Origin of the sequence: Cellvibrio sp. KY-YJ-3, assembly GCF_008806955.1 — a bacterium.
Taxonomy (GTDB): domain Bacteria; phylum Pseudomonadota; class Gammaproteobacteria; order Pseudomonadales; family Cellvibrionaceae; genus Cellvibrio.
On the sequence record NZ_CP031727.1, the window covers coordinates 576,713 to 634,383 of the forward strand.

44 protein-coding genes and 1 pseudogene (2 of these 45 running past the window's edge) are annotated in these 57,671 nt (G+C 53.5%); 15 read left to right on the top strand and 30 right to left on the bottom strand.

The window, feature by feature from the left end; genetic code table 11:
• The 5 genes from D0B88_RS02565 to D0B88_RS02585 form a co-directional block, all read right to left on the bottom strand.
• Nucleotides 1–221: the beginning of an ATP-binding protein gene (locus tag D0B88_RS02565; RefSeq protein ID WP_151054799.1), read on the bottom strand. Its footprint begins 1,411 nt before the window's first position; only the first 221 of its 1,632 coding nucleotides appear in the window; it begins with the start codon at nt 219–221; the stop codon falls past the left edge of the window.
• Nucleotides 218–4,174 (bottom strand): PAS domain S-box protein, encoded by a 3,957-nt coding sequence (locus D0B88_RS02570; protein ID WP_151054801.1) that lies wholly within the window; start codon nt 4,172–4,174, stop codon nt 218–220. The genes D0B88_RS02565 and D0B88_RS02570 overlap by 4 nt, the downstream gene beginning before the upstream one ends.
• Nucleotides 4,175–4,295: 121 nt before the next feature.
• Nucleotides 4,296–4,643: an RnfH family protein gene (locus tag D0B88_RS02575; protein ID WP_151054803.1), complete on the bottom strand. Its 348-nt coding sequence runs from the start codon at nt 4,641–4,643 to the stop codon at nt 4,296–4,298.
• A 28-nt stretch (nt 4,644–4,671) separates the two neighbouring features.
• Nucleotides 4,672–5,106, bottom strand: coding sequence for a type II toxin-antitoxin system RatA family toxin (locus tag D0B88_RS02580; protein ID WP_007639602.1), 435 nt, complete (start codon nt 5,104–5,106; stop codon nt 4,672–4,674).
• A 38-nt stretch (nt 5,107–5,144) separates the two neighbouring features.
• Nucleotides 5,145–6,644, bottom strand: coding sequence for a sodium-dependent transporter (locus D0B88_RS02585; protein ID WP_151054805.1), 1,500 nt, complete (start codon nt 6,642–6,644; stop codon nt 5,145–5,147).
• Here D0B88_RS02585 and smpB point away from each other — a divergent pair.
• Both smpB and D0B88_RS02595 read left to right on the top strand, forming a co-directional pair.
• Nucleotides 6,643–7,125 (top strand): SsrA-binding protein SmpB, encoded by a 483-nt coding sequence (gene smpB / locus D0B88_RS02590; RefSeq protein ID WP_078044896.1) that lies wholly within the window; start codon nt 6,643–6,645, stop codon nt 7,123–7,125. The genes D0B88_RS02585 and smpB overlap by 2 nt on opposite strands.
• 244 nt (nt 7,126–7,369) lie before the next feature.
• The gene (locus tag D0B88_RS02595; RefSeq protein ID WP_151054807.1) at nt 7,370–9,997 is read left to right on the top strand and encodes a hypothetical protein; all 2,628 of its coding nucleotides are present in this window, start codon (nt 7,370–7,372) and stop codon (nt 9,995–9,997) included.
• Nucleotides 9,998–10,071: 74 nt separating this feature from the next.
• Here D0B88_RS02595 and D0B88_RS02600 read toward each other — a convergent pair whose 3' ends face one another.
• From D0B88_RS02600 to D0B88_RS02615, 4 genes are all read right to left on the bottom strand, one after another.
• Nucleotides 10,072–12,078 carry a vanadium-dependent haloperoxidase gene (locus D0B88_RS02600; protein WP_225318503.1) on the bottom strand — a complete coding sequence of 669 codons (2,007 nt, stop codon included), beginning with the start codon at nt 12,076–12,078 and terminating at the stop codon, nt 10,072–10,074.
• A gap of 157 nt (nt 12,079–12,235) precedes the next feature.
• Nucleotides 12,236–13,327, bottom strand: a complete 1,092-nt coding sequence (locus tag D0B88_RS02605; protein ID WP_007639596.1) for a glycoside hydrolase family 5 protein — start codon at nt 13,325–13,327, stop codon at nt 12,236–12,238.
• Nucleotides 13,328–13,434: 107 nt separating this feature from the next.
• Entirely contained in the window at nt 13,435–17,364 is a 3,930-nt protein-coding gene (locus D0B88_RS02610; RefSeq protein WP_151054809.1) for a translocation/assembly module TamB domain-containing protein, read from the bottom strand.
• Between the two features lie 2 nt (nt 17,365–17,366).
• Entirely contained in the window at nt 17,367–19,199 is a 1,833-nt protein-coding gene (locus tag D0B88_RS02615) for an autotransporter assembly complex family protein (protein ID WP_225318504.1), read from the bottom strand.
• 136 nt (nt 19,200–19,335) lie between these two features.
• On the opposite strand from D0B88_RS02615, the gene D0B88_RS02620 reads away from it, so the two are divergent.
• The 4 genes and pseudogenes from D0B88_RS02620 (at nt 19,336) to D0B88_RS02635 (ending at nt 23,212) form a co-directional block, all read left to right on the top strand.
• Complete coding sequence (locus tag D0B88_RS02620; protein WP_151054811.1) at nt 19,336–20,181, top strand: 23S rRNA (adenine(2030)-N(6))-methyltransferase RlmJ; 846 nt, start codon at nt 19,336–19,338, stop codon at nt 20,179–20,181.
• A 45-nt stretch (nt 20,182–20,226) separates the two neighbouring features.
• Complete coding sequence (locus tag D0B88_RS02625) at nt 20,227–20,628, top strand: hypothetical protein (RefSeq protein ID WP_151054813.1); 402 nt, start codon at nt 20,227–20,229, stop codon at nt 20,626–20,628.
• A gap of 22 nt (nt 20,629–20,650) precedes the next feature.
• Nucleotides 20,651–21,004: pseudogene (locus tag D0B88_RS02630) on the top strand (DMT family protein).
• Between the two features lie 243 nt (nt 21,005–21,247).
• On the top strand, nt 21,248–23,212 hold the full coding sequence (locus D0B88_RS02635) for a bifunctional diguanylate cyclase/phosphodiesterase (protein ID WP_151054815.1): 1,965 nt from the start codon (nt 21,248–21,250) through the stop codon (nt 23,210–23,212).
• A gap of 314 nt (nt 23,213–23,526) precedes the next feature.
• Here the strand turns inward: D0B88_RS02635 and D0B88_RS02640 are convergent, their stop codons facing one another.
• On the bottom strand, nt 23,527–23,985 hold the full coding sequence (locus tag D0B88_RS02640) for a GNAT family N-acetyltransferase (RefSeq protein WP_151054817.1): 459 nt from the start codon (nt 23,983–23,985) through the stop codon (nt 23,527–23,529).
• Between the two features lie 153 nt (nt 23,986–24,138).
• On the opposite strand from D0B88_RS02640, the gene D0B88_RS19080 reads away from it, so the two are divergent.
• Both D0B88_RS19080 and D0B88_RS19085 read left to right on the top strand, forming a co-directional pair.
• Nucleotides 24,139–24,480 (top strand): hypothetical protein, encoded by a 342-nt coding sequence (locus D0B88_RS19080; protein ID WP_225318505.1) that lies wholly within the window; start codon nt 24,139–24,141, stop codon nt 24,478–24,480.
• A 10-nt stretch (nt 24,481–24,490) separates the two neighbouring features.
• A complete protein-coding gene (locus D0B88_RS19085) occupies nt 24,491–24,766 on the top strand; it encodes a hypothetical protein (protein ID WP_225318506.1) in 276 nt (91 codons plus the stop codon).
• A gap of 37 nt (nt 24,767–24,803) precedes the next feature.
• Here the strand turns inward: D0B88_RS19085 and D0B88_RS02650 are convergent, their stop codons facing one another.
• From D0B88_RS02650 to D0B88_RS02720, 15 genes are all read right to left on the bottom strand, one after another.
• Nucleotides 24,804–25,184, bottom strand: a complete 381-nt coding sequence (locus tag D0B88_RS02650; protein WP_151054819.1) for a hypothetical protein — start codon at nt 25,182–25,184, stop codon at nt 24,804–24,806.
• Nucleotides 25,185–25,212: 28 nt separating this feature from the next.
• Nucleotides 25,213–26,592 carry an MATE family efflux transporter gene (locus D0B88_RS02655; protein ID WP_151054821.1) on the bottom strand — a complete coding sequence of 460 codons (1,380 nt, stop codon included), beginning with the start codon at nt 26,590–26,592 and terminating at the stop codon, nt 25,213–25,215.
• A 106-nt stretch (nt 26,593–26,698) separates the two neighbouring features.
• Nucleotides 26,699–27,988, bottom strand: a complete 1,290-nt coding sequence (locus tag D0B88_RS02660; protein WP_151054823.1) for a dicarboxylate/amino acid:cation symporter — start codon at nt 27,986–27,988, stop codon at nt 26,699–26,701.
• Between the two features lie 79 nt (nt 27,989–28,067).
• Nucleotides 28,068–28,700 (bottom strand): flavin reductase family protein, encoded by a 633-nt coding sequence (locus tag D0B88_RS02665; protein ID WP_151054825.1) that lies wholly within the window; start codon nt 28,698–28,700, stop codon nt 28,068–28,070.
• A gap of 25 nt (nt 28,701–28,725) precedes the next feature.
• Nucleotides 28,726–29,415: an SDR family NAD(P)-dependent oxidoreductase gene (locus D0B88_RS02670; protein WP_151054827.1), complete on the bottom strand. Its 690-nt coding sequence runs from the start codon at nt 29,413–29,415 to the stop codon at nt 28,726–28,728.
• Between the two features lie 84 nt (nt 29,416–29,499).
• Nucleotides 29,500–31,908, bottom strand: coding sequence for a penicillin-binding protein 1C (pbpC, locus tag D0B88_RS02675; RefSeq protein WP_151054829.1), 2,409 nt, complete (start codon nt 31,906–31,908; stop codon nt 29,500–29,502).
• A 65-nt stretch (nt 31,909–31,973) separates the two neighbouring features.
• Complete coding sequence (locus D0B88_RS02680; RefSeq protein WP_151054832.1) at nt 31,974–33,182, bottom strand: heme biosynthesis HemY N-terminal domain-containing protein; 1,209 nt, start codon at nt 33,180–33,182, stop codon at nt 31,974–31,976.
• A complete protein-coding gene (locus D0B88_RS02685) occupies nt 33,182–34,291 on the bottom strand; it encodes a uroporphyrinogen-III C-methyltransferase (protein WP_151054834.1) in 1,110 nt (369 codons plus the stop codon). Before D0B88_RS02685 ends, D0B88_RS02680 begins: the two co-directional genes overlap by 1 nt.
• A 67-nt stretch (nt 34,292–34,358) precedes the next feature.
• Complete coding sequence (locus tag D0B88_RS02690; protein WP_225318507.1) at nt 34,359–35,228, bottom strand: uroporphyrinogen-III synthase; 870 nt, start codon at nt 35,226–35,228, stop codon at nt 34,359–34,361.
• Between the two features lie 4 nt (nt 35,229–35,232).
• Entirely contained in the window at nt 35,233–36,177 is a 945-nt protein-coding gene (gene hemC / locus D0B88_RS02695; protein WP_007639563.1) for a hydroxymethylbilane synthase, read from the bottom strand.
• A gap of 181 nt (nt 36,178–36,358) precedes the next feature.
• Nucleotides 36,359–37,432 (bottom strand): extracellular solute-binding protein, encoded by a 1,074-nt coding sequence (locus tag D0B88_RS02700; protein ID WP_151054836.1) that lies wholly within the window; start codon nt 37,430–37,432, stop codon nt 36,359–36,361.
• Nucleotide 37,433: 1 nt separating this feature from the next.
• Nucleotides 37,434–38,201: a spermidine/putrescine ABC transporter permease PotC gene (potC, locus tag D0B88_RS02705; protein WP_040391120.1), complete on the bottom strand. Its 768-nt coding sequence runs from the start codon at nt 38,199–38,201 to the stop codon at nt 37,434–37,436.
• Nucleotides 38,185–39,057, bottom strand: coding sequence for a spermidine/putrescine ABC transporter permease PotB (gene potB / locus D0B88_RS02710; protein ID WP_007639558.1), 873 nt, complete (start codon nt 39,055–39,057; stop codon nt 38,185–38,187). Before potB ends, potC begins: the two co-directional genes overlap by 17 nt.
• The gene (gene potA, locus D0B88_RS02715) at nt 39,047–40,147 is read right to left on the bottom strand and encodes a spermidine/putrescine ABC transporter ATP-binding protein PotA (RefSeq protein ID WP_151054838.1); all 1,101 of its coding nucleotides are present in this window, start codon (nt 40,145–40,147) and stop codon (nt 39,047–39,049) included. Before potA ends, potB begins: the two co-directional genes overlap by 11 nt.
• 429 nt (nt 40,148–40,576) lie before the next feature.
• Nucleotides 40,577–40,885, bottom strand: coding sequence for a hypothetical protein (locus D0B88_RS02720; protein WP_007639556.1), 309 nt, complete (start codon nt 40,883–40,885; stop codon nt 40,577–40,579).
• Nucleotides 40,886–41,220: 335 nt separating this feature from the next.
• Between D0B88_RS02720 and D0B88_RS02725 the strand changes: the two genes are divergently transcribed.
• Nucleotides 41,221–41,544: a hypothetical protein gene (locus tag D0B88_RS02725; protein ID WP_151054840.1), complete on the top strand. Its 324-nt coding sequence runs from the start codon at nt 41,221–41,223 to the stop codon at nt 41,542–41,544.
• A gap of 86 nt (nt 41,545–41,630) precedes the next feature.
• On the opposite strand, the gene D0B88_RS02730 is transcribed toward D0B88_RS02725, so the two are convergent.
• The 3 genes from D0B88_RS02730 to D0B88_RS02740 form a co-directional block, all read right to left on the bottom strand.
• Nucleotides 41,631–41,969: a P-II family nitrogen regulator gene (locus D0B88_RS02730; protein WP_007639554.1), complete on the bottom strand. Its 339-nt coding sequence runs from the start codon at nt 41,967–41,969 to the stop codon at nt 41,631–41,633.
• A gap of 179 nt (nt 41,970–42,148) precedes the next feature.
• The gene (locus tag D0B88_RS02735) at nt 42,149–43,417 is read right to left on the bottom strand and encodes an ammonium transporter (protein WP_007639552.1); all 1,269 of its coding nucleotides are present in this window, start codon (nt 43,415–43,417) and stop codon (nt 42,149–42,151) included.
• Nucleotides 43,418–43,449: 32 nt separating this feature from the next.
• Nucleotides 43,450–43,788, bottom strand: a complete 339-nt coding sequence (locus tag D0B88_RS02740) for a P-II family nitrogen regulator (protein ID WP_007639550.1) — start codon at nt 43,786–43,788, stop codon at nt 43,450–43,452.
• A 459-nt stretch (nt 43,789–44,247) separates the two neighbouring features.
• Between D0B88_RS02740 and D0B88_RS02745 the strand changes: the two genes are divergently transcribed.
• Both D0B88_RS02745 and D0B88_RS02750 read left to right on the top strand, forming a co-directional pair.
• On the top strand, nt 44,248–44,472 hold the full coding sequence (locus D0B88_RS02745; protein ID WP_007639548.1) for an accessory factor UbiK family protein: 225 nt from the start codon (nt 44,248–44,250) through the stop codon (nt 44,470–44,472).
• Between the two features lie 108 nt (nt 44,473–44,580).
• On the top strand, nt 44,581–46,089 hold the full coding sequence (locus D0B88_RS02750) for a YifB family Mg chelatase-like AAA ATPase (protein WP_007639547.1): 1,509 nt from the start codon (nt 44,581–44,583) through the stop codon (nt 46,087–46,089).
• 27 nt (nt 46,090–46,116) lie between these two features.
• Here the strand turns inward: D0B88_RS02750 and D0B88_RS02755 are convergent, their stop codons facing one another.
• Entirely contained in the window at nt 46,117–47,832 is a 1,716-nt protein-coding gene (locus D0B88_RS02755; protein WP_151054842.1) for a bifunctional diguanylate cyclase/phosphodiesterase, read from the bottom strand.
• A gap of 227 nt (nt 47,833–48,059) precedes the next feature.
• Here D0B88_RS02755 and rep point away from each other — a divergent pair, with 227 nt between their 5' ends.
• Nucleotides 48,060–50,081, top strand: a complete 2,022-nt coding sequence (gene rep, locus D0B88_RS02760) for a DNA helicase Rep (protein WP_151059201.1) — start codon at nt 48,060–48,062, stop codon at nt 50,079–50,081.
• 340 nt (nt 50,082–50,421) lie between these two features.
• Nucleotides 50,422–53,730: a TonB-dependent receptor gene (locus D0B88_RS02765; protein WP_225318508.1), complete on the top strand. Its 3,309-nt coding sequence runs from the start codon at nt 50,422–50,424 to the stop codon at nt 53,728–53,730.
• Between the two features lie 108 nt (nt 53,731–53,838).
• On the opposite strand, the gene D0B88_RS02770 is transcribed toward D0B88_RS02765, so the two are convergent.
• Nucleotides 53,839–54,243 (bottom strand): cytochrome c5 family protein, encoded by a 405-nt coding sequence (locus D0B88_RS02770; protein ID WP_191966500.1) that lies wholly within the window; start codon nt 54,241–54,243, stop codon nt 53,839–53,841.
• A gap of 173 nt (nt 54,244–54,416) precedes the next feature.
• Here D0B88_RS02770 and prsK point away from each other — a divergent pair, with 173 nt between their 5' ends.
• Both prsK and prsR read left to right on the top strand, forming a co-directional pair.
• Nucleotides 54,417–56,543 (top strand): XrtA/PEP-CTERM system histidine kinase PrsK, encoded by a 2,127-nt coding sequence (gene prsK / locus D0B88_RS02775; protein WP_151054846.1) that lies wholly within the window; start codon nt 54,417–54,419, stop codon nt 56,541–56,543.
• A 9-nt stretch (nt 56,544–56,552) separates the two neighbouring features.
• Nucleotides 56,553–57,671 carry the 5' portion of a PEP-CTERM-box response regulator transcription factor gene (prsR, locus tag D0B88_RS02780; protein ID WP_007639510.1) on the top strand. The gene runs 279 nt beyond the window's last position, so only the first 1,119 of its 1,398 coding nucleotides appear in the window; it begins with the start codon at nt 56,553–56,555; its stop codon lies beyond the right edge, outside the window.

Below are 57,671 nucleotides of genomic sequence, written 5' to 3' on the forward strand. Positions count from 1 at the left end.
GCGAGATCGCGCGGGGTTTCGGTCACATCCAGACCAATACAGCTTTTGAACCATTGGCGCTCGTGGTCTATCAGGCTAACCAGTGCAATCGGCACCTCGCAGATCATCGCGGCCAACTGGGCAAGGTCATCAAAGCTCTGCTCCCGACCGGTGTCGAGAATATTGAGCGCATGCAAATGGGCGAGGCGGGTTAATTCATTGCCTGGCAGGGCGGCTTTCATAGGGAGTCCTCCGGAGTTTTCTGGTCGGCGCGCGCCAGTACCCGGTTTAACAAGGTATCAAATTCAATGTACGACAAGGGTTTGGGCTGCCAGAACAGCTCCTCCGTCACACCCGTGCCATTGAGCAGCGCCTTGGCTGGTTCAAGATCGCCACTGACAATAATAATTGGCAGCGGTTTGTTGCTCTCCGCTTGCCGCAACCCGGCCTCGCGCACATGGTGCACTATGTTGATGCCATCCATATCCGGCAGGTTCAAATCCAGGGTCATCAGGTCATAGTCGCGCAGTTGCAGCAATTCCAGCGCCGCTTGGCCAGTCGCCGCGCAATCTATGTCGTAATGCTCGCCGGGCAGCAGCGCACTGAGGATTTCCGCGGTGGCTTGATCATCCTCCACGATCAACAAATGCGGCTTGTTTTTTACCGGCTCGACACGCGAGGCAGGTACTTTTTGAGTGGCGTCCTCGCAGGGTAGTTCAAAATAAAAACAGGCACCTTGGCCTGCATCCGGCTCGACCCCCAAGCTGCCCCCCATGCGCTCGATGATCTCTTTGCAAATGGCCAGCCCCAGACCGGTGCCGCCTTTTTGGCGGGTATCGGAAGAGTCAGCCTGGGAGAACTTCTGGAACAGGCGCGGGCGGAACTCCTCGCTCACACCCGGCCCCTTGTCGCTCACTCTCACCCTGACCCGTCCGAACTTGGCCTCCAGCTGAATAGTCACTACATCCTTGGGGGGGGAAAATTTGGCCGCGTTGGACAGGTAATTGGCGAGCACTTGCAATAACCGCTGCTGATCCACGGTCACCTGCGCATCACCGCGCCCCACCAGTTCATAGCTGACCGAATATTGTTCGGCAAAGGCGGTGTTCTCTTCGATGCTTTGCAGGATTAGCGCGCGCAAGCTGTGGGGGCGCATGTCAAAGTTCATTTTACCCGCCACCAGTTTCTCCATATCCAGCAGGTCGTTAACCAGATAAATCAGCCGGTGGGAGTTGCTGTGGGCGATGTGGATCATGCGCTGCGCCTGCTCCGGGACTGTGCCCGCCAGGCCGTTAGCGACGATTCCCAAGGCGCCACTGATGGCGGTCAGTGGCGTGCGCAGTTCATGGCTAACGGTGGAGATAAATTCGGTTTTCATCTGGTCGATACGTTTTATCTCACTGATATCGCGCCCTATGCCCAAAAAACCGGTGACATCGCCCTCGCCATCGCGCAGTGCGGAGACCGCCAACAACACCGGAAAACGAACCCCGTCTTTGCGCACGTAGGTCCACTCCCGTTCATCGCCAAAGCCTTCGCGCGCCTTAGCGACAAAGGCATCAAAACCGGGTTTCACGGCGTACCCCAGCTCAGCCGTCAGTTGCGCGGCGTAGGCGATATTTTCGGCCTCCAGATGAAACAGCGCGGGGGTCTGCTGTTCGATTACCTCTTCCGCGCGGTAGCCGAGCATTAACTCGGCACCCAGGTTGAAGGTTTTGATAAAGCCCTGGGTATCGGTAGAAATAATCGCAATATTGGCCGCATCCAGGATCGCCTTGCGCAGGGCATTGGTCTCTTTTAACTGCAGTTCGGTCTCTTTAAGCGAGGTGACATCGGATACATAACCATTCCACAGCACCCCGCCGTCCTCCAGCTTTTCCGGCAGGGACTCAAAATGCGCCCAGATCAGGCCGCGTGTCGGGTGGTTGATGCGCACCGTGGACACCCAGGGCGTCAACTTGCTGGCCGAGAAGGAAATCGTCTCGCCTACCCAGCCCACATCCTCCGGGTGAATGAGCGGAAATATTCGCTCCGCCGACGCCGACACATCCTCCGGCTCGATGTTAAAAAGATTTTTGATGCCCGCGCTGGCATAGGGGAAAAAAGAGGTGCCGTCGGGGCGCATTTGGTACTGGTACAAAAAGCCGGGCAGGCGTTCGCTCAGTTTATGGAAGCGTTCGATAATGACTTTTTTGTCTATGTCCTGCTGCCAGCGCTCTACCACCGAGCTGATCCAGCGCGCGAGCAAGCGCACAAAGTCCTTATCCAGCCCGTCGTATTGGTGATGGCGGGTTTTGCGCGAGCTAAACGCCAGAGTGCCGCAGATTTCACCATTGATCCACAGCGGCGCGCCGATGTAGGACTCCACTTGAGTCAGGCGATAGGCCGCGTGCTGGCGATACTGACTGGTGGGCATATCGTCCTCAGCCACGACATCGCGGTTCGCCACAGTGAGGCTGCAATACTGGTCTGCCAAGCGATTGCTGGAGGGCAATGGGTCGCGCTGGCTCTGCGCGGTAAAGGCTACCCGCACGCGATAACTGCTGCCGTTAATGGCGCTGATCACTGCGCAACTGAGCCCCAGGTAGCGGGCGCCCAAGGCGAGGGCGCGCTGTAACTGGGCATCCGGGTCAACTCCGGAGAGCGAGGCGATTTCATTGAGGGAGTGCAGCGCCGCCTGCTGGCGAATGCTGATCAATTCGGTATTTTTGCGCTCGGTAATATCGGTGTAGACACCCACTACCAGCGCGGCCTTGCCGTTGGGTTGCCACTCCACCACCTTGCCGCGGGTGAGAATCCACTTGTAGCTGCCATCGTGAATTTTGAGCCGGTATTCGTTTTCATACATGGGCGTTTCGCCCTTGATGTGGCGGATGATATCGCTGTAGCTGGCGCGTTTATCTGCTGGATGCACCCGGCTCATCCACTCATCCAGATCGAGCGAATTGGCCGTTTCCGGCCCCAAACCGCAGAGCTGGCGCCACTCGGGGGAAAAGCGGGCGCGGTCGTTGACTATGTCCCACTCCCAAAAGCCCGAGTCGCTGGAGCGCAGCGCCAGTGCCAAGCGCTGACGCGCTTGTTCGGTCTGTTGGTGCTCCGCCTGCAACTGCTCGGCGTGGGCGGCAATGACCTCGCGCAGGTAACTGCGCTGCAGGCGGATAAAACCAACCATCAGCAGCAGCGCGCACAGCAGTGCCGCCGCCCACTTGGCCACTACCTGCCGCACACTGGCCTGATAAGCCGCGTATTCGCCGGTAATTTCATGCCATACCAGCACCGCCATGGGCGCGTTTTCGCGCAGGATGTTGGGTTGGCCCAGTGCAATCCAGGAGGTGAGGTACACCTGGTCATCGCTGTGCAGCAAGTGCCCCTGGCGATTAATCGCCACCTTGCCGCGATTCCACCAGTCGTGCAGTTGGGCATTGTTGGTACTTTCCAGCCGCCAGTTGTCCACCGCCGTCGGGTTGGTTTTGTGCAGGCTCTGCCGGGCGCTATCCCACAGCAGTTGTTCAACCGCATCTTTTTGCAGGAAACTGGCCATTTGGATGCCACCGGGGCGATTGTCGGCGGCCGCCAGCGGTGCCATACCCACTTCCACCACGGCAATCACCTCGCCGCTTTGATCGCTGTTGGCCATGATGGGAATGGCAGCACTCGGGCCGCTGCCACTGCGGGAAATTTCGGTGCCCCACACCGGCAGGCCGGAGCTGAACGCCTGGATGATAAGTGGGCGCACCGCACTGACGCTGTCGCCGGCGCGCTCGGGCAAATGCATACGCAAAAAACTGACGGCGCCTGGCGCCACATAGATGGATAGTCGCTGCACGCCCAAATCGCGCATACCCTGCCAGTAATCATCCAGCTGTTGACGCAAGCGAACTTGCGCGGCGCGGGTCTGTGGCGCCGCCATACGCCCTTGTCCGGCAACAAACTGTTGCTGGGCGTCGCGCAGTAAATTGAGCACCGAGGTATCGCGCACAATAAGCTGGGCAAGCAGCATAGCCTGCTGGGTCATATCGCGGCTATGGCTATCCACCCGATCCTGATGGCGCTGGGTCCATAGCTGGATCCGCTCTTGCCAAACCTGTTCATGGTGGTGCAGGTCGGCACGCATAAATCCGCCAAAGGCCAAAGCCAACCCCAAGGCAGCAAGCCAGGGTAGCCATGAATACCAACCTTTGCGAATCAAGGGCATGAAGAGTCTCTGGGATAAAAATGTGCGGACAGCGCATTACCCCAGTGTAGTGCAAATTTTTTGTGAAGCAGGTTTAACGCGAAGGGTTGTATAACGCCAGCCCGAGCGGGCTGGCGGGGGTTTATTCATCCACCGCGGCGGCGCTTTCATCACTCGCCGATGCCGTCTTTTCCGCGCGTTTGCGGCGCGCCTCTTTCGGGTCAGACGCCAATGGGCGATAAATTTCCACCCGGTCGCCGGCATGCAATATGTGCTTGTCGGCAGTATCCAGCCCCTTGGTGCCGAGCGACTGGCCAAAAATGCCCAGTTTGGCACTGGCGAGATCCAGCTCGGGAAAGTGGTCGGTGATTTTAGAGCGCTGCACGGCCTCCAGCGCGGTGGTGCCCGGCTCGACCAGCAGGGCAATAATTTTCTGTTTGTGGGGCAGCGCGTAAGCCACTTCCACAGTGATAAGGTCAAAATCGGCCATGGTTACTCAGTCCACTGTTGCTATGGGTTTATTGATAGATATGTTTAGCGCGCGCACACAAGGAATCCACCTGTCTATTGCTCACGGCCTCAAATAATTTGCCCGCCGCCAGCCCCAGCAAGCGGTTGCCCAGCTCAAACTCCAAACTGAGCGACACCTTGCAAGCCTTATCCCCCAAGGGGGTAAAGCGCCAGGCGCCGGTGAGGAATTTAAACGGGCCATCCACCAGCGAGAGCATCATGCACAGCGGTGGCTGCAATTGGTTGCGGGTCACAAAACTCTGGCTGACACCGGCCTTGCTTAACTCCAGCCGCGCCTCCAGCCAGTCATCGCCACGGGCGAGAATTTTGGCACCCACACAGCCATCCATAAACTGCGGATAGGCTTCGATATCGTTGATTAGGTCAAACATCTGTTGCGCCGAATAATTCACCAGCGCGCTTCGCTCTACTTTATGCACCACGGCGTTTACCTATTTTTATGCTTGCCCATCTAAAAAGCCTATTCCACTAATACGCCGCGCAGCACCGGGAAGATGCCGTTAATAAGCACAATCAATACTGCCAGTGGCGAGATGTAACGCAAGATCGGCCGCCACCAGCGCAATAGCCAGCTAGATTCGTATTTCAATTCATGCAGCAGGTGTTCATCGCGCAGTTTCCAGCCCACAAACAGGGCGATCAGCAAACCGCCGAGCGGCAGCATAATGTTGGTGGCGATAAAGTCCATGCTGTCGAACCAGGTTTTCCCCCAGAGGAAGGGTTTGTCGGCCCAATCGTTAAACGACAACAGCGACCCCAAACCCAGCGCCCAGGCAATGAAACCCAGGAGCAAGCTGGCAAACACCCGATGCAGGCCAAAGCGTTCATTCAGATAGGCCACACCCGGCTCCAATAGCGAGATAGTGGAGGTCCAGGCGGCGAGCATTACCATCGCAAAAAAGACCGAGCCTATCACCAGCCCCGCACTCATATTGCCGAAGGCCACCGGCAGGGTCACAAACATCAACCCCGGCCCGCTGCCTGCTGAAATGCCCGGCGTGGCAAATACAAACGCAAAAATGGCCACCCCGGCAATCAGAGCGATCAGGGTATCCAACAGTGCCACCACCAGCACCGTCTGGCCGACGGATTGGTTGCTGGGCATATAGGCGCCGTATGCCATTATCGCGCCCATGCCCAAACTCAGGGTAAAAAACGAATGGCCCATGGCGATAAGGGCTGACTCCCAGGAAATATCCTGCGGATTAAAACTGAACATAAAGCGTAGCGAGGTGGCAAACTCACCTTCCCTCATGGCGTAGACCAACAGGCACAGCAGCAATACAAATAGCAGCGGCATCATCAGCCGCACCGAGGATTCCAGCCCGCGCGACACCCCCAGCGCCAAAATCACCACCGTCATGGCGGTAAACACTGTGTGCCACAACAGCATCTGGTCGTTATTGGCGAGCAAAGTGTCAAACAGCTGCTGGGAACTCTCGCCCGTTAAACCGGCAAAGCGGCCATCGAGCGCCTGACTTAAATACTCCAGCGTCCAACCGGCAATTACCGTGTAAAACGACAGGATTACCAAGCCAGCCAGCGCGCCCATCCAACCAATCACCGTCCAGCCTTTACTCACCCTGGCGGTTTCACAGAGTTCGGCGGTAGCGAGAATGGGGTTGGCGCGAGCGCGGCGCCCCATGAGGATTTCCGCCATCATGATCGGCACGCCAATCAGCAAAATACAGCAGAGGTACATGAGTACAAACGCGCCACCACCGTTCTCGCCAGTGATATAGGGGAACTTCCAGATATTGCCCAACCCCACGGCCGAACCGGTCGCCGCCAGAATAAAACTGCCGCGCTGGCCCCAAATCACATGCTGTTTGAGTCGCTTCACCGGCTCGCCCCCAGGAGTATTGTCATTATTAACGCTCGGATAAGTGATTGTACCCAGATTCCCCCGCAGGGCATAATGCCCGTCCGTTTTTGCTTCACTCAAGTAGCGTCCAGTCATGGCCAAAAAAGCACAAAAGAATCAAGGCAATACCATTGCCCTCAACAAAAAAGCCAAGTTCGACTACGAACTGCACGACCGTTTTGAAGCGGGCATCGCGCTCACCGGTTGGGAAGTCAAAAGCCTGCGCGCCGGCAAAGGCAACATTACCGACTGCTATGTGATTTTCAAAAATGACGAAGCCTGGCTGCTGGCGGCACAAATCCAGCCCCTGCAAACCGCCTCCACCCACTTTGTGACCGACCCCTTCCGCACCCGTAAACTGCTACTCAATCGCCGCGAAATTAACCGTTTGCAGGAAGCCGTGGAGCAAAAAGGCTATACCGTAGTGCCCACTGCACTTTATTGGAAAGACCATCTGATCAAACTGGAAATTGCCATCGCCAAGGGCAAACAACAGCATGACAAACGCGAAACCGAAAAAGAGCGCGACTGGGCGCGCGATAAACAGCGTCTGTTCCAGAAGGATTTACGCAAGTAACTGACCGCATTGCACTTTCTATCGCGCTACTTCCCCCCTTTCCCGCCAAGCGAACACTAACTCACCTCTACCAACCCTCAACTTGAGGGTTGGTAGCACTTTCTGGTCACTAAATCTGCATTTGCCAGCGTCGTTCTGGCGCTTGAATCTCCGTATTTTTGAGCTATTCTGCTGAATCGTGTCGCGTAAATTATCTGTATAAATCTGTATAAAAATGCCTCTCAATTAACGATAAGGTGCATCTATGAATAAATGCTTTCAGCAAGGACTTTTGTCCGCCATGATTATCAGCCTCGTTGCCTGCGGTGGCGGCGGAAGTGGTGGCGGTAATAAATCGTCGGCTCCCGCCAGCAGCGTGGCGCCTAGTTCAGTAGCCGCGAGCTCAGTGGCTATGTCCTCATCCAGCTCGACCGAAACCAGCTCCTCTATGGATGCCAGCTCTACGCCAGCGTCTTCCGTAACACCCAGTTCAACCCCGGCCTCATCCAGCGAGGCTAGCTCCGTCGCAACAAGCAGCCTGGTAGCCACCAGCTCCTCGAATAGCAGCTCATCGGCTCCAGCGGTGGAAACCACCTTTACCGTACGCATCACTCCGCCACAGCTCGATGGCGGCACCGTGGTTAAATCAGGCCGTACCGCTGCGGCTAATAAAGCCGAAGAAGAATCATTGCCCCTCAACCAACTGGCCGTTGTTGTTGTCGATCTGGCCGGTAATGTCGTGCGCACTATCCCGCTCGATGAAACCAACTCTACCCAAAATCCCGACGGCTCATGGTCGATTAGAGTACCGGGCTACCCGCAGCTGGACTGTATTGTGATCGCCAACCTCGATGGTCCAATCACCGTATTTGAGCCAGGCGCCAATGTATTTAACAGTGATCTATTGTTTGCTCCGACAACTGGAGAAGACCTGGAGGTAAGCCTTGCCTCTACCGCCGCTTATCAAAGCTTTGTAGAACAACTGGATGCATTAGGCGGTGAAGGCACTTTTGAAAGCCTGGGCCTGGACGTGACTGATCCCACCCAGTTGACTGTGCTGCAGAACCTGATTCAAACCATTAGCGATGTATTGGAGGACCAGGTTTTTGTAGGGGCAACCAGCATTGCCGCAGCCCTTGCGCAAGTAGAGCAACAGGTCACCGATATTGTTCAGGTGGAAGCCAGCAATGTTCAAGATCAGGTAGATCCGGCAACCAATACCCTGGCAGCGGGTATGCAAGCTGGCGGCGTCTACTGGTTTGAAGCCTTCGAACCCAGCGAGATTTATTACGGCGGTTTCTCCGCACTCAACACACCAGAACAAGAGCGGTATTACGATGGCGATCAATTCCAACCGCTACCCGAATATGAACTTGACGGTGAAGTGGTGTTAACCGCGACTGGCTGGGTCATCTCCGATGACATTTTCCAGGTCACCGCCCTTAACCAAGACGGCTCAGTCAACTTCGGTGCCGCCGATGCCCCCACCAACAGTGCAAACGCCAAGGCAACCCAGGTAATCGACCTTTCTGGCCGCACTATATCGACCTTCTTCGGTGCCTACGGTGATACTCGCGGCTTGGTCTCGCAAATCAATCCAGCCAGTACCTTTGCTGAAGGGGCGCTGGGTTACCGCGTCACTATCCAGAGCATCAATGATCTCTATAGCCTTTGGTACAACACCGGCTATGACTTTGGCAACGGTGTTGTTTGCCTCTGGGATAAAAATGGCGATGGCCAGCTGAATGATTCCCCCACCGCCTACGGCGGCAACTGCGAAACCGTCAATAGTATTGGCTGGAATGCGGAAGGATTTGCGCAATCCAGTGCTGAACTGACAACCATTGCCAGCCTTACTTCACCTGACCTCGCTCCCGGTACCGCAGGCGCCAAACTGATTGCCATCGACTGGCCTAGTGGCGAGGTGATTGGTGTGCAATTAGTGAATGATGCCAACAAAACCGCCAGGTTCTACTTGCACAATTGGTTCGATAACACCCAGACCCTGTTGGGCACCGGCACCTGGGCGCAGTTGACCCTACCTAATCTGGAAGGCGATGCCGCCAATGCCATTGGTTTTGAAATTCCCGCTAGCGTGCGCGCTGAGGGTGATTTTGACGAGGACGAACGCTATGCACTGTTTGCAGTACATGACGGTTTTGTCCGCCGTGGCGACAAAACCAACGCCGGTGATGTACTGGAAACCAGCGAACTGCTGATCAATGGAGTTGCCAAAGACAACCTGTTGGCCGCATTTAACTACCAACCCGCCATCGCCGGCGCCTGGGTCATTGGTGGCGACTATGTGATGTTCCGTAAGGACGGCACCTTCGCTCAAGTGAAAACCAGTAACGAAGACCCTAACTGCCAAGTTGGTTTTGCCTATGGCCAATACAGCTGGAACCCAACCACCGGTGCTTTCTCTGTCGAAATCGATGAGGACACTACTGCCGTTGATCCACAAGACAGCTGTAGTGTGGCGGGAATTGAAACCCTGACTATTACAGGCACCACCATGACCCTGACAGAAGGTGAAGATACTTTTGAACTGACCAAGATCACCGCCTCTGAATCAGCGCCGCTGGCGGGTGCTTGGGCGGTAAGTGAGGCAGGCGACTGGTTCACCTTCACCGGCGATAACACCTTTATCCATGCCAAAATTGAAAATGACGATCCCAACTGTCAAACCGGCTGGGCTAACGGCAGTTTCACCTGGAATGCGGAAACTGGTCTGCTCAGCACCACCGTAGCCCAGGACTTTACCGATGACTTCCCGGAGACAACCTGCACACTGGATGGCGATGTGACTGCCTCACTGGATGGCAACACGCTGTCAGTCACCGTAGAAGAGGATAGTTTGACCCTGAAACGCTTTGGCAACCCACTGAACTAATTATTCAGTTTTGCCCTTTGCAACAAACCCGCCAGCTGGCGGGTTTGTTGTTTTTGGAAGCTACAAAATCAGGCTTAGTCCGCACTACCCACAAAAAACCGCTCGGCAACATCCACTGCGCGTACCCCAATCACCTCTCCCATCAGCCGCCCTGGCATGTCATCCATGGGGGGGTGAATACCACCCCAAATGCGCGACAAGCTGCACTGGTCAGCGGCATCGCGATAGGTCGCCCACTGCAAGGTCAAATCCACACTCGGCCCCTCTTCGAACACCAGATATTCATTGCGGCGCACCGGGAATTCGCCCAAGCCGCCGGGAAAATAGGCATCGCCGGTAAAGGCCGTGAGCACCTCCGCGGCAGCGCGGGAAAAGGTGGAGTGCCCGGAAACATAGCCACCAAAAGGCGGCGATACAAAACTGGGGCGCTGGTAGGGAAACCAGTTTTCCGCCAACACCCAGCCCACCCCGGCGGTATCGCTGGCCGGATCGCTAATCGCCGTAGGCCCACGCCATGCGCGCAGCTTGATTTTGCCCACATGCTGGTTGCGATTACCGCTGAGTAAATCGCCAAACTCCACAATCTCGATAAACCCCGGGTCGAGCGGAATCCCCTGCGGGTGGTAATTATTGCGCGTGGAATCGCTGCTCTGCCCTAGGTCAGCCATGGCGCGAATCGCCGAAATGGGGCGCACATAGTCGTACCAACCCTTCACGCCCCAGGCCGCAATGGCAGCATCATGCATGGCACCCCCAAGTGCAAAATAACCCTTCACATCCCACTCCAGGCTACCCAATGACTGTCCTTGGCCGCGAAAGCGTTTCGCCAGGCGCGCATCCTGACTGATGCCGTTAAAAATCTTGAACCAATGACCGGGTGGGGTTTCGGAACTGGGGCCATCGGCCCAGAACTCAGCCAGCACCCGGGTGTAGTCACCACGCGGCACCCATTGCGGGGCGTAGGGCGCACCGGTTTTGGGGTTAAGCCTGTACCCCTGCTCGGAGGCACCACCGCTGTGTTCGTCGTAAAAGTAGCGATGATCACCAAACAAACGCGGTAGTTCCGCCGCGTTGCCTAAACTCGCTGGAGAGATATCGATCATCACCCCATCGGCGGGATCAAGGTGTGCCGACCACTTGGCCACTAACGCAAAACTCCACTGATAATTGGCGGGGTCAGTATCCTTCAAACTCGGCGGCTGCCCTGGATCAAGGTATACCGCATAGGGGTTACCCGCCCGTTCGTAGCGCTGTAAATCCCTATCCTGCAGCGCAAACGGCAAAGTATTTCCCCACTCGGCGCCGACAAAACTCGCCGCGCCATTGCTGATCACATTGCCGCCCTGGTCCACAAATACGTCCAATGTAATTGGCTGCCAGCGATCAACATCGCCGATTGTCGGGTTGCCGGGTAAAAAAGGGGCAATGGGCTGATTCCCCGGCTGATAGTAGCGGTTGGCGTGAGAACCCGCCTCATTGGAACCATCCTGCAGGCCGTAATCGATATAACAGCGGGCGATGTAATTGCCCAATGCTGCGGGAGTCAGCGGGTTTAGATCTACGGAGTCGTATGCGGGGTCGTAGCCCAACTCGCGCATCAACCCTTCAGCTAAAGCCAGGGTATGCGCGTACCCGGGCGATTCGCGGTAGCGGTGTTTGATCAGCTGATAAGTGGCGTAACTGATCGCCTCCTCGCGCGCCGGTTGCGCATCGGTCAATGCGGGGCGCTGCGGCAAGGAGCAGCTGAAATCGTGGCGGTTTTTGCCTAATAAATAGGTATCCGGCAATGATTGAGTGGAATTGGGTGGGGTATAAATCGCCCAAGCATCGTAACTGGCCGCGGCAATATGAAACAGGTTGCGCGCCTGCACCGGCGGCCGCACCCGATCCTTGCGGATCGACTCCAACACCACCTCATTCCACCGCTGCGCCACCGACACCGACCGATTATCAGGTGTTTGCGCAATCGCTGGCGAAGCACGATTGGAATCACCTCCACAGCCCACCAGTAAGCCAATAACTAAAAGCCCAATCGCCCACTGAAGGCGACGGGTTAAACAGATCGAAACGGCGTTCAACATAGATGAATTCACTGGTTTATTGAGTAATAACCCATTTTAGGTGGCACCTCACGACAGCGCATCCCTTATTTGAAAGATGGTTTTGCGCTGGTGTGACAGCCCCCCTTTATAAAAAAACCCGCCAGATGGCGGGTTTGTTGTTTAGGCGAGGAAGAAACTATTTGTTGTCCTTCAGCATCACCTTGCGGAAATGTTCGCCTTGCATGGTGGGTTCATAGTTGTCGTAGCTGGTGAAAAGTTGGGGCGACCAATCCGGGTCGAAGACCCAGGCTACCCAGCTGATGCCTTTGCTGTTGAAGTAGTCGGTGATGCGTGGACCGTAGCCGCCTTCGTCGATAACCGGGATGTGGGCGCCTTTGTCGGTGGCGCGTTGGTAGCCGATCTCGGTGGCGAATACTGGGTATTTATCGGCCATAAAACCAAAGTCGCGCTCCCAGTTGGCTTGGTAAGGCGCGCCGACTTTTTGTGGGTAGGGGTGACTTACATAGGCGATGTTTTGGCGATCTATAGGGTCGGCCGCCGCTTCCTTGAGGTCATAGGCCCAGTTAAAACCGGCAACCAGTGCAATGGCTTTGGGGTTGTGGGCTTGAATAATGGTGATGGCCTCTTCGTTAATGGCTTTCCAATCCGCCCAACTCACTACCCCCAAACGACCATTGAATACCGTTGGCTCGTTGAAAATCTCATAGAAGGCGACGGAGTTAACGCCGTTGTAGCGCTCGGAAACACGGCGCCAGAAATCAAAGGTTTCGCCTTTGGTGGTGTGGTAGGAACTGTTTTGGAACATTTCGGATTTGAGGTTGCCGATGGAGTGCCAGTCGATAATGGTGTACATGCCCAGTTCGTTGTTCCAGGCCACTACCTGATCCAGCAGCTCTAAATAGCCTTTTACGCCGCGCTCTTTCCATGCGCGCGGGTGCACTGGCACCCGCACCACGTTGGCGCCCCAGCTGCGAATCACTTCAAAGTGTTTTTTGGTGAAGCGTTTGTCCTTGGCGATTTTGTCGGGGTCGGAAATATTGACGCCGCGAAACACCAGAGTCTTGCCCTGCTCATCCACAAAGCGATTGCCGTCCACTTTGATCAGCGGGAGCTGACGGCTGACTTTGGTTTTATCAAACGCGGGAACATCGCTGGCATTCCACCAGCCACTGGCGGTTTCCCAAGCGTTGTCGGCCTGCACCAAGCCGCTGAAGGCAAATGCCAAGGCGGCCAGTAGCAGGCGCGGGAGAGTAAGTGCGGTATGCATAGTTATGTCTCTTTGGTTATTGTTGGAGAGACAATATGTAACCGATGACAGCCGGTTATGCCACGAGGTTTGCGCTAATTTACGCCGCGGGCTATTGCGGGCGCCGCTTAGCGTTCGATTTTATAAATCAGATCCACGGTTTTGGTTTCGCCGGACTCCGCCTCAATGCGGAAGCTGTCGGTGAGTTGATATTCAATGCCAAAGCTGAACGCCTGATCAAAAATGCCCACCACGTAGCGCACCAGCAGTTTGGGGGTCAGGTATTTGCCCACCCACAATTGGCTCTGGTCGATGCCGTCATCGGATTTCACTTCCAGCTGATCGACGCGGAAGAAGCGGTTGATCTCGGCGGTGATGGAGCCGCCCGAATCCATGCCCAAGCCGCTCATGGCGCTGAGCAGCAGCGAGGCGTCGGCATCGGAGGCGTCTTTGATAGGTTTGCCGGTGAGCAACATCATCATCGCTTCGCTGTCACTGCGGCTGGGCGAGGAGAAGACTTTGGCTTTCGGGCGCTGCAGGGTGCCGTCGATATCCAAGCCCACTTTGGTACTGTCGCTATCGCGGATTTGGCGGGTGGCGCGAATATCCAACCCGGGGTTGTCGTAAGGGCCTTGAAACGCCAGGCGGCCGCGCTCGATGGTCAGGGTTTGGCCGTAGGCTTTATAGCTACCTTCGGACACACTCACATAACCGTTGGTAAAGAAGGGGCGATGGGCCTCCTTGAGCAAATTCAGCCGGCCAGTGAGTTTACTGCTCAGGCCGAAGCCTTTGAAACTCACATCCTTACCCAGGGATAAGTTCAGGTTGCTGTACACGCTGAAGGGCGATACCGACTGCTCTTGCAGGAATTTCTCATCCACGATCACGACGTCGGAGGACACCTGGGTCGCCGAGGGCGGCAGGCTTTTGATATTGGCGCGCGCCCAGGGAATCACCGCGTCGCCGGTGAGGTGCATAGCGCTGGCATCGGCGGTGACTTTGATATCGGGCGAGAGGTTGGCCTTGAGTTGCGGCAGGGATACCACGCGGAAATCCGTGCCATTAATAAACGCCTGGGCACGCCAGTTGGCGGTGCCAAAACCGTTGAGATCGCCCACCAGCGTCATCCGTCCATCACCCGACTGCACCTGACTGACCAGGCTGATAACGCCGGCGCGGGTGGAATTGAGGTTCAGCTCTATGCCCTGCAAGTCCAGCCCCAGACGCGTCATGTTGGCGCCGCCATTGCGCAGATTGATATCGCCCAGTAAATAGGGCGCACTGAAACTGCCACCGGCAGTCAGGTCGGCACTGAGCTGGCCTTTCACGTCATTGGTAAAGGGCAAGAGGGTTTCCAGCGGGGCAATATTGTGGAAGTTCACCTGCAAGCGCGCGCGCTCGATGGCTTGTTGTTGCAAGTCCAACAGGCTGTCCAGATCCATCCGCCCGTAACCCACCCACTCCAGCCCGGCGGTAGCGCTCAGTTGCGCGTTTTGCAATTGCGCGCGCAGGGCGAAATCTTTCCAGGGGTAAATATCGGTCACACCACCGGCGTATTGGTAGCGCAGCTCGGCGTTGCGGGTCGTCACATTAAAGTTGGCGCTGGTGCCGGCGAGGGACAAATCGGGCGACCTGAGCGTGAGGTTGCCATCCATCACCCCGGCAAAATAGACCTCGGTTTTAAACAGCGATAAAAACTGGCGCAGGGGCACGGCGTCCAATTGGGCATCCAGACTGGCACCGGTGGCGCTCGCCCAATCGCCCTCAATACACAGGCGCGGCAGGTTGTATTTTTCGATCGTGCTGGCTGGTAGCGCCGGTTGGTTAACCAGCCAGGCGTAAGGGGTTGTTGGTAGCGGCGATTGATTAGGCAGCCACTCAGCGCGCAGCTGCTCGTTCTCAATATCAGTGTCGCGCACCACAGCGGCAGTGAGGTTGGTGCGGGTAGTCAGGCATTGCTCACCCAACAATAGCCCCGTCGCACTCACCCGAATCGGTTTGCTGGAGGTGAGCCACCAGCGCGGCACTTTGGTCAGTTTCACCGCCAGCTGGTTCAGGCTGCCCTGCCAGGCGTAATCGCCATACTCCCCCTGCACACCAATATCCGCGCGGCCCAAACTGGGGCTGCGCACTATGGCCTGCAGCTGATGTTTGGCCACCGAGCCGGAACCTTTTAGCGTGAGGCTGGAAAAATACTGCTGCGCCAACTGCACGCGGTTAGCGACAAAATTGAGCTGGTAGCGCTCCTGCAGCAGCTCACCCGTGAGCAGGTTGATAGGGTTTGCCAAGGGCGGCGCGACGCTGGATGCCTGCACCGCCGGTGTTTCTGCCGCCAGCGCTGGCCCAACCAAAGGCTCCGCTTGGGGCGCTTGCGGGGCGAGGGACAACTCCAGTTTTTCCAGCGCATAGCGCCGTCCCCAGGAGAATTTGTTGGCGCTGGCGGTGAGGCTGATACGCGGATGGGTGCGGTCACCGCGCAGCTCGCCTTTACTGATCACACTGCCGGAGATACTTTCGTCGATTTGCTGCAACAGCGGCGCATTGATATTCCACTGCAGATTGATGTCATTGCCCACTTCCCCTTTGAGCTGTAGTTGGTTGGCGCCGACTATCAACTCCAGCGCGTCGCTGCGCAGGCTGTTGCCATCCACCGCCAATTCACCGCTACCCAGCACATTCACTCCGCGCAATTCGCCCTCGATGCGCAAGTCGCGCAGCGCCGCCTGCCACTGCGATTCCTTGAGGCTGCCGCTGGTGCTAAAACTGGCGTTGAGGTGGCTCGGCCAGTTATCGACGATACCCGCGAGGTTAAAGGCTTTGGCTTCCACCGCGAGCTGCCACTCCAGCGCGGGCAACCAGTTGACACTGCCGGTGATGTTCAAACGCGCCGCGCTGTTGGGCGAAGCCTCATCACTGACTGCCGGGGTGTTGGCACTGGCAACGGGGTGCGGGGCGACATCCGCTGTGGTATCGGTCATGGCCGGTGCACTGGATGCCACTGCCGAGCTGCTCGTGGCGATAGCCTGCAGGCGTTCACCCAATTCGCGGATACTCAGGATCTGTATTTGCAGGCCACCCAGATTGCCATTTACCTGGCTGTTGAGCGCCAGCGCGGGGGCATCGGGCAGCTGGATCGCCCCCTCTACAGTCGCGCGATAGGCCTGCCAATTCCCCTCGGCTTTGAGCAGACCGCGTGTTACCGGCGCAGTTTTCTCTGCCATCCACCAGGCGGCGGGCAGGGTTTGGGCGGGCCACTCCAGCACCAGTTGCAAGGCGGGTGCAAGATCCAACTCGCGCTGTTCGTTGACCAAAGCCCCCGAGGCCTGGGCGCTCAGCTGTACCGGCGAGTCAAGTTGATTATCCAGCTGCAGCTGCAACAAGCTGCCCTCCAGCTGGCTCAGGCCGCGATAAAGCAAGCCCTCGGTGTTAGCGTCCGGCGCGGGCTGTTGCCACTGCCAGTTCAGCGCCGCATGGGAATCGTAGGGGTAATCCAGACTGGTGCGGCCGGTCAGGCGCAGTTGGTAGTCGCGGTGAATCAGGCTCAGGTCGCGGTAGCGCAGGTGAAAAGTACCCAAGCTTAAATCGCCACTGAGCCTTTCCCACTGCAGCGGCTGCTCACCTTGCTGGAAGCTGATGTGGCGCAGATCGAGATTGCGCAGTTGCACCCGCACCGGTAGCCGCAGGCTGGGCCAAGCGCTAAAAGGGGCGGCAGCGGGTTGCTCCTCCGGGGCGACGGGTAGTTTCAGGCTGATGCGCTGGGCGCTGAGGGAATCGATCATCAACGCGCTGTAAAGCAAGTCGATAGGACGCCAGCGAAAAGAGACCTGCTCGGCGTGAAACTCCACCTCGCCCTGCTGATAATCCACCGTTTCGATATCCAGGCCAGTGCGCAAGTTGCCCGTCATAGGCCCCAAGGCGACATCGGCCAGCGCCGCAAGACGGGTGACCACCCAGCGGCTGCCGGTTTGGGTTTCAAGCAGCGCACTCAGGGTCGCAAGCAGAATTAACAGCAGCGCGACAAGACTAAAAAACCAATTGCGAAACTTGCGTAAGGTCATGATTACAAATCCGGCCCCATGCTGATGTGCCACATCCAGGACTTTTCATCGTCCAGCGCTTTGGCCACATCGATACGAATCGGGCCGATGGGAGAGATCCAGCGCACACCGACACCGGCGCTACGCTTGAAATCAATATTGGTATCGTCAGCGGCGTTACCCTGATCGTAAAACAGCGCCGCCACCCAATTGGAATCCTCCAAGCGGTAGTCGTATTCAATGCTGGTCACCAACAGGTTATTGCCGCCAATCACTTCCTCGGCGGCGGCCGGGTCCTCCAGCGGGCCGGAAAAATCCTCACCGTAGATATTGCGCGTTGGCCCCAGGGATTTGTATTCATAGCCGCGCACGCTGGAATCGCCACCGGCAAAAAAGCGCACCGAGGCCGGCAGTTGATCCACATTATCGGTCTCGGTAATACCCAGCTCGGTGCGCAGCAAAATCCGCCCATAGGCAAAGCCCTTCACGTATTTGGCGCGGCCATAAAACTGCGCAAAACTGAAGTCCGAGCCGATACTTTTGGGGGAGCCGGAAATGCGCCCAAGCGCCGACCACCCGCTCAAGGGGTAGGGCGAACCGTCGGTTTTGGTGCGCAAAACCGACCAGGACGGGATAATCAAATCGCTGCGCTGGGGCAACATACGCCCAATGGTAGATTCCTCCTGAATGTAATCCAGCGCATAGGTCTGCAGCCATTTGTTGTCGTGATAATAGGAATAGCTGCTGCCGTAGGTGTATTTTTCGCTGAGCGAGGTCACCGTCTCCTCTTCCAGATAGCCGGTGTAAAAGCGCAGAAATTCATAGGCCGGGCGACGCATGGGAATGGTGTAGGTGGCTTGCGCGCTTTTTTTAATGTCGGACGCCGCCAGGTCCGCGTTAAAGCGGTGGCCGCGCCGGTTTACATAGCGATCCTCAAAACCGAGCAATACCCGCGGCTCATCGGCTTCAATACCGGCACCCATGGAGTAGGCATGACGCTTGCGCTGCTCCAGGTCGATATTGATAGGCACCTGATGATCCTCCAGCGCCTGCAGGTCGGGCGACACGCTCGCCACTGCAAAATAATTGCTGGCGTTGTACACATTTTTTAACTCCAGCAATTCATCGGTATCGTAATAATCGCCGGGTTTGATGTTGTAGTAGCGCTGCAGAAAATCCTCATCGAGGATCGAGTGCTGCAGGTTGATCTCGCCAATCCGGTAGCGCTTGCCGGTGTCGTACACCAGCGCAATGACCGCACTTTTTTCCGCGACATTGACCGATACCTGCGACTGCTTGAACTCGGCATCAAAATAACCGTGCAGTGACGCGAGCGAACTGAAGCGCGCCTTGAGGGTTTCATAGCGGCCGTGATTGAGGCGATTGCCCAGTTTGATGCCGGGTTTGTCGTAGAGTGATTGGAAAATTGAATCCTGGCTGCCCTCGCCGAGGATTTCAATGCGCAGCTCGGTCACCAGGATCGGGTCGCCCGGCGTGAGCTGCATATTCAAGCCCCAGCAATCTTTATTGCGCACCAGCTTGGCCTCGTACTCCAATTCGTAAAAGCCGAGCGCTTGGGCGGCAGCGGTGATTTCTGCCGCGCTGTCATTGAGCATGGTATTCAGCCGCCACAGCGGCGTGGTGCAGCTCTCCTCGGCCAGGCTCAGGTGCAGGCGCACATTTTCGCGCAGGCCTTTGGTGCCGCCAGTGATGTCAATTTCCGGCTCGGCGGCCTGCACCTGCGGGCTGCCCGTCAGCCACAGCGCAGCCACGGACAACACCGCCACCACAGAGCGCATGCGAAATGGAAAAATAAAGCGAGTGACTGGGGGAGAGAACAATCCGGGTATCTTCATGATGTAGACGCAGGCGTTACTGTAACTGCTTGGTTCCTTCACTAAAAGGTTAATCGTGTGACAATCTTGTTCGGGTATTTATCCCCTTGGGCCGCTATAATTCCGCCCCCTTGCCTGTCTCCCTGGATCGCCCCCTATGCTCAGCTACCGCCACGGTTATCACGCCGGCAATTTTGCCGATATTCTCAAACACACCGTGCTGATACACATGCTGGAGTATATGACGCAAAAAGATAAACCCCTGCGCATTATCGATACCCACGCGGGCGCCGGTGTGTACAAACTGAGCGGCCCACAGGCGCAAAAGAACCGCGAGTTTGATACGGGCATAGGCCCGCTCTGGACTAGCAGTGAAAAACCCGCCGCCCTCGCCCGCCTGCTGGAGCTGGTACACACCCTGAACGAGCGCGGCCCACTGCAAATTTACCCCGGCTCGCCGCTGATTGCGCAGACCCTGATGCGCCCCATCGACCGCCTTTTCCTGCACGAACTGCACCCCAGCGACTACCAATTCCTGCGCGATGCCATGCGCAGCGACAAGCGCGTCAAAGTGCTGGATGAAGACGGCTTCGCCAGCCTGCAAGCACTGCTGCCGCCACTGGAACGCCGCGCGCTGGTATTAATCGACCCCTCCTATGAAATCAAAAGTGACTACCACCAGCTGGTGAAACAGGTGATTAACGCCCACAAACGTTTTGCCGTGGGCAGTTTTGCGATTTGGTACCCGGTGGTGAACCGCGCGCGGATTGACGAAATGGAGCTGGCACTGAAAAAATCCGGCATCAAAAATATTCAATTGATGGAATTCGGTATCGCACCCGACAGCCTTGAACACGGCATGACCTCCAGCGGCATGATAGTCATCAACCCGCCCTGGACACTCTGGGGCGCGATGGAGGAAACCCTGCCCTGGTTAGTGGATAACCTGAGTGAACCGGGTCAGGGGTTTTACCGCCTGGAACAACTGGTCGCCGAAAAGTAGTTTCCGCAACAGAGACGTTAACCCGCACGGGAGCAAGAAATCGCTATGAGCACCATGACTCACGCCAAACGCGCCGCCATCGCCAGTGCATTTATCTTTCCTGGCGCTGGCCTGTTTATGCTCGGCCAGCGGCTACGCGGCTGCGTATTCGCGGTGCCCGCCGCGCTGATTATCGGGCTGCTGTTTATCAACCTGTTGCAGGTTGCGCTGCAGCTTTCCAACGAGTTGGATGCCAAAGCCAAACGCGGTGATTTTGGTCTGGACATCCCCTATCTGTGGAATAGCCTGCACGGCGCCGTGTTTGAATCGCCCTATTGGGCCGAGGGCAAATGGCTGCTGCTTGCCGCCTGGCTGTTCAGCATTATGAGCTCCTACGCGGTGGGCAAAAAACGCGATCTGGAAGAACAGCAAGCCACCACAACCCCTGACACCCACGAACCACACTAAACCATCCAGCGCTGGAGCAACCATGCAGGCATCCCTTATCGCCATAGGCCTATTGTTTTGCAGCAATATTTTTATGACCTTCGCCTGGTACGCCCACCTCAAGGAGCTGAATAACAAACCCTGGATTATCGCCGCCTTTATTAGCTGGGGCATTGCACTGTTTGAGTACCTGTTGCAGGTGCCGGCCAATCGCATTGGTTACACGGTGATGTCAGTGGGCCAGCTCAAAATCCTGTAGGAAGTGATCACCCTCAGCGTGTTTGTACCCTTTGCGCTCTTCTACCTCAAAGAGCCGCTCAAGCTGGATTACCTCTGGGCTGGCTTATGCCTTTTGGGCGCAGTATTTTTTATGTTTAGGGACAAAATAACAGGATAAAGCCCCTCGCTTTTCCGGCAAATGGCGCGAATATCAACTATAAATAACTAATACGCGAATGCCATTTGCTCCCGGACATAACCACAACAACTCCGCAGCCAGGGCATCAGCATCAACCGCTTACCCGTAGCAGACCTGCCCCTCATCACAACGGAACCTGTAATCAGTCAGAGCGGAACTTGTCTCAGCCACACTGGCGCAGCGCCGCTGGCAGGTCGCTATCATTATGACCAAGGCCAGATCGTGGATCATCAACCGCCCAACACCAAGGCTGTAAGCGACCCATTACAGCCACTGCCCGCAGCCAAAGGCGCCCAACCCGCCCGCACCGGCGTCGCCTGCGACAGTTTTACCAAAACCAAGACCAAACGCCTGGTGCAAATTCTGCGCGTCACCCAAATCGCCCTGCTGCTGGTAAGCATTATCACCATGACCGCCGCGCGCTATGACGACAGTTTTATCATGATCGCCACCGGCATTTTTTTATTCAGTGTGGACTGGGCGATTTATAAAAAACGCGCGCTGCTGGGTGCGACGATTTTTCTCATCACCCTCACCCTGATGCTCTCTTATCTCGCGTGGATGGGCAGCGGCATTCGCGATACCGCGCTGCTGGGTTACTGCGGGGTAATGGTATTTGCCGCCATGCTCGGCAACAAACGCCTGCTCGTGTGTTTAGTCGCACTAATGGTGGCCGTGCTCGCCGCCATCAGCTACGTCAACCACTTCCAACTGCATCAACATGTGATTGAGCCAACCAACCTCGCCACCGGCAGTATTACCATTATTATTTTATGTGTGATTGCAATTGCAGTGGCGCTGCTCGCGCAGGACTACCGCGCGGCACTCAATGAATTAGCGCGCGAAAACGAGCGCATGATCAATATTCAAAATCATATAGAGCGCCTCATCAGCCACGATTCACTCACCGGCCTGCCCAACCGCAATTTGGCGCAGCGCAATTTTCAAAAAATTTATACACAAGCCAAACAACAGCAGCAATTGCTCGGCATTATTTTTATCGATCTGGATAATTTAAAACCCATCAACGATTCACTCGGGCATCAAGCGGGCGATCAGATTTTAAAAGAAGTGGCGCTGCGCCTGCTCAGCTACACCAAAAAAGTCGATTCGGTATGTCGCTATGGCGGCGATGAATTTATTGTATTTTTGCCCAACATTGAATCCGCCGACCAAGCATCACAAGCGAGTTTGGACATACTGCAATTGGTGTCAGAAAATTACCTCTACCGCAATATTGAAATTTTCTGCACCTGCTCCATCGGTATCGCCCTCGCCCCACAAGACGGTGAAGACCTGGATACACTGATTAAAAAAGCCGACATGGCCATGTATCACTCCAAGGATTCCGGGCGCAACAGTTTCCGCTTTTTTAACCCGGCGATTAATCGCAACATGCTCGACCATATCAGTTTAATTTCCGGGATGCGCAAAGCGTTGCAAGAAAAAAATTTCAGTTTGCACTACCAACCCAAAATTGATTTACGCACCAATCGCATTTGCGGCTTTGAAGCACTGCTGCGCTGGCAACACCCCGAACAGGGTTTTATTTCACCCACTATTTTTATCCCGCTCGCGGAATCCTCAGGTTTAATTATTCAATTGGGCGAATGGGTTATTCAAGAAGCCTGTCGCCAAGCCAAACACTGGTACGATAGTGGCCTGCTGCAATTTACCATCGCTATTAATATTTCCTCCATTCAATTCAAACGCGGCAATATCGACAACCTGGTATTAGGCGCACTCGCCACCAGCGGCCTGCCACCACAATATCTGGAATTGGAATTAACCGAATCACTATTAATTGAAGACAGCGACCGTTTGGCGAGCACACTGGCACACCTGCGCAGCGAAGGTGTTCACCTATCCATCGACGATTTTGGCACCGGCTATTCCAACTTGGGGTATTTGAAAAAATTTGAAGTAGAAGCACTGAAAATTGATCAGTCCTTCGTGCGCAAAATGGATGACCAAAGTAACGACGCCGCCATAGTGCGCGCCATCATCCAAATGGCCAACAGCCTCGGCCTAAAAACCATCGCCGAAGGCGTAGAAGACGCCCCCACCCTCGCCCTGCTGCGCAGCCTGGGCTGCACCCAAGCACAAGGCTATTATTGGGCACGCCCCATGGCCGCCGAGGAAGTCCCTATTTTTTGTGAGCTGTGGGACAAAAACCACTCTGCTTAAATTAGCGTCAAGACTCGGAGCGGTAAAGATTTTTACCGCAGGTTTTACATACATGCAGATTTAATACTTTGGAACCAATATTACCGGCCTGCCTAATATAAATTTGCCGTCCACCGCAACGAAAACACTCAACCCCATGGGCATGCACTAACTGCGGGTGCTGATTTTTATAACATTCAAACGTAGCAAGTGCCTTGTATTTTCGTAGCGACGAGAAAATCGCATAACCGATAATGACGGCTACGAAAATAATAAAAAATGGCACCAAAATTAAAAGCGTAGCCGACATAAATAGTCCCTATCTCACAAATAAATTAAACCATCACCTTGGTCATAAACATACTGTAAGGGTCTTCCGGGTAATCACCAAACGGGCCGCAGTATTCAAAGCCGTAGCGCTCGTAAAGTTTACGTGCAGGGATGAAAAAATCCGGTGATCCGGTCTCCAAACTCAAGCGGGTGTAATTGCGTTCGCGCGCCACCGTTAAAATATGCTCCAACATCGCCTTACCCACACCCTGTCCGCGAAACCGGTTCGCCGAGCGCATGGATTTAATCTCTGCATGCTGTGCATCTAACTCTTTCAGGGCACCACACCCCATTAACTGCTCACCATCCCATAGGCTCCAAAAGGTAATTTCTGGCTTACGCAATTTTTCCAAATCCAACGCATATACACATTCTGGCGGCGACGCGGCATACATATCCTGTAAGTGCTCAGTCAATAAATCTGCAATTGCAGGGCTGGTCAGGTCATCAACACGAATCAGCATAGGCATTTCCTTGTGGTTTATAGGTTATAAAACTGCAGATATTCTAGCGAATAAATAACTGATATGCTCGGAGCATTAAGGACAGCCCGTCAATTAACCTTCTAGCCAGTTGATAGCCAATAAACCAGAGGAAAATTTCTGTTGCACCATATTATGTTTGATATTGATGGAACTCTGGTTGAATCCTATGAGCTTGACTCAATATGCTTTGTTAGTGCAGTTGAAGAAGCAACCGGTATCTGCATTGATTCAGATTGGTCAAAGTATCAACATGTCACGGATTCGGGAATACTTAACGAAATCATTAAATCAAACAATATTCTCAATGAGAAACGAACACATGCAGATGTTAAACAGGCTTTCGTTAAACGTTTGAAACAAGCAATTGAATTAAAACCTATTTATCAAGTGCCAGGAGCGTCCTCGTTTCTATCACTACTCAGCTCTATGAATAATGTTAAGGTTTCTTTTGCAACGGGTGGGTGGGTGGTATGAAAGCGCTTTATTGAAGCTTCGATCTGCAGGAATAGACTTTTCAAAAATACCAATTGCTTCGGCAAATAACAGTCAATCAAGAATAGAAATAATGCGAATCGCCAGCATTAAAGCAAACATAGAAAAAAATTCACCATGTACATACTTTGGCGATGGTAGCTGGGATAAAAAAGCTTGCCAAGAACTTGGGTTCAAGTTTATTTTGATTGGAAAAAAAATCGACCACGCGCCAAACTTTATCGACTTTAAATTGACAGATGAACTTCTGAAATGTATTGGTTTATGAAGCAGAAAAAATAAAATATTAAAACCCCAACTTATCTTTATTCAAAGCTCTCTCTTAATAACCCCATGCCCCAAAAATATTCATCCTCACTCCACTCAAAGCGATTACACATACTTTTTAACTTGTAAGGTACAAGCTGCTTTTCGATGGCGGAAACCCACTGCAGGGTGTTTTCAACATACGCCTCTTTTACCAATTTTTCTGCGACTGCAGATAGCGAGGTTTTATCGCCATCAGCGACAATCAGACCAATGTATAAAAACTTATCGTAAGCGATTTTGCATTCGGCGTGAACGGGTAATGGTCGACCGAGATTTGGCAAGCTGGCAATAATATGCGCGTAAGAATTCTCACCTTTTAGTCCAGCGGAATAAATTGCCGCGAGAATCCATGCATCGATAAAGTTAAACGTATACATGGATATATTTCCCAGTCAGTGAAGACAATTAGTGCTTGGTTAGATTATTCATCCACTTACGGCTCGCAATGCGTTTGATGACGGGAATGAATTTTAAGCCGTCTTCAAGGAACATGAGTGCGTATAAATAGATAAACGATATTTTAGTGAGAAAGACGGCGGCGATATAAATCGGCAAGCCAAAAACCCACATCACTATAGTGTCGGTAATGAGGGTGAAGCGGTTATCGCCACCGGCGCGTAGTACGCCGATAATACGCATCATGTTGATGACTTTTACCCACACCAGCAAACAGAATACACCGAGAGTATTAAATAATAATTCGGTGGATTTGGCATCCAGCTGATCGAATATGTGCAGCATCAGCGGGCGGGCGAACCAGAGTGCGCTGCAAAAAATAATTAATAAAATGAAGGTGATGCGATCAAAAAACTGATGCAGCTGCCACGCGGTGTCATTGTTACCCGCACCCAGTTCGCGCCCGATTAATACTGCCGAGGCATTGGCGAGGCCGACAAATAATGCAAAAAAGGCGCTTTCAATGGGCACTATAACGCCCATCACCGCCAGCGCTTCGGTGCCTGCAAAACCCGTTACCAAATGATAGGTTGAATTGCCCACCGCCCAGATGGCGTAGTTGGCAACCAGTGGCAATGAGAAGGCGAGATAGCGATTAATTTGGGTTTTATCCAAACCCATTTTTAATTGCGTAAGATTCAATGCAAAGCCATGTTTTTTTGCGTAAACCCAGCCCACTACAATTAATAATTGCAATGCACGTGCACCCAGTGTTGCCCACGCCGCACCGGCAACACCGAGCGCAGGAAACCCCCAATTGCCACCAATCAGCGCGTAGTTACCGGCAATATTTAATGCGGCGGCAAATACGCCAGCAATTAATGGCATAGTGGTATTACCCAGCGCGCGCAGCGAGGCTTCGTAAATCACAATCCACTGGGTAAATAATAACGCGGGCGCGGTGATGATGAGGTATTGCGCGGCCAGCTCTACCACTTGCGGGTCAGGGTTGATCCAGCTAACCCAGGTGCGCGAGCCAAAACCAAATACTAAAACAAAAGGCAACATCACCAGGGTGCCCACAATCAAGGTCACGGCAAGGCTGCGCTGACAACTCACAAAATCTTTAGCACCAATGTATTGCGCGACCAGAATACTGCAGCCAGTGGCAAGGCCACTCATTAGCACTAACAATAAAAAATGGATTTTTGCCGCAAGCCCCACCGCGGCAATGGCGCTGGAACCTAAATCGCCCACCATAATTACGTCGGCCATTCCCAGCAGCGATTGCAATAACATCTGCGCCGCCACTGGTAGCGACAATAAAATTACACCGCGCCAAAACGCACGCTTGTCGGTGAGGGAAATTAATTCGGGAGGCGTGTGCACAGCTGGCTCCAGTGCGGATAAGGAACCAGCATTATAGTGGTTATCAACAAAGGCGATTGTTAATAAGTGGTAAGAGCCTAAACAATGGCACTACCCAACGGCGTAGTTACGATGTGGCGTCCGGGTTATTTCCTTGCACACCATTCGCTTGCGAATCAGGCTCTTGCAAACCATTGCCGACCAATCTATCTACCACCACACTGCCCACCATATCGCCCTGCACGTTTACCGCAGTGCGGATGGTGTCGAGCAGGCGATCGATCGGCAATAAAATGGCGATAGCTTCTGCCGGCAAGCCTACCGACTGCAGCACCATTACCATAGTGACCATGCCCGCACTGGGCACACCGGGTGCGCCCATAGAGGCGATCATCGCGGTGCAAAATACAATTAACTGCTGCGCGAGGCTTAATTCAATTCCCACCAGATTTGCGACAAATAAGGCGGCGGCAGCTTCATACAGCGCAGTGCCATCCATATTAATGGTGGCGCCCAGAGGCACTACAAAACCGGCAATATTTTTGCGCACCTGTAAATTAGTTTCCACACAGCGCAGCGTAATCGGCACAGTGGCAGAACTGGAACTGGTGGCAAAGGCGGTAATTAATGCCTCGCGAGCACCACGCCAAAACCAGAGCGGCGATTTTTTGGTAAACAGATACAAAATGAATGGCAGTACCACCATCGCATGAAATAAGGTGGTGGCAAATACCAACACAATAAAGCCGCCTACCGTAGTGAGTAATTCAGTATTTTGGGTGGCTACTAATTTAAATAACAGCGCAAAAATTCCCAGTGGGGCCAACCGCATAATCCAGCCCACCATACGCATAATCAAATCCAGAAATTCCTGCATCATATTCAGGATATGCTGGTAGCGCGCACCGCCCATCACCAAGGCCACACCCAAAAATAATGCAAACACCACCACGGGCAAAATATTGCCCTGAGCCAGGGCTGCAAATGGGTTTTGAAATAAACTGCGCAGGAATTGGGCAAAAAAATCGGCGGGAGTTAATTGTTTGGCTTCGAAATTGTGCATGGCATCAGCAAACATCGCCAAGTGCAAACCGGCGCCGGGCTTAAATATATTACTCGCCACCAGCGCAACCACCATTGCCAGTGCCATGGTGGAAACAAAAAATAGTAGCGTGTATTGCCACACACGTCGCGCCTGATGATGCGCTTGCAAATTAGCAACACCGACGACGATGGAGGTGAAGATCAGCGGAATCATCACCATTTTTAATAAATCGACAAATACATTCCCCACAATACCGCTGCCGTAAAACAGATACTCTTTGGTGAGCGAGTCATCACCCAGCAGGCCGATACTCGCGCCAAGCAGTATGCCCAGCAGTGCGGCGATGAGAATTTGGGTATTTAAACGGGGCATGGTGGAATCCACTGGGAATGTCCACCCATTAAAGCGGAAAACGGCTGATTGCTCAAACGCCTGCAGCCATCAACAGAATTTAACCAATAATTGTTAACGGCCTATCCGGTTTGGCATAGGACAAGCGTGCAATTTTTTGGGTGTGATGATAAGAATCCAACCCCGATAGAGTCAGAGTGCCCGCCGCTTCCAAATCGACAAAACCATCGCTGCCCACAATCTCATCGGGCAGATAGACATCGAGAATTTTACCTATCAATAAAATTGTCCCATTGACTTGCAGGTCGATGCGCTGTGCTAATTGCACCGCCATTTTTACACGACTCTCTTTCACAAAGGGCGCAAAAAATCCGCCCAGCCATTCTTCACTCAAACCCGTCGCCGCAAATTCCGATTGCGCGGCCGGGTAACTGGCCGAAGTCTGGTGTGCCTGCTGGTAAATCGCCTCATGCACATGGTTAAGGGTGTACAGTTCCGTATTCATAATATTGTTGAGTGTATGGCGATTGCCATTGTCGGGGCGCACAATCAAGCCGCACAGCGCCGGGCTTGCACCCAAGTGAAAAAATGAACTGAACAGCGCGAGGTTAGTTTGACCCTGCAGGCTCTGGGTGCCGAGCATCACCAAACTTTTAAAACCGCCGAGGGAATTAATAAAATGCGCGCGATAGCGCTGTTCCAGCTGCACCATTTCATCGAGATTGATATGCATACCACCAGATTCCTTTTGAAAAAATTCAGGATTTAATCGCCGACATACCGCCATCCATCGCAATGATTTGCCCGGTCATCCAGCGCGCGTGCGGCGATAATAAAAATGCTGCCATCGCCGCTATGTCTTCAGCCTCGCCAACTTGTTGCAGCGGATGACGCTTGGCGGCGGCATCGAGTTTTTCTGGTGAGTTAATTAATTTTTCGGCAAGCGACGTTTTAGTGAGTGAGGGCGCGATTGCATTTACCCGAATGGCGGGTGCCCACTCCGCCGCCAAACTTTTTACCAGCCCCTCCACAGCGGCTTTACTCGCCGCAATACTCGCATGAAACGGCATGCCCAGTGCGACCGCAACGGTGCTGAATAACACCACACTCGCGTGCGGGGATTTTTTTAACAGCGGCGCTACCGCTTGTAATGTACGCACCGCGCCAAGTAAATTAATGTGAAAATCTTGCAGGAAATCCTCTGCCGCAATACGCGCAAATGGTTTTAAATTAATGGTGCCGGGGCAATAGACCACACCATCCAACACCTCGGGCAAACCACTGATATCCGGCGCTTGTTCGGCGGGGTTATTCACTATCACGCTGGCTCCGGCAACGTCCACCGCATTGCGCGCCCACACAGTGACATTGTGTCCCTGTGCCAACAACTGCATCGCCAGGGCGCGGCCAATTCCGCGGGTGCCACCCACAATTAAATAGTTGCTCACACTCGTCACCTTTTACCTAACCAAATTTCAGGATTATTGGTAGCTATACGTGGCGGGTGACAAACTGGATCTACTGTAATTGGTTTACTCCGCGTCGCTCTTGCCAATTACCCGAAAGCGGCGCTGCAGGCGATAACCCTGCTGATCCACCAGTACCAATTGGTGTAAGCCCGGCTCCAATGCGATTTCACGCTCGTGAAAAATTTTTGTCTCGCCGATAAATTCATCGTCCAAGTGCCAGTACAACACCGCTTCCGGATTGCGATGCACCGCTTTTAATACCGCGCGGCTGCGCTTGCCGTCCAAATCCATCGGGATATAAATGCGGCTTTGCAATTGCGGATAGATTAATTCGATGGGTTGGTCATCATCTAATTGATTGAGATTCGCCAAACAATCGCTGCGCCAGGGTGGCAGCGGTTGGTAATTGCTGTGATGCTGACGCCAATAAAATTCCTGCGCTGGCGGCAATACAAACCAGTTTTTGGATTGCATATTACTTACCGCTTCACATTGGCTATGCACGCGAAATTGCGCGTTTGTATCCAGGTGAATACGCCGATGATTGGCGGTGACTTTGGCAAAATGGCTGTTGCGCGGCACTTCAATATCCACCGCTGTGCATTGCCCGCCCGCGAGATAACCATCGTCATCGCAGACTGAAATGGTTTTCAAACTGTGCAGCGGTTTGGCAAACCAATTTATTTTGGGCAGCGCATCAAATACATCAAACAATACTGGTGCGGCGCTACTCTGCCCGCTTAAAAATGTCGCCGGTTCACCGCTGGCATTGCCCACCCACACACCCAAGGTGTAGCGGCCATTGCTGCCAATCGCCCAGGCATCGCGCAGGCCATAACTGGTTCCGGTTTTCCAGGCGATAGTTTGGCTGCCGGAAAAATCGCGCCAGTAATTTTCGTAACCGGGGCGCGCCACATCGATCAATGCCTGCAAGGTGAGCCAGGCGGCGCCTTGTTGTATCACCGGCTTAAGCACAGGTTTTATAACCGGTTTAGCAAAATGCCTAGCGGGCAAATTAGTTGCATCAGCGGTTAATAATTTCACCGGTGTTTGCGCTAAATCGCCATCGCGTGCGCTGGCGGCGAGGCGCGCATAAATACCGGTAAGTTCCCACAGGGTTCCCTCGGCACCACCCAAAATTAACGTGAGCCCGTAATCCTCAGCGGGGCGAAACAAGGTGCTCATGCCCATGGTTTGCAATTGTTTTTGCAAACGCCCGATACCGTAATCGCGCAACATATAAACCGCAGGAATATTCAGCGAATGGGCGAGCGCAAATTGCGCCGGTACCGCCCCGCGAAATTGGCGGTCGTAATTGCGCGGACTGTAACCACCAAACTGGCTGGGAATATCGGGAATTAAACTGGTGGGCGCCAGCTCGCCGGATTGCAACATCAAACCATAGAGCAGCGGTTTTAAAATGCTGCCGGTGGAACGCGGGCGCTGGATTAAATCCAGATCCGCAGCAAAAGGAGCCGTGTTATTCCAAGGCTGGTTGCCAACATAGGCCAAAGTCTCCATGGTGCTGTGATCCAGCAATAACAGCGCGAGATTGTGCGCACCTTCATTGGCTAAACGCGCACTGTGACGCGCGGCAATTTGATTCAATACTTGCTGTAAACCAGCATCAATAGTGGATTCAAATAGCGCATGATGAGCATGTTGTTTTTTTAATGTCGCCAACAAATGAGCGGCGTTTTGTGGCAAGGGGGCAGGCCGCTCCGGCAGCGGTTCCAGCAAGGCGAGCTGTAAATCCAACGCCGACAAATAGCCCTGCTGTTGCAAACGGGTTAACAAACGATTGCGTTTGTGCAGTAATTTATCGCGCTGACGACCGGGATGGATTAATGCCGGACTATTGGGCAATACCGCAAGCAATGCCGATTCCGCCCAGGAAAGATTTTCCGGCGCACGCCCAAAGTAGCGCCAGGCCGCTGCCCGTAAACCGACAATATTCCCGCCAAAGGGCGCGTGGCTGGTGTAGTGAATTAATAATTCATCTTTACTGAAGCGCCACTCCAATTGCAGGGCGCGCGTTGCCTCAATTATTTTACTGGACAAGTTGCGCGCAGGCGTTGGCAAGTTGCGCTGTTGATAATCCGCCTGCCGCAATAGCCGCGCCAATTGCATGCTGATTGTGCTGCCGCCACTGGTGACTTTTCCCGCCGCATAATTGCCGCGCAGCGCACGCACCAACGCAACTGGATTTATACCCGGATGCTGATAAAAATAATGGTCTTCAAATAACAACAGCGCTTTTTTGTATTTTTGTGGCAGGGTGGTGACAGGGGCAAAACGCCATTGCTGATCCGCCGCGATGCTGGCGCCCAACAAACTGCCGTCGCGCGCAACCAACATAGTCGCGTAGGGGGTATGCGCGAGGGATTTAGGCAGGGGAAAGTATTGCAGTGTCAGCGCTAAAACAACGACACAGCCAATCACCCAAAATAAAAACCAGCGCGTGCGATGCAAAGCCCAACTCCTTTAGTGCCAGCGGTTGGCAACTATGTGCAATGCACGCCGCTTGCTGGCAGCAATTATTTTTTCTGTTCGGCGAGCAACAAACCCTGCTGGTATAAATCCGAACTTTTTTTATGGTCGCCCATTTTTTCCATCAGGCGCGCCATTTCCATGGTGGTCTCTACACTCGCCTGTAAATTCATACTGCGCTGGAAATAATCGCGCGCCAATTCCCACTGCTGGTTGCGCAACATCACGCGCCCCATGCTGAGCAAGAGTGTTGCATCCTGGGGTTTTTGTTTGAGCCAAGCTTCCAAGGTGCGAATTTGACCGTGAATTTCCTTCACCTGCAATCGACCATAGAGGTTTATCAAGGGCTCATACCAATCATTGTTAAGCGCTTTACGCACCAATACTTCTGCATCCTGATCCTGATAGTGAGTCGCCAATGCCTCGGCATACACAGCAATCACCGCCGGATTTTTTTGCAGGCTGCGCGAGTAGGATTTCCACAGGCTTTGCAACGCTGGTAAACGTTCGGCCACCAGAAGCGATTTAACTTGCTCGCTCAGGGCTCTCATTTTTTCACAAGCCAGCAATTGCTCCAGCGCGTCAAATTCCACGTTCGACAAAACCTTGGCTTTACGCATCGACGGGAACATATCTTCCAAAGCGCGCCAATTTTTTTGTGCGATATAAATGTGGTGCATTAAATCCAGCACCGCTGCCTGGCGCGGCATTTTTATATCGATAGGTTTGAGGATATTAATCGCTTCTTCATAGCGCTCTGCCTGTACATGCAAGCGCGCACGGGTGAGCGCTACCGGCAATTCGCTATGACTAATACTCAAGGCTTTGTCGAGAATGTTATCGGCTTCCGCTTCATCGCCCATTTCAAAACTACTGCGTGCCGCCGCAATATAATTCGCCAGTGGGTACTCCACTTTATCCAGCGTGCGCAGTAATTTTTTGCGCGCCTCCAGCCAGTCACCGGTAAGATAATCCACCATGCCGTTGGCGGCGCGCTTTTGCGCGCGCTCTACACTACCGAATAAAAATATCTCACGGAAACGACGCACCATTTCTGCGCTTCCCAGCAACAACTTGCGCGCAAACCACAGCACCAGATAAAGCGCGACCACCGCCAGTGCGGCAACCCATAGTGTCATTTCAATCGTTTTTGTGCCGTAGGCAATCAGCAGATAACCATCGCCACGCCAGAGTAAAAATAATAATCCGGCGGCGAGCAATAAAAAAACAATCGCTTTTAGCAGACGTAGTCTCATTAGCGCACCCCGCGACGTGCTGCAGCCATTTTTTCACGCTTGGCAATATATTCTGTAAGCGCGGCGGAAGAGTTACTGAAGTTGGTGAGTTCGGGCGCAATGATTTCAGACTCCAATGCTTTAAGCTCCTGCAACACCGCTGCGGCTTTTTCATTGAGGCTGAAATATTGGTTAATCCAGTTTTGGGCTTTAACCAAACTTTCCTGATAAATGCCTGCCTCGTTGCGCAACAGAGCGACCTGCGCCTGCTCCAGCATTAAACGTAAATTTTGTTGCAAATATTTTTGTTCTGCCGGTGGTAATACCGCATTAATTGTTTTGCCGTGGTCGCGCACCCGTACATAGGAGCCAAGTTTGTGGAGCAGATCGTAAAAGCCGCGCGTAATACGCTGTTTAACGGTTTCATTCTCGGGCACGTCTTCCGTTTCAAATACATCGCCCTGATTTCCCAGCGGCTCAATAAAGGGAATAGCGTCGATTTGATTTGCAACAGCGGACAAGCGCAAATAAATGCCTTCGCGATCAATAATCCCTGCAACTTTTAGTACCGCAATTTCCTCTGCCAGCAGTTTGCGCACACCGACCAAATCGGCCTGATCAATATCGCGCAATACATCATCTGCTGAAATTGCCAATGCCAATGCATTTTGACTGTCTTGTTCCAACAAAATCCGCTGATCCGCCAAGCGCAATAAATACTGCGCTTCCTGCAATTTCCATTCGTCGCGATTTGCGCTGGACAAAGCCAATACGCGGGCATTGTTGCTATCAACTTGCTCCGCCAATTCATTGAGGTTTAGTTGAATTGCCGCTTGCTGCTCAATAAATTCTTTATTGAGTGAATCTTCCAGTGCTTGCTGGCGACGCTCAAACAACGCCACCTGTTCTTCCAGCTGGATGCGCAAACTATCCACCAATTGCTGCTGGCTTTTCCCCTGTTGCAATAATTGCCAGGCACCAAACGATAATGCCGCAATAATCAGCAACACAAACAACCAGAGGAAGGCAAAGTTCACTGTGTGTTTTTTTACCGGTACGGGAGCAGGAGCCGGGCTAATTGGCGCGGCGTTAGCAGGCGCTGCTGAGCTGGAGGTTTCAATATCAGTCACTGGATTAATCCTGTAATAAATTGCACTTATGAGTGAATCAATTGCTGTGAATTCAAGGGCGACGCGTTCACTGATTGCCAGTGTAATTGAGCAGCGCTGCCGTCATTGCATGATCAGTCGCATTTTCTGCGGTAATCAGGTGTTTAAATCCCGCTGTTCTCGCCGTTTCGGCCACGCGGGCACTCGGCACTAATAAAGGCAGAGTTTGCAGCTGCGCGAGCGCATTGGCTTGTGCTGTTTTTTGTGCCGGGCTATGCAGATTTTCACCCAGGTTAGCCGTTAGCCTTAATAAATTTTGCAAACTTTCACCGCTGTGTAGGGCCAGAATAAATCGCTCCTTCACGCCGGTGCCCGCTGGCTCATTGCCAATGGCCTCTGCCAATAACTGCTGCAGTTGCGCCTGTGCTTCACTTGGGATCAACCGCTCATAAAGTTCGCAGTAGTCAACCCAGGCACCGCGTTCGCGCAAGGTTTCGGCGAGATGCCCGCGCCCGCCAAGACCGCGGAAAATTAATATCTTGTCGCCCTGCACATCTTGCAACTGCGGCGCGCGCAGCAAATCCTCACTGGTCATGCCGCCGCTTTCACTTATCGCCAAATCCGTTACGGCAATACCGTAATTCGCAAGTTTTTTGGCCGTTGTCGCACCCACCGCAAAATAGTCTATACCGATGGGCAATTGCGGCCAGTAATCTTCCAGCCATGCCATGCCGTAATCCACCGCGTTTTGGCTGACAAAAATAACTTTCTGGTACAAATCAAAATCCAGAATTTTATTTTTAATCGCGCGCTGTTGCGCCTCATCCTGCACGGCGCGCAATTCCAGTAGCGGCAAGCGACGGTTGGCAAAACCCAGCGTTTGCAAGTCCGCCGCCCAGGTTTCGGCCTGAGCTTGCGGGCGGGTAATCACGACACAAGGTTTGGATGCTAACAGCATAGTGCTATTCAGCGTCGGCATAGACGGCAGCGAGAATTTTATCGGCACCTGCAGCGAGCAGGCGATCCGCCAGCGCTATGCCCATTTGCTCCGCCTCGGCCACCGGGCCGGTGATTTCATCAAATAACATCTGGCTGCCATCGGGCGCCCCCACCAAACCGCGCAGCCAGAGCTGGCCATTGCGATGCAGCGCGTAACAGGCAATCGGCACCTGACAACCGCCCTGTAAATGGCGATTCATGGCGCGCTCGGCACTGACTTGCTCGGCGGTGCTGCTGTGATGCAAGGGTTTGAGCAATTCAATCGCCGCCAGATCATCCATCCGGCATTCAATGCCAACCGCCCCCTGGCCACCAGCAGGCAAGCTCAGCTCGGGTTCAATATAAGCGCGGATACGGTCTTTCAATTCCAGACGAATAAGCCCCGCAGCAGCGAGGATAATTGCATCGTATTCGCCATCGTCGAGCTTTTGCAGGCGCGTTTGCACGTTGCCGCGCAGGAATTTGATCTGCAGATCCGGGCGCGCGGCCAACAATTGGCACTGGCGGCGCAAACTGGAGGTGCCCACCACCGCACCCTGCGGCAGTTCATCCAACGACGCAAAACGATGGGAAACAAAGGCATCGCGGGCATCTTCGCGCGGGCAAATGACGGCCAAACCCAAACCCGCCGGGAACTCCATGGGCACATCTTTCATCGAATGCACGGCGATATCGGCATCGCCTTCAAGCAGCGCGGTTTCCAGTTCTTTAACAAACAGCCCCTTGCCACCCACCTTGGCGAGGGGAACGTCGAGAATTTTGTCACCCCGACTGGTAAGGGGAACCAGCTCCACTACCAACCCCGGGTGGTGTTTTTCCAATTCGGCTTTGACATATTCCGCCTGCCACAGGGCAAGGAGGCTTTTACGGGTGGCGATGCGCAGTGGGCGCGAAGAAGAGTAGGACATGGTAGATCACGCGATAAAAAAGTTAACGCAATCATACCACTATGAAAACCGCTCTGGGTTTGGGCATTGGGGTTTGCGGATCGGGTTTTACTTTTTTGTTCAGGGGCTGCGCCCTGATCCTGGCCGCCATAAAAAACGCCAGCACAGGGCTGGCGTTGTCAGGGTTATGCAATCGCGCGGCTTATTGGCCCGCTTTCAACAGCTCCCAGTATTTTTCGTAAACCAGAACGGTATCACCCAGATCCTGATGGAAACTGCCTTTGGCAATGTCTTCAGCGGCGGGGAATACGGTTTTGTTGGTGCGCAGGGCCTCATCCAGCAGGGCGATACCCGCCGTGTTGGGTGCGGCATAACCCAGTTCTTCAATTGCCGCTTTGGCGCTTTCGGCACGCAGCATAAAGTCGATAAACTTATGCGCGTTTTCCACATTAGCCGCACCCTTGGGAATCACAAAACTGTCTACCCACAGCACCGCACCTTCTTCCGGATAGATGTACTGCAGGTTTTCCATCTCTTGTTGTGCCATGTAGGCTTCGCCGTTCCAGATAGCACCAATGCTCACATTGCCCTGGATCAACGGGGTTTTGGGCGAGTCAGAGTTGATGACTTTGATGCTGGGCCAGAGGGCTTTTAACTTCTCGTAAGCGGCTTTGATTTCCTCTTCATTGGTGCTGTTGTTTTGGAAACCCGCCACGCGCAGACCGACGTAGAAATTATCGCGCACATCGTCCATGATCATCAATTTACCGGCGTATTCCGGCTTCCATAAATCCGCCCACTTGGTGATCTGGCTGGCATCCACATCGTTGCCATTGATCGCAATTGAAGTGGCGCCCCACAGGTAGGGCACACTGAAATCGTTATTCGGGTCGTAGGGTTTGTTCATCATGTTGGCGTCGAGGTTGCCGTAATTCGCCAGCAATTCTTTTTTGATCGGCTGGATCAAACCCTCTTTGCGCATTTTTTCTACGTAGAAAGTGGACGGCACCGCAACGTCATAACCCTTGCCTTCCATCAATTTGATTTTGGCGTACATCGCCTCATTACTTTCGTAAGTGGCGTATTCAACCTCAATGCCCGTCTCTTTGGTAAAGGCTTCCAATACTTCCGCAGGAATGTATTCAGTCCAGTTGTAGATAACCACTTTTTGCGGAGTAGCCGGGGCGACGGCGGTATCGGCGGTTGCCGGGGTGTCGGACTTTTCTGAACATCCAGTGATAACGAGGGCTGCGGCCAAGGCCAACCATTTTTTCATCTTATTTATCCTCACGTAAGAGAAGTTGGGAAACAATAACCAGAACCAGAGACACTACCAGCAAAATGGTCGATATCGCATTCACTTCCGGTGACACGCCCACCCGCACCATGGAGTAAACCTTGAGTGGCAGGATTTCATAACCCGGGCCAGTCACAAAAGCACTGACAATCACGTCATCCAATGACAGGGTAAAACTTAACAACCAACCCGCCGCGACCGCTGGCAGCGCCAGAGGCAGGATGATTTTCCAGAAAATACTGCTTTCGCTGGCGCCCAGATCGCGCGCTGCTTCCAGCATTTTCATATCAAAGCCTTTGAGACGCGAGTAAACCGCGACTATCACAAAGGGCAAACAGAAGGTGATGTGGCCTATCACCAGCGACACAAAACCCAACTTGATACCCAGCGCCATAAATACAATCAGCAGCGAAATGGCCATCACAATTTCCGGCGTCAGCATGCTCACAAACACCATGGAGGAGAGTAGCGCCTTGCCTTTGAACTGGTAGCGATGTAAAGCAACAGCAGCAAGCGTGCCAATAATAGTTGCGACCGTCGCCGCCACAATTGAAACGGTGAGTGAATTGAGCGCGGCGGTCATTAAACCGTCGTTATTCCAGAATTTTTCGTACCATTTGAAAGTGAAACCGCCCCATTTGATGCCGTACTTGGATGCATTAAATGAGTTCACTACCAGCACCAAAATGGGGATGTAAATCAGGGTCAGGATCAACCCCATAAAACCCCATCTAAAAATCGGAGCCATTGAGTCCTCCTTGTTTATTCACAAAACGCGCGGCGCGGAAATAAAGCCACAGCATGAAGCCGAGCAGCACTATCAGGATGACACTGAACGCCGAACCAAAGGGCCAATCGCGAGTGTGCAGGAATTGGGTTTTAATCACATTGCCGAGCAGCAGGTTCTTGGCGCCACCGAGCAAATCAGAAATGTAGAACATGCCCATCGCGGGCAAGAGCACCATCAGGCAACCCGCCACAATCCCCGGCGATGTCAGTGGCACGGTGATATGCCAAAACCGGCTGAGTGGGCCGGCGCCCAAATCTTTGGCGGCGTGGTGCAAGCGCACATCAAGCTTTTCCAGCGCCGAATAAAGCGGCAGCACCATAAACGGCAAGAGGATGTAAACCAAACCCAGAATCACTGCAAATTGGGTGTAAAGCAGCTGTATCGGTTTATCAATCAAGCCCAACCCCAGCAGCGACTTATTGATAATGCCCTGATTGCCCAAAATAAATTGGATGGCATAGGTGCGTACCAGCGAGTTGGTCCAAAACGGCAGTATCACCAAAAATAAAATCACGGGTTGCCAGCGTTTGGGGAGGCTCACGATTGCCATCGCAAAGGGGTAACCAATCAGCAGGCAGGCGATCATCGCCAACAGTGACATGCGCAGCGAATCCCACAGCACTTTTAAATAGAGCAGATCCAGAGTGCGCACATAGCTGTCGACATTCACCGGCAGGCTGACTGTCGCCTGCGGGTCGCGGGTAAGGAAACTGGTGAAAATAACCAGTAAATTCGGGAAAAAGACAAACAGCGTCAGCCAGACACTGGCGAGGCCAATTGCCCAAAAACGAAATTGGCTGACACTAGACTTCATAAGGCAACACCACTTCCCAACCCGGCACCCACTTAATGGCCACCTTCTGGTTTAAGCTGTAGTCGAATGAGGGGTCGTCTTCATCGAAGAATTCACTGGCGATCACTTCCATACCGGAAGGCAAACGAATTAACGAATCGAGTGTTTTACCTTTATAGTTGCGCTCCACTACGGTGCCCACCAGGTATTGGTCGGGGTGCGGGTCGTCGATGTATTCCACACGCACATCTTCCGGGCGCAACAGTACGTTGACCTTATCACCTGCTTTGAAGTTGTGCTCGGCGTGCAAACGCCACTGCAGTCCTTCCACTTTTACTTCGTATTCATGATTGCCGTCCACCGCGACAATTTCACCATCGAGCTGATTGATTTCGCCGATAAATTTCGCCACAAACAAGTTGGCAGGCTGTTCATAAATCTCGCGCGGCGTACCTAACTGCTGCACCTTGCCCTTGTTCATTACCACTACGCGATCCGACATGGACAATGCTTCTTCCTGATCGTGGGTTACATAGACAAAGGTGATGCCGAGTTTACGCTGCAGGCGTTTCAGTTCGATCTGCATTTGTTGGCGCAGTTTGTAATCCAGCGCCGAAAGGGATTCGTCGAGCAACAGTAATTTGGGGCGATTCACTACCGCACGTGCGATAGCCACACGCTGCTGCTGGCCACCGGAGAGCTGCGCCGGTTTGCGCTCGGCAAATTCACCCAGGCGCACCATTTCCAGCGCTTCCATCACCCGGGGTTTAATTTCTTCTTTCGCCACACCGCCCATGCGCAAACCAAAAGCAACATTGTCGAATACGGTCATGTGCGGGAATAACGCGTAGCTTTGAAATACAGTGTTGATGGGGCGCTTTTCAGCGGGCACAGCGCCAATGTCCTGCCCCTCCAGTTTAATCACACCGGTATCCGTATCCTCAAGACCGGCAATCATGCGCAGCACGGTAGTTTTACCGCAACCGGAAGGACCGAGCAGCGTAAAAAACTCACCGTCAAAAATGGTGAGATCGAAGTTATCAAGAACCCGATTACTGCCATAGGTTTTAGACAGATTATTGAGAATCAGCAGGGGGCGCGGATCATTCACCTAGACAGTGCTCCTCTAGTTATTTCACAAAAGCCGTATCGATGCACAAATGCACGGGGCTATACAGGTAATCAGGAGCAACCAGGGACACGCAACTTACAAACACAGGCAGACGCACTGAACTCGTCAGGACATACCTCGTTGCCGGGCAAGCGCCCCAGGTTTACTCGAAAATGTTCGTTCTTTTGCGCCGCTTTGAATGGTGCGAATGGCACAGGATCACAGTAAACCTTGCAACGATTTAAGGGTGTGGAGCCTACGCAAAAGACAGGCCATTCTACTCAATCGGCCCGCTAAAAATCCAGCATTCACACGCTTAAAAACTGATCGACAAAAGCAATAGGGCTTAAAAACAAATCGGCTCCGTAAAGGAGCCGATTGGTGTAACAGGTTCAGCACTAGATTATTCCGTAAGCGCCGCACAAAGACTTAAATGGGACGGCCACCGTAATCCGGTGTCGGCTTTTTCGGTGGGTCGGCAGTGACATTGGCAGGGACTTCATTGATCTTGCCCCCCCGCGCCAAAAAGGCCGCAATTTGCGCTTCCAGTTCATCGCGCGCTTTTTGTCGTGACGCTATGCTGAAATCCTCCAAAGCCTCGGTTTCTACTACCTTGGTTTTGGCTGCATAACTGACCTCATCGCTTTCCAGCGCCTCTTCTACGTCATCGGCGTCATCTTCCCCGTCTACGCCGGTTTCATCTAATTCTTCATCGGTAATGGGGTCTTCATCAGTCATAATGTCACCTGAAAACTTGTACAATTAAATTCTTTGTTGCTGCAGTCGTTTGGCCAGCCCGCGCGTTCACCTGCAACACGGCTAATATATAGCGCAGACTTATTTAAACGTCATGATGATTTGCGATGAATTTTTAGGCTTTTTTTGTCTTACCATCGGCAATCGCGGCGGATTTTAGTTATTAACCCTGAGCAAGTCTAGCACCGCCCGGAGCGGGCAAAAAAAATAATAACAACCGGTCAAAACAGCTGCGCAACTTCTGCACAGCTTCGCTCGGTACAGGTATAGATACCACACAAGAATTGAGAATTTTTTACCCGGAGCAATAAAGCCCTATGAATCCAAAACGTTTGATCAAACACTTTCCGGAGCTGGCCAATTTGCCAGAAACCGAACAGCGCGCTCTGCTGGACAAAGCCTATAAAGATGTTTTCAGCCAGGAAAATAAAATGAAAAACTGGCGCTCCAATTTAATCAGCGCCGCACTGATGACCAGCCTGTGTTTTTTGTTTGTGTTGGTGTTGCGCCCGGCGCTGGGCATATCCTCACAAACTAGCGCCTGGGTGCTGATGTTGGTGGCCTTGCCCGTGTATTTTTTCATCCAGCAACGCCGTTATATTCAACAGCTACGCGCTAGCTTGAAAAAAAACCAGGCATAAAAAATGGCTGGGATCATGGATCACACGCCATAAAAAAACGCCACACTGGGTGGCGTTTTTTTATTCACTGCGAGTGCAGCAAAACATTACACAGCATCTGAGCCGGTTTCACCGGTGCGGATACGAATAATCTCATCCAATGGTGCGATGAAAATTTTACCGTCGCCGATTTTTCCGGTTTGTGCTGCTTTGGTAATGGCTTCTACCGCTTGCTCAACCATGGAATCGTCTACGGCCAATTCAATTTTCACTTTTGGCAGGAAGTCCACCACATATTCAGCACCGCGATAAAGTTCAGTGTGACCTTTTTGACGGCCAAAGCCCTTTACTTCGGTGACCGTCATACCCTGCACACCCACGTCGGACAGTGCAGTACGCACGTCGTCGAGCTTGAAAGGTTTTACGACAGCTGTAATCAATTTCATTATTAAATCCTTTGCTGGAGTTTTGCGAATGCTGATGCCGGAACAGCGGGAGTAAGACTGGCTCCTGCCCAGCGGCTTGAGGCTAAAGATACACCCAAGCTTTACCGATCAACAACAACTTTATAGCAGATCAAATTGCAACGGCGACCAGCGCTGACGCTGATCGCCGTTATTAGGCATTATTTGCTGCGAGTAAACTCTGGGTAAGCTTCCATGCCGCACTCGGCAATGTCCACGCCCTCAAACTCATCTTCTTCAGATACACGGATACCCATGATCAGTTTGATGATGTACCAAACTACCAGGCTAGCACCGAATACCCAGGCAAAAATGACTGCTGCACCAACCAGCTGACCGAAGAAAGTAGTACCTTCGGCAGTGAATGGAACTACCAACAGACCGAACAAACCTGCGGTACCGTGAACAGAGATAGCACCAACCGGGTCATCGATACGCAGCTTGTCCAAACCAAGAATGGAGAACACCACCAGAGCACCAGCCACTGCACCGATAATGGTGGCAACCAACGCACTTGGAGTATCCGGGCTGGCAGTGATGGCAACCAAGCCAGCCAGCGCGCCGTTGAGAATCATGGTCAAGTCAGCTTTGCCGAACAGCAGACGCGCAACACACAGTGCACCGATCAAACCACCGGCAGCGGCAGCGTTAGTATTGAGGAACACCATAGCAACAGTGTTGGCATTGCCGATGTCGCCAAGCTTCAGTACAGAACCGCCGTTGAAACCGAACCAGCCCATCCACAGGATGAATGTACCCAGAGTTGCCAGTGGCAAGTTTGCACCGGTGATGGCATGGATTTCGCCGTTAGGGCCATATTTGCCTTTACGTGCACCCAGCAACAACACGCCAGCCAAAGCAGCAGAAGCACCGGCCAAATGGACAATACCTGAACCAGCAAAGTCTTTGAACCCGAATTGATCATCGAGATTCAAACCAAACATACCTTCAGCACCCCAGGTCCATGAACCTTCCATTGGGTAGATGAAGCCAGTCATTACGATGGCGAACAACAGGAATGCCCACAGCTTCATACGCTCGGCAACCGCACCAGACACGATTGACATAGCGGTAGCTACAAACACCACCTGGAAGAAGAAGTCAGATGCACCAGAGTAGATAGAGCCACCAGTGAAACCATCTTCGCGCTCGGCGAAACTTTTCAGGGTTTCAGCGGCGTCCACATCACCAATACCGGTAAGGAAAATACTACCGCCGTACATAATCGCGTAACCACACACCAAATACATGATGCACGACGTAGCATAGAGCGTGATATTTTTGGTCAAAATTTCAGTGGTGTTTTTAGCGCGCACCAAACCCGCTTCCAACATGGCAAAACCAGCCGCCATCCACATCACGAGAGCACCGCATACTAAAAAGTAAAAGGTGTCCATCGCGTATTGAAGATGAAAAATATTCTCTTCCATTGGTTGTTCCCCGTTTCGTTTATTAAAGTGAATTACAACGCTTGGTCGCCGGTTTCGCCGGTGCGAATACGCACCACCTGCTCCAAACTGGATACAAAGATTTTGCCGTCGCCAATTTTGGAACTGTTAGCCGCTTTGCTGATCGCTTCAACCACTGCATCAGTCTCGGCGTCTGAAACGGCAATTTCCACTTTGGTTTTGGGCAAAAAGTCGACTACGTATTCCGCGCCACGATAGAGTTCGGAATGGCCTTTCTGGCGACCGAAGCCTTTCACTTCAGTCACGGTCATGCCATGCACGCCGATATCGGACAGGGCTTCACGCACTACATCCAGCTTGAACGGCTTGATGATTGCTGTTACCAATTTCATTTACTGCACTCCTGAAAAAATCCCCGCACCGGAGGGTGCGGGCAACACCGGAAATACTGCCCAAGTAAAGATTTGCCGCTGCATGCGCCAAAGCAGCGCTTACTCTTTGCCAAAACCCGCTTGGCCAGATTGGCGATCTCTACCCGCATCAACTGCTCGGGAAGGTTTTTTGCATAGAGCAGGCCAATTTCATAATTTCTATATAAAACAAATAGATAAGCTAATGTATTGATCCAGATTGCATAAAAAATCACATTCCCTCAAAACACCCGCACCAACTTGGAACAGTTGCGCAAATAACAAGCACCAATAAGTGACATAAATAGAAAAACAGAAACAATAGGGGAATTGGGCGACAGCATTCCATGCACGGCACTGCGTGATCGCCCTCAAAAAAGGTACACTGGCGCCCCGAAAATCGGGGTTTAATGGCGGCAGAACCGCCCAGCAGGAGAGGATATGCTCAAAGATCTGGCGCAACGCCTGTTTGAAGAACTGCAACAACAACTGCCTAACAACACAGCGAGCCTGCCCCAACGCGAACTGCATATCGCTTTGCAGGCGGCGTTGGCGCGCTTGGATTTGGTCACGCGCGAGGAATTTGATGCACAAGCGGCTGTGCTCCTGCGCACACGGCAGAAATTGGAAGCGCTGGAGCAGCAATTGGCGCAATTGGAAAAGTAAAACTGTGGCCTGTGCCAATTGTGCACAGCGCCGGGCTTGTTTTATAGTCGAACATCGAGCGTAACCAGCGCCCGGAGGATTCCCCCTCATTCATCACAAGGATTGTTTATGTCTCTCGCCATAGTTCATTCACGCGCCAAATTAGGCATTCATGCCCCTCAGGTTACGGTGGAAGTCCATATTTCCAATGGTTTACCGGGCTTATCCATAGTTGGCCTGCCCGAAACAGCCGTGAAAGAAAGTAAAGACCGGGTGCGCAGCGCGATCATCAATAGCCACCTCGAATTCCCCGCCCAGCGGATTACCGTCAACCTTGCCCCTGCCGACCTGCCCAAAGAAGGTGGTCGCTACGATTTACCTATAGCCCTGGGAATACTGGCCGCCTCCGGACAAATTCCACTGGAAGCCCTGGAACAAAGCGAATTTTTGGGAGAGCTGGCGCTGTCCGGTGAATTGCGGCCGATAAGCGCCGCATTACCCGCAGCGTTGGCAGCAGGTGATGCGCAACGAAACCTGATTATCAGTGGAACCAATGCCAACGAAGCCGCCTTCAGCAGTATTACGCGCGTTTTTGGTGCAGAAAACCTGTTGCAGGTTTGCGCCCACCTGCATGGGCGTGAACTTTTACCGCGCGCCGAAGCAATCCGCGACCAACAGGACAAGCTGCTGCATGCACTGGATATTCTGGATGTTAAAGGACAATCGCAAGCCAAGCGGGCATTGGAGATAGCCGCCAGCGGTGGTCATAACCTGTTGTTTTACGGCCCGCCGGGCACGGGTAAAACCATGCTCGCCAGCCGCTTGCCGGGAATTCTGCCGCGCTTGAATGAACGCGAGATGCTCGATGTCGCCGCAATTTATTCAGTTGCCTCCCAGAGCAAAGACTATCAATGGCAGCAGCGCCCCTTTCGCGCACCGCACCATACCGCCTCCGCTATTGCGCTGGTAGGTGGTGGCTCCAATCCCAAACCGGGCGAGATTTCCCTCGCCCATGCCGGGGTATTATTTTTGGATGAGCTGCCCGAATTTTCGCGCCAAGTGTTGGAAGTGCTGCGCGAACCGCTGGAAAGCGGCGAGGTGCGCATCTCCCGCGCACGCAGTCAGGCCTGTTTTCCCGCGCGCTTCCAGCTGGTCGCGGCGATGAACCCCTGCCCCTGTGGCTACCACGGCAGCGATGCCAATCGCTGCCGCTGCACCCCGGATCAGGTAAAACGCTATCGCGATAAGATCTCGGGGCCATTATTGGATCGTATCGACATGCATGTGCCGGTGCGCGCCCTGCGGCAGGGGGAATTGCAAACCAAAACCCTGGGCGATGGCAGTGAGGCGATTCGCCAGCGGGTAGAGGCGGCGCGCAATCTGCAGTTGGCGCGTCAGGGCAAAGCCAACCACCAACTGAGTGCACCGGAACTGGAAACTTACTGCGAGTTGACGCAAGCGGATAAGAACTTGCTGGAGCAGGCAATTGAAAAGCTGGGCTTGTCGACGCGGGCTTACCACCGGGTATTAAAACTGGCGCGCACCCTGGCGGACATGGCCGCGCGCGAACACTTAACTACGGTGGATATCAGTGAAGCGCTGAGCTATCGCACGTTGGATCGACAACTCAGCCAATAGCCAACTCACCTATAACCGGGCGCCCTGTCAGTTCAATTTAGATTGATGGGGCACGCTGGTTTCCTGCAGCCATGCCAGCATTTCAGCGTAGGATTTGGACTCAGCGATGTAACGCCCCTGCATCAAATTGCAGCCCATCTCTTTCAGCCAATCTTTCTGCTCTTTGGTTTCCACCCCTTCTGCTACTACCAATTTACCCAGGTTGTGCGCCAGACTTATCATCGCCGACACCAGCCGTTTATCGGTATGGCTGCGGTTTAGCTCCTGCAAAAACCCCAGATCAATTTTGACGGTGCTGATTGGTAAACGCTGTAAATGCAGCAGTGATGAATTGCCCGCACCAAAATTATCGAGCAGGAAGTTGATGCCAAAAAACGACAGCGGGCGCATGCACAGCGATACCAAATCGATATTGTCGGCAAACACTGTCTCGGTAATTTCAAATTCGATATCGCCCGGTTGGATATCGTTATCCGCAAAAATCCGCGCGACTTCGTGCACCAGATTCTCGTCTTTGAATTGGCGCATCGACAAATGGATTGACATCATCAACTGCTCATCCCAAAAACCCTGCAGTAATTTGATGTCGTGACAGGCCTGGCGCAACACCCAATAGCCAATCGCAGTAATCACACCCGTCTCTTCGGCGGTGGCGATAAACTCGCTGGGGTTGAGTAGCCCTACGCCCGGTTTATCCCAGCGCAATTGGGCTTCGATGGCAACAACTTTGCCGGTTGCCATATCGATACGCGGGCTGTAGTGCAGGACAAATTGTTGGTAGCGCAAGGCCGCACGCAGATCCGCCTCTTGACGCAGCTGGCGGCGCACATCCTGATTCATCATTTCCGTAAAGAAGCGGTAGTTGCTGCCCGACACTTGCTTGGCTTTGTACATTGCCATATCAGCGTGTTTGAGCAGCGCATCCGCATCGCGCCCTGCTTCGGGGTAAATGGCGATGCCAATACTGCAGCCCACCACCACTTCGTGACCGTTGATATCGGCCGGCTGTTGAATGGAATCAATCACTTTTTGCGCGATATGGGCTACATCGGTGCTGTTGGCGATATTTTGCAGCAGCAGGGTAAACTCATCGCCGCCCATGCGCGCCACCGAATCGCTGCGGCGCAAGCAGGAATTCAACCGCTCGGCGCAGATGCGGATGATGGCATCGCCCGCGTCGTGGCCAAAGTTGTCATTGACTTGTTTGAAACCGTTGAGGTCGATAAACATCAGGGTAAAACTGGTGTGGTCGCGCTCGGCCAAATGCACTGCGTGCTCCAGACGATCGCGAAACAAAATACGGTTGGGAATATCGGTCAGGGAGTCGTAGTGGGCGAGACGGGTGAGATGCTGCTCGGTTTGTTTGCGCTCGATGGCATAGCGCAGCGCGCGCTCCAGCAGCAGGTGATCGATTTGGCCTTTGATTAAATAGTCGGCGGCACCGGCGCGAATCGCCTCGCGATCCACCTCGGTTTCCATTTCATCGGTCATGACCACTATCGGGGTTTGGCAGGCTTGGAGCCGTGCGGCGTTGAGCAAATCGCGCGCACTTTCCGCACCCCAGTAGTAGTCCAGCAACACCACATCGAACTCTTGCGACAGAATTTTAGGCAGTGCGGCGTCCAGTTGATTACACCACACCAGCTCGTAATTGACTTGCCGGATATGGGATAAAATTTCGGCGATGAGCAGGTATTCACCCTGTTCACGGTCGACAAATAGAATTTTTACTTTGTTGCTCATGGAACTCCATCCCTCACACAACTTGCTTCACGCTTGAACCAATTGGCTCAATGGTAACAGCGCACCCAGGCAAACTAAACGGCTTGCCTATAACAAAAAAACACTCAAATCACGCTAAATCACTAATGCAGTTATAGCGATTAGCCATACTTCAAACCCGTGCAATCTGCATTACAACCGGGGGGTAGCTTGCTAGAATGCACCCCCATTTGACCCAGGCATTACCCGTGACCCAACTCAACCCGCGCCAAAAAGAAGCCGTGCTCTACATCGATGGCCCCTGTCTGGTTCTGGCGGGGGCGGGCAGTGGCAAAACCAGCGTAATTACCCGCAAAATCGCCTATTTGATTGAACAGTGCGATATACCCGCACGTCATATCGCCGCCCTGACGTTTACCAACAAGGCCGCGCGCGAGATGAAAGAGCGCGCCAGCAAATTGGTCAAAGGCAGCGCCTCGCGCGGTTTGACCGTATCGACCTTCCACAACCTCGGCCTGAATATCATTCGCCGCGAACACAAAAGCCTCGGGTTTAAACCCGGTTTTTCCATCTTCGACTCCGAAGATGCGCGCTCCCTGCTCAAAGATTTAATGATGAAAGATGGCGATTTGGACAGCGACCATCTGGACTTGGTACAGCACCAGATCTCCAATTGGAAAAACGACCTTGTCATTCCCGCGCTCGCCTTGAGCATGGCGCAGAGCCCCGGCGAGCAGGCCATCGCGCTGATTTACCAGCGCTACAACCAAGCCCTGCGCGCCTATAACGCCGTGGACTTTGATGATTTGATCCTTATCCCGGTGGAATTGTTCCAGACCAATGCCGAGGTGCTCGCGCGCTGGCAGCGTAAAATCCGCTACCTGTTGGTGGATGAATATCAAGATACCAACTCCAGCCAATACCTCTTAGTGCAGTTGATTGTGGGCAATCGCGGCGCGCTCACGGTGGTGGGCGACGACGACCAGTCCATCTACGCCTGGCGCGGTGCGCGCCCGGAAAACATGTCACTGTTAAAGCAGGACTACCCCAGCCTGCGGGTGATCAAACTGGAACAGAACTATCGCTCCACCAGCCGCATCCTGCGGGTGGCCAACCATTTAATCGCCAACAACCCCCATGAATTTGACAAGGCGCTGTGGAGTGAAATGGGCTTGGGCGATCCGATCCGCGTGCTGCGCTGTAAAAACGAGGACGCCGAGTCCGAGCGCGTCGCCACCGAAATCCTTACCCAGCGCATGCGCAACCAGTACAAGTACCGCGATTTTGCGGTGCTCTATCGCGGCAACCATCAGGCGCGCCTGCTGGAGATGAAACTACAACAGCATCAGATTCCCTACAAAATCAGCGGCGGCTCCTCGTTTTTTGCCAAAACCGAAATCAAGGACGTAATGGCCTATTTGCGCCTGATTGTTAACCCTGATGACGACAACGCCTTTTTGCGCATTATCAACACCCCGCGCCGCCAGATCGGCACCAGCACCCTGGAGGCGCTGGGTGGTTACGCCGGCGAACGCAACATCAGTTTATTTGCCGCGCTCGATGAGCTTGGCCTACAAAGTCGCATTCCCGAGAAAAATCTGGAGCGATTACAGCGATTTGCGCACTGGATCAAACAAGTGACCCGCAATTGCGGCGGCGACAGGCCAGTGGATGCTATCCGCGAGATGCTTAACGATATTGATTACGAAGGCTGGCTGCACCAAAACTCGGCAAGTAGCAAAGCCGCCGAGAAGCGCATGGAGAACGTGTTTTATCTGGTTGAATCGCTGCAAAAAACCATCGACAAAAATAGCAGCGATGACGACGACGGCGAGGAGTCACGTATTGAAGATGCCGTCGCCAAACTGGTATTACGCGACATGATGGAACGACAGGAAGAGGAAGACCTGAGCGATCAGGTACAGCTCATGACCTTGCACGCCTCCAAAGGGCTGGAGTTCCCCCATGTATTTATGGTGGGTATGGAAGAGGAATTGCTGCCCCATCGCAATAGCATTGAAGACAATAACATTGAAGAAGAACGCCGCCTGACCTATGTGGGCATCACCCGCGCCCAGCGCACCCTGACCATGACCCTCGCCGGCAAACGCAAACAGTTTGGCGAGATGAGCGAAACCACCCCCAGCCGGTTTCTGGATGAGCTGCCAGTAGAGGATGTGGAGTGGGAAGGTTTTGGCGAACAGAGCCCGGAGAAGAATCTGGCCAAAGGCGAGGAGACCCTGGCGAACCTGCTCAATCTATTCGATTAGCCTGCCCCACCAGCACTTTTCACCGCACCAGTTTGCCACCTCTGCGCAAACTGGCATCTGCAACAGTCGCATTTTATTAGTCATCGCTCCGACAGGTTTAGCCTCACAACCCCAGCCTCGCCCGGACAACAGCCCCCAATTTACACCCGCCGCAATAGCTCACCCCGCTATACCCGCCTTGGATTTTCAAAATAGTCACCAGTTTGCGCTGCCTGATCAAACTGGTGCGACGGCATCGCCAGATAAGCCGAGCATGGCGCCCATGTCCTCGTTCCATTGAGCGGCATCCATCGCAGTACTTAATTCAGAAGCACCTAATAATGAAAACGAGAGGTTAGCTATGCTCCCCCACAACCCTAAACAAGGTCATTACGCTTTCAACGCAGCTCCAGTCTTTCATCGCTCCCTGTTAGCCCTGTGCATCATGGCGCTGACTGCCCCTGTTCTGGCACAGACAGGCGACAACGGCAGCCTGGAAGAAGTAGTTGTCACCGGTGTGCGCGCCAATTTGCAAAACGCGCAAGATATCAAACGCAACGCCAACACCGTGGTGGATTCCATCTCCGCCGACGACATAGGCTCCTTACCCGACCGCAGTGTGCTCGAAGCCATGCAGCGCATCCCCGGTGTGTCCATTGAGCGCTTTGCCTCAGCCAACGACCCGGACCATTTCAGTGTGGAAGGTTCAGCGGCGGTCATTCGCGGTATGAACGCCACCCGCTCGGAATTCAACGGCCGCGATTCCTTCACCGCCAATTCCGGTCGCGGGTTGAGTTTTCAGGATGTACCACCCGAATTGATGGGTGGAGTGGATATCTACAAAAACCAGACTGCTGACATGATCGAAGGCGGCATTGGCGGCACCGTCAGCCTACGCACCCGCAAGCCGTTTGATTCCAATTCCCGGCAAATCGCCGTCTCTGCCGACTACTCCTATGGCGACATGGCAGAAGAATGGACACCCACCGTTTCCGCCCTCTACAGCGACCGCTGGGAAACGGCGGCGGGCGAATTTGGTGTGTTATTCAATGTTGCCGATTCATCACTCACCGGCATGTCCAACGGTATCCAGAGCGATGCCTATGTGAAATACGATGCAGCGGTATTGCCCGGCGCCGAGCGCTTTGTGGGTGAAGACGGCAAAGGCACCGTGTGGATGCCTAACGGCTCCAACGCCTTAATGAAAACTGACGAGCGCGATCGTCAGGGTTTCGCCACTGCCATTCAATGGGGCAACAACGACGACACACTGCTTAGTACTTTTCAATTTATGCGTTCAGACGCTCAACTGAACTGGACCGAATACGCTATCAAATACCAAGGTGGCTACTACGATGAAGGCGCCAAACAAGATATCCGCCGCACTCGCCCGCTTGAAGGAACCGAGTTCGAATTCGACAATGACGGTATTTTCCTCGGTGGCACTCTGGTGGATTCCGATGGCTGGCGCGCCGCTGACGGCAACACCAATCGCATCCCGCGCGCCTGGGGCGATGACCCGGTCAATATCCCGCAGTGGGGTCACTTCTTCTCCACCGATACCCGCTTTAAAAGCACACGTACACTGGTGGACGATTATGCGTTCAATCTGAAATTCACTCCCAACGACAACTGGGAATACAGCCTCGACTTGCAATATATCGACGCCACTACTGAAGATGATGACGTCACTGTGATGATGGCGACCCACGCCATGCAGGATTACGACACCCGTGGCAGCACCCCGTCGCTGACCCTGATCGAACCCTGGAACGGCTACCGCACCAACAACCCGGACATTTATGCCAGCGGCTTCCCAGGCTTCTCGGATGATCCAGCGGGCGACAGCAACTACTTCCAGGACCCAACCTCCTACCTCTGGCAATCGGCGATGGACCACTACGAGCGCTCCGAAGGTGACTCGCTGGCGAGCCGTATCGATATCAAACACACCCTCGATGACAGCTTCATCACCGCACTGAGCGGTGGTCTGCGCGTGGCCGAACGCGAGCAAACCGTGCGCTACAGCGTCTACAACTGGGGCGGACTGGGTCCGCGCTGGCAATCAGATATCTACTGGGCCGACCTGGAAAAAGTATCAGGTCAGGAATACACCCTGGTAGATTGGAGCGACTTCCACCGCGGTGGCGTAGTGACTATTCCCGGCAACGGCATGCTGCACGCATCGCCATCTCTGGTGAAGGATGTCATCAAAGGGCGCGAGCTGCTGGCTGATGCCGGTTCATTTGTGCCCGCCAATAAGCGCGCTGGCACCACCGACTACTTCACTCCGTCGGAAATCTTTGTCACCAAAGAAACCAACGAAGCAGCCTATGTGAAAGTGGATTTTGGTTCCGACGATTACGCAATGCGTTTCAGCGGTAACCTCGGTCTGCGTTATGTACGCCTGGAGCGCGATGCCCAAGGCTCGGTGCAATACCCGGATTTGGTACCGGATTTCGCCGCACCTGCAGATATGAGCCTACCGTTGACTGCCGCCTCAGTAGAGGCCTGGGCAACCCAAGCCAGCCAGGCACTTTATGACCAAGGTGGGTACGCCGACTTGGCCGCTGCACGCACTGCGCTGATGGCAATGGATTCATCGCGCTGGGCAAGCGATCCGAACAACTTCCTGAGCAATGACGAGCGCGGTTTTGCCAACAACGCCTTTAGCGTACAAAACGCCATCGCCGACTATTCCACTACCCTGCCCAGCTTCAACCTGAAAGTGGAGTTGACCGATGATTTGATCTCCCGCTTTGCGGTCGCCAAAGCCATCGCCCTGCCGGATATGGAAGCGGTAAAAAGTCAGGCGAACCTGAGCCAGATCGGCTTGAACATCGAGCAACCGGAGCAGGATCCTAACAACCCATCTGCCGGTGGCGGAATTTTAGGTGCAGAAGTGGCAGGCTGGCGCGGAAGCTCAGGCAATCCTGGCCTCAAGCCAATGGAATCTACCCAGTTTGACGCATCGCTTGAGTGGTATTTCGCCAATGTTGGCTCGCTCACCACTACCCTGTTCTATAAGGATCTGACCAACTTCTTTGTCTATGGCACCTTCGCGCGGGACTTCACCAACCCGGTATCTGGTGTAACCCAGACCGTGGAAGTAGAAGGTACGCGCAATGGTGGCGATGGCACCATGCAGGGCTTTGAAATTGCTTATCAACAGTTTTACGACATGCTGCCCGCCCCTTGGGACGGTTTAGGTTTGCAGATGAACTACACCTATATCGATGCCAGCGGTGTACCCAATGGTGGCGATGGTAGCGCCGATGGTTTTGCTGGCACGGCCAACGATACCGGTGCGCGCGTCGACTTCGATAAGGTGCCGCTGCAAGGCCAATCCAAAGACACCTTCAACATTGTCGCCATGTACGACAAAAATGACTGGTCGCTGCGGTTAGCCTACAACTGGCGCTCCAAGTACCTGCTGACCACCCGCGATGTGATCAGTAAGTATCCACTGTGGAACGACGATTCAGGTTTCCTTGATGGCTCGGCGTTTTACAACATCAACGACAATGTGACCGTTGGCTTGCAGTTGACCAACATCGCCAATACCCAGACCAAAACCATCATGATTCTCGATGGCCAGGGCGCGGAAGCGGGTCGCTCATGGTTTGTAAATGACCGTCGTGCGGCGTTGATTCTCAAAGCCAACTTCTAACCCGCAATCCGGTTGCCCCTGACGGGGCAACCCAAACAGGGTGTTAAAAAACAAAACCCCCGCCATGGCAACCATGGCGGGGGTTTTTCGTTCTAGCTAGGCGACAGCTTACTTGCTGTTTTCAACCATGTAATCCACGGCGCCTTTGATTTCATCATCAGAACAGGCGGCACACATACCCTTGGCAGGCATAGCATTAAAACCACCAATCGCATGGGTGTAGAGGGTTTCCAAACCCTTGCCCGCCCGCGCAGTCCAATCGGCAGCATCACCCAATTTAGGCGCGCCCATTACCCCGGCACCATGGCAGGTAGTGCAGAAGCTGCCGTATACGTCTTTACCTGACTTGGGGCCAGCAGCGGCTGCCGGCGCTGGTGCTGCGGCGCAATCATCGCCTGACATACAGCTGGTACCCACCGGAGCAATACGCGCCTTGATGTCATCTTCACTGTTGGCAACAGCAGACGCCGCCACCAAACCTGCAACAAACAGAATTCCGAACAATTTTTTCATCTGGATCACGGCGTTTTCCTCGTTGGTATAAAGGCCGCTGAAGTTGCTTCAGCAAGGCCCAAGTAAAATCTGCCCCCGCGCATGGGGCTGGTTAAGCGTCGGCGCGCATTATAGCGGCAAATACCCACACAGGCGATGCCAGTATTCGCCCCGGTACCCGGATGCCCAGGGCAATGATTTTATCTACCAATCGCAGCTGTTATGCTTATCGCCAGGATTTATACCTACTACTTATTACCTACTTCGGGATTTCGCCCACAATGGAATATAACAGCGTCACCTTTGTCGCCTACTTTAGTGCGGCGGTGGTAGCCTCCCTACTCACCGGGACCTATCTCTTCCAGTTGCTGCGCGGGCAGAAAACCTGGGTTTTCCTCTGGGCGGCAGCGCTGCACACCATCCATTTGGGCGTGATTGCCCTTTCCTTTTCCGGTTACGAGATCCCGCTCTACCTGCTGATTATTTTTGAATACCTGCACTTTAATGCCTGGGTGTTCTGTATCTGGCTCAGCCTGCGACACAACAGCCATCGCCGCCAACTACCCGCCAGTCTGCAGCTGCTGTTCAGCGGCGGCTGGCCGATTACCGCGCTAGCGATCGCGATGTTGTTTATGCCCAATATGAACCAAGCCGGATTATCCATCTGGTTTGCCTTGGGGCTGGCGGTGATTGCGCTGGTAAGCGTTGAGCAGCTCTACCGCTTTGCGGCCGAAAATGATCGCCAGATCAAACTGTTGTGCATGAACCTCGCCGCCATTTTCCTCTACGATATTTACCTGTTTACCCATGCGCTGATTTTCAAGGGGCTCGATCCCATGCTCTGGCAGTCGCGCGCAGCGGTTTCCATCGCCACCTGCTTATTTATGGCACTGGGCGGAATTTTGCTGCTCCAGCGCACTGACCGCCCTGCCAACTTTAATTTATCGCGTCCGATTGCCTTCTATACCACCTCATTAGTGGGTGTGGGCATTTTGATCACCGTGTTGTCGCTCGGCGGTTACTATGTCCGTTTATACGGCGGCAACTGGGGAACGGTTTTCTACAGCTTGTTATTAGTGGGCGCCGTACTACTGATTGCCACGGTGTTTATTTCCAGCCGCATTCGCATGAAACTGTCGGTGCTGATCAATAAACACCTGTTCCGCTATAAATACGACTATCGCAACGAATGGTTGCGTTTGATTAACTATCTCGCCCAACCCGCCGAAGCCAGTGAAGTCAACCAGCGCGCCTTTTATGCCGTCGCCTCCACGACCAAAGCACCCGGTGGCGCTATCTGGCTGCAGAAACAGGGCTTTTACGAGCCCGTCTATCGCACCAACCTGCCCAATTACGTGACGCTGCAAGAAGAACCGGTCGACAGCCCGTTTTGCCGCGCATTTATCGACTCCGAATGGGTGTTTATCCCCGACAGTGGCGACAACAAAGCCCTCAGCCAACACAATGAGTTACTGCCGCACTGGGCACACAATATTCCCGATCTCTGGCTACTATTCCCGCTAATTGTGGGCGAAGAGCTGGTGGGCTTTATGGCACTTACCAAACCGGCGGGCGATCAAACCCTGACCTGGGAAGATCTGGATCTGCTCAAAACCATGGGGCGTCAAATCGGCAGCTACCTGAAACGACATCAGCAGGCGGAGCAGTTGGTGGAAGGGCGCCAGTTTGATACCTACAACAAACTCGTAGCCTTTATTATTCACGACCTGAACAACCTTATCGCCCAGCAGGCACTTGTGGTGCGCAACGCCGAAAAACACAAAGGCAATCCGGCGTTTTTTGAAGATGCCATCAAAACCATCAGCAACTCTGTCGACCGCATGAACAACCTGCTCAAAAAACTGCGCCGCGACGAGTCGGATCTGGTCAAACGGCTATCGATTCTGGAAGTCGTAAACCAGGCAGTTAGTGAATGCCAGCGCGCCAAACTCACTGCCGATATTGAACCCACCACCCGCACCCTCAATGCTGATCAGGTGCGGTTAGTGATGACTATCACCAACTTCATCAAAAACGCGCTCGAGGCCACGCCAGACGATGGCCGGGTTCATGTTACACTGCGCGTCAATAACGACTGGGCCACAGTTATTATCGAAGACAACGGCTCAGGCATGGATTGGGATTTTATCCACAACCGCTTATTCAAACCCTTTGAAACCACTAAATCCGGTAAAGGTATGGGAATCGGGGTTTACCTGTCGCGGGAATACATCAGCGAACTGAGCGGCACCCTCAACGTCGCCAGTGAGCCAGGCGAAGGCACCACCATCACCATCACACTCCCACTGAACAAGGATTAACGGGGCCGCATGAGTAAAACAACTGCATCCAAACCTATTCTGCTAATCGTAGAAGACGACGCGGGCTTGCAAAGCCAATTGCGCTGGCACTTTGATCAGTACGAAACCGTGGTTGCCGACAACCGCCAGGACGCTATTGCCGCCATGCGTCTGCATGAAGCGTCGGTAGTGATTCAGGATCTCGGCTTGCCCCCGGACGAAGACGGTGTCGATGAAGGCTTCAAGTGCATTCAGGACATACTCCGCATCTCCCCCAACACTAAAATTATCGTAATGACGGGGAAAACCGACCGCGATAACGCCCTGCGCGCCGTTGCCATGGGCGCCTACGACTTCTACCAAAAGCCGGTCGACCCCAACACCCTGGATTTGATTGTGCAGCGCGCCTTCCACATTTTTGAGTTGGAGGACTACAACCGCCGTCTGAATCTGTCGCAACAGGAACCATTGGAAGGGCTAATCACTAACGACCCCCAACTACTCAAGATTTGTCGCCAACTGGAAAAAATATCGCCCACCACCGTTACTTGCACCCTGCTGGGTGAAAGTGGCACAGGCAAAGAAGTTTTGGCGCGCGCTATTCACCAACTCAGCCCGCGCAAGACCAAGCGATTTGTAGCTATTAACTGCGCGGCAGTGCCGGAAAACCTGATCGAAAGCGAACTCTTTGGCTATGAAAAAGGCGCTTTCACCGGCGCGAATAAAACTACGTTAGGCAAAGTGGAAACCGCTAATGAGGGCACCCTGTTTCTGGATGAAATCGGTGATATGCCACTCAACCTGCAAGCTAAACTGCTGCGTTTTTTACAGGAGCGCGTGATCGAGCGGGTTGGCGGGCGCAGTGAGATCCCGGTGGATGTGCGTGTGATCTGCGCTACCAACAAAGATCTCGAAGCCATGGTTAAAGCGGGCAGCTTCCGCGAGGATTTGTTCTATCGCATCTGTGAAATGACCGTAAATATCCCCCCCTTACGTAACCGCTTGGGGGACAAAGTACTACTCGCGCGCCACTTCAAACTCAAGTTCGCGAAGGAGCACGGCCAGAACGTCACTGGCTTCACTCCCGATGCTATTGCCGCCATCGAAAATTACAACTGGCCGGGCAATATCCGCGAAATGGAAAATAAA

Coding starts and splice junctions, on each gene's coding strand:
- D0B88_RS02570 (WP_151054801.1), bottom strand. CDS start 4,174: ATGCCCTTGATTCGCAAAGGTTGGTATTCATGGCTACCCTGGCTTGCT.
- D0B88_RS02575 (WP_151054803.1), bottom strand. CDS start 4,643: ATGGCCGATTTTGACCTTATCACTGTGGAAGTGGCTTACGCGCTGCCC.
- smpB (WP_078044896.1), top strand. CDS start 6,643: ATGGCCAAAAAAGCACAAAAGAATCAAGGCAATACCATTGCCCTCAAC.
- D0B88_RS02585 (WP_151054805.1), bottom strand. CDS start 6,644: ATGACTGGACGCTACTTGAGTGAAGCAAAAACGGACGGGCATTATGCC.
- D0B88_RS02595 (WP_151054807.1), top strand. CDS start 7,370: ATGAATAAATGCTTTCAGCAAGGACTTTTGTCCGCCATGATTATCAGC.
- D0B88_RS02600 (WP_225318503.1), bottom strand. CDS start 12,078: ATGTTGAACGCCGTTTCGATCTGTTTAACCCGTCGCCTTCAGTGGGCG.
- D0B88_RS02605 (WP_007639596.1), bottom strand. CDS start 13,327: ATGCATACCGCACTTACTCTCCCGCGCCTGCTACTGGCCGCCTTGGCA.
- D0B88_RS02610 (WP_151054809.1), bottom strand. CDS start 17,364: ATGACCTTACGCAAGTTTCGCAATTGGTTTTTTAGTCTTGTCGCGCTG.
- D0B88_RS02615 (WP_225318504.1), bottom strand. CDS start 19,199: ATGAAGATACCCGGATTGTTCTCTCCCCCAGTCACTCGCTTTATTTTT.
- D0B88_RS02620 (WP_151054811.1), top strand. CDS start 19,336: ATGCTCAGCTACCGCCACGGTTATCACGCCGGCAATTTTGCCGATATT.
- D0B88_RS02625 (WP_151054813.1), top strand. CDS start 20,227: ATGAGCACCATGACTCACGCCAAACGCGCCGCCATCGCCAGTGCATTT.
- D0B88_RS02640 (WP_151054817.1), bottom strand. CDS start 23,985: ATGCTGATTCGTGTTGATGACCTGACCAGCCCTGCAATTGCAGATTTA.
- D0B88_RS19080 (WP_225318505.1), top strand. CDS start 24,139: ATGTTTGATATTGATGGAACTCTGGTTGAATCCTATGAGCTTGACTCA.
- D0B88_RS02650 (WP_151054819.1), bottom strand. CDS start 25,184: ATGTATACGTTTAACTTTATCGATGCATGGATTCTCGCGGCAATTTAT.
- D0B88_RS02660 (WP_151054823.1), bottom strand. CDS start 27,988: ATGCCCCGTTTAAATACCCAAATTCTCATCGCCGCACTGCTGGGCATA.
- D0B88_RS02665 (WP_151054825.1), bottom strand. CDS start 28,700: ATGCATATCAATCTCGATGAAATGGTGCAGCTGGAACAGCGCTATCGC.
- D0B88_RS02680 (WP_151054832.1), bottom strand. CDS start 33,182: ATGAGACTACGTCTGCTAAAAGCGATTGTTTTTTTATTGCTCGCCGCC.
- D0B88_RS02690 (WP_225318507.1), bottom strand. CDS start 35,228: ATGCTGTTAGCATCCAAACCTTGTGTCGTGATTACCCGCCCGCAAGCT.
- hemC (WP_007639563.1), bottom strand. CDS start 36,177: ATGTCCTACTCTTCTTCGCGCCCACTGCGCATCGCCACCCGTAAAAGC.
- D0B88_RS02700 (WP_151054836.1), bottom strand. CDS start 37,432: ATGAAAAAATGGTTGGCCTTGGCCGCAGCCCTCGTTATCACTGGATGT.
- potC (WP_040391120.1), bottom strand. CDS start 38,201: ATGGCTCCGATTTTTAGATGGGGTTTTATGGGGTTGATCCTGACCCTG.
- potB (WP_007639558.1), bottom strand. CDS start 39,057: ATGAAGTCTAGTGTCAGCCAATTTCGTTTTTGGGCAATTGGCCTCGCC.
- D0B88_RS02720 (WP_007639556.1), bottom strand. CDS start 40,885: ATGACTGATGAAGACCCCATTACCGATGAAGAATTAGATGAAACCGGC.
- D0B88_RS02725 (WP_151054840.1), top strand. CDS start 41,221: ATGAATCCAAAACGTTTGATCAAACACTTTCCGGAGCTGGCCAATTTG.
- D0B88_RS02730 (WP_007639554.1), bottom strand. CDS start 41,969: ATGAAATTGATTACAGCTGTCGTAAAACCTTTCAAGCTCGACGACGTG.
- D0B88_RS02735 (WP_007639552.1), bottom strand. CDS start 43,417: ATGGAAGAGAATATTTTTCATCTTCAATACGCGATGGACACCTTTTAC.
- D0B88_RS02740 (WP_007639550.1), bottom strand. CDS start 43,788: ATGAAATTGGTAACAGCAATCATCAAGCCGTTCAAGCTGGATGTAGTG.
- D0B88_RS02745 (WP_007639548.1), top strand. CDS start 44,248: ATGCTCAAAGATCTGGCGCAACGCCTGTTTGAAGAACTGCAACAACAA.
- D0B88_RS02750 (WP_007639547.1), top strand. CDS start 44,581: ATGTCTCTCGCCATAGTTCATTCACGCGCCAAATTAGGCATTCATGCC.
- D0B88_RS02755 (WP_151054842.1), bottom strand. CDS start 47,832: ATGAGCAACAAAGTAAAAATTCTATTTGTCGACCGTGAACAGGGTGAA.
- D0B88_RS02765 (WP_225318508.1), top strand. CDS start 50,422: ATGCTCCCCCACAACCCTAAACAAGGTCATTACGCTTTCAACGCAGCT.
- D0B88_RS02770 (WP_191966500.1), bottom strand. CDS start 54,243: ATGAAAAAATTGTTCGGAATTCTGTTTGTTGCAGGTTTGGTGGCGGCG.
- prsK (WP_151054846.1), top strand. CDS start 54,417: ATGATTTTATCTACCAATCGCAGCTGTTATGCTTATCGCCAGGATTTA.